Origin of the sequence: Botryobacter ruber, from assembly GCF_003347595.2 — a bacterium.
In the GTDB taxonomy this organism is placed as follows: Bacteria; Bacteroidota; Bacteroidia; order Cytophagales; family Hymenobacteraceae; genus Pontibacter; species Pontibacter ruber_A.
Genome location: NZ_QCZK02000034.1, coordinates 1 through 57,671 on the forward strand (window position 1 = coordinate 1; position 57,671 = coordinate 57,671).

Sequence of the window (57,671 nt, forward strand, 5' to 3'; positions counted from 1 at the left end):
GATATTATCAGAGATATTGTAATTCTTTGCAAAGGAAATCCTAAACTACTCGACCAGCTTATTCTTTCTGGCTAAGGTTTCGGACAACAATGTTTTAAAAACCTGCCGGGTTTAGCTAACCCACCTGCTACAGCTTTCTGCACCAGCCACCACAGTCGCTCCATTCGGAAATCCGCCCGAAAAGCTGTAATTTTGATTCTTGTAGATGTTGAACAAACCCGCTCAAACGTGAAAGTCTGTATTGCAGAGAAACCCAGTGTAGCCCGTGAGATTGCCCAGGTAATTGGCGCCAAAACGAAGAAGGACGGCTACTTCGAAGGCAACGGCTACCAGGTTACCTGGACCTTCGGGCACTTCTGCACCTTGCGCGAACCGGACGATTACAAACCGGAATGGAAGCGCTGGAGCCTCTACGACCTGCCCATGCTGCCCGAAAAATACGGCATCAAGCTCATGAACGAAAGCGGTGTGCAGAAGCAGTTCAAAATTATCGAGCGACTCCTGCAACAGGCCGAGGAAGTGATCAACTGCGGTGATGCCGGCCAGGAAGGGGAAGTAATCCAGCGCTGGGTGCTGACGGAAGCCAAATACCGCCGCCCGTTCAAGCGCCTCTGGATTTCGTCGCTTACCGAAGACGCCATTCGCCAGGGCTTTGCCAACCTCCGCGACGGCTCCGAGTTCGATTCCCTCTACCAGGCCGGGAAAAGCCGCGCCATCGGCGACTGGCTGCTGGGCCTGAACGCGACGCGCCTTTTCACGCTCAAGTATGCGCAGGGGAAGCAGGTGCTTTCCATTGGCCGCGTGCAGACGCCCACGCTGGCCATGATCGTGAACCGCCACCACGAAATACAGAACTTCGTGCCGCAGCCCTACTGGGAGCTCAAAACCATTTACCGCGACACCACCTTCTCAAGCACCAACGGCCGTTTCCAGAAAGAAGAAGAAGCGCTGAAAATACTGGAGGCCATTAAGGGTGCTGAACTCACCATCACAGACGTCGAAATAAAGAAAGGCACCGAAAGCCCACCCAAACTCTTCGACCTGACCTCGCTGCAGATTGAGTGCAACAATAAGCTGGCCATGTCGGCCGACGAGACGCTGAAAACGGTGCAGAGCCTCTACGAGAAAAAGGTAGTTTCCTACCCGCGTGTGGATACGGTGTTTCTGCCTGACGATATTTACCCGAAAATTCCGGGCATCCTGCAGGGCCTCAGCAATTACCAGAACGAGGTAGCGCCGCTGCTGCAAAGTAAAATCCGGAAGTCGAAAAAGATTTTCAACAACAACAAAGTAACCGACCACCACGCCATCATCCCGACCGGCGCCGCTGCAGGCAACCTATACGGGCGCGAAGCGCAGGTATACGATATTATCACCAAACGCTTCATTGCTGCTTTCTACCCCGACTGTATCGTGAGCAACACCACCGTACTGGCAGCCTCAGCAGGCTACATGTTCCGGGTGCGGGGCAAGCAGATCCTGGAGCCGGGCTGGCGCGTGATTTATGGTGCCGAAGACGTAAAAACAGAGCCAACAGGCGGCAAGGAAGGTGAAGGAAAAGACGATGATGTGGCAGCCGGCGTACTGCCTAACTTCGAGCAGGGCGAACACGGTCCGCACGAGCCGCTGCTGGACAAGAAGATGACCAACCCGCCCAAGGAATATACCGAAGCCACGCTGCTGCGTGCCATGGAAACAGCCGGCAGGCAGGTAGAAGACGACGAGCTGAAAGAGGCGTTGAAGGAAAACGGCATTGGTCGCCCTTCCACACGCGCCGCCATTATCGAAACGCTGTTCAAGCGCCAGTACATCCGCAAAGACAAAAAGAAAATCGTGCCCACACAAATGGGCATCGACCTGATTGGCGTTATCCGGAACCCCACGCTCATGTCGGCGGAAATGACGGGGCAGTGGGAACGGAAGCTGCGGCAGATCGAAAGCGGCGCCTTCGCCTCCGATGCTTTTCTGCAGGAGTTGCAGCAGTTCGTGGTAGCGCTGGTGCAGGAAGTAAAATACGACAAAGCCACCGTTTCACTGGAGCCACAGGCCCCGCAGGAACAGGCAAAGTCACAAAAAAAATCTGCTGCTCCTGCCACCACAGCCACTGCTGCTGCTTCAACCGGCACCAACGGCCTTGGCTCCTGCCCTTCCTGCCAGCAAGGCCACATCGTGAAAGGCTCCAAAGCCTACGGCTGTATCCGGTTCAAGGAAGGCTGTCATTTTGTTATACCGTTTGAGCAACACGGCAAACAGCTAACCGACAAGCAGGTGAGTACGCTGCTGAGCAAAGGCAAGACCGGCGTGATAAAAGGTTTCAAAGCTGAAAACGGCGAAGCGTTTGATGCTGTTGTTTCGTTTGATGCGCAAAACCAGCTGCTCTTTACAAAAGCAGAAAAAGAACCCGAAGCCGATCCGTTCGCCCAATGCCCGAGCTGCAGGCAGGGGCGCCTGCTCAAAGGCAAAGCAGCCTATGGGTGCAGCCGCTTCCGGGAAGGCTGCCGCTTTGTGGTGCCTTTCGAGATGGGCGGTAAAAAATTAACCGATAAGCAAATTGCTACTTTGTTACTCAAAGGCAAGACCGGCAAAATAAAAGGATTTACATCGGCCAAAACCGGCAATGCGTTCGATGCGGCGCTGGCCATAAATGAAAACGGGCAGGTGGTGTTCCAGTTTAGCTGATACACAAAAAGACCCGGCAGCCTGTGTTAGCTGCCGGGTCTTTTTGTGTTTAAGAATAGCTTCGATTACTCTTTTACTTTGAAAGTAATCTCTTGTTTTTGTACATTAGAACGCTTGTCTTTTGCAGTAATCGAAAGCTTGTAAGAACCTGGCATAAGCTGGTTCTGTGCAACCAGGGTGTCCAGGATCGCCACATTCTTGTTGAAGTGCTTCGTGAAATCCACAATCGGCGCTTCACCGTTCAAATCACTGATCTGCACAATCAGGTCTTTCACATCATCTTTGTCAACAACTGAAAGACTAACTGCTACACCATTTGCTTTCGTGAAAGAATGATTGGCCGTTGGTGCATTTACTGTTACATAAGGTTTTGAGCCATCTGGTTTCATGCCATCTTCAAAGATATCCTCGCAAGAAGTTAACATCACAACCGCAAGCATTGTGGCTAAGATTGATTTCAATTTCATAAAATTATTTGGCTAAAAGTTGTTTCTGACTAAAAATTAAGTTGTTGATTCAAAAGCTTTAAGTTTTGTTAAACAAACGAATCGCCGGTACAATTTATTTTAAGTAACTGATTTATAATCATATAACTTAAGAAGCGTTTCAGTTTCAGTTTAATAATTATTCCTGATTAACTCCCGGCTATATAATTTCCGGCTTATTTTCTTCAAACGCAGCAGCAAGCTATATAATTCCATTTACAGAAAAAAATTGTAACCTTATTTTATTTGCACTTTTTTGCTCAAACTTTTAATTTAAGACACGCTTGCAAAAATAATAATGCTTACAAAGCTGCCAATCTGCTCAAATTTTAAACATTTTCAAAATATACAAGAAGAACCTAATACATTTTAAAATATTCACTTTCCGGTTTAATAAATTCACATCACATCATAATATTGTTTACAGTTAAATCAATAAAATACAATTATACACCTGTTTTTCCACCTGTTGCAGCCATTTCTGTAGCTAATGCCACATAAATTATTTGAAACGTAATATTTTTCCACACATACTCTTCGCATGAAGCGGGTTGGCTGATTCATTTTTTTCCGGTACAGGATGTAAAAGCTTTCCAGTGAGCAGTATGAGCCCGGAGCAGGTACCCAAGCGCCGCACGCCAGGATAACTTAAGCACTTAGAACCCGTACTTAAAAGGATGAAGATTTAAAGTATCTGCTTAAGTCTTCAGGAATAAAAACAATGTTTCATTAAATATAAGACCTATGAGAAGCTATGAGAATTCGGGTTACAACCCGTACAATGACAATGACAGAACCCAAAGCAAAGGTTCTTCACGAAACTATTATTCTGGCGAATTTGATATAAATAGCAACCGCATTCGCGGGGCGCACGACAGAAACAGATACTCCTCAGGAGAATTTGGAACTGGCCGTGATACTTTTTCTTCTTCCGGTCATGGCAATGCTTCTACCTATGGCCATTCTAATTTAGGTACTTCCAGAGGCACATACGGAACAGGTTCTTCCAACTGGGGAAACACTTCTAACTATGGTAGCAGCGGCTACGGAACAGGCAGCACCTATGGTACTTCAGGTTCCCGCATAAACGACTACAGGTCTACCAACCGCTATGGCAACCGCGACAGTTGGGACAGAACTACCGACAGAATGGAAAACGCCTGGGACCGTGCCGGCGACCGAATGGAGAATGCCTGGGAGCGTACCAAAAATAAAGCTTCCAATGCCTGGGATCGAATGACCGATGACGACGATACCTCCTCCTACAGCCACAGAAGCTCGCTGCCCCGAAACTATAATACCTATGGCTCTTCAGGCAGCTATACTTCCAATGACTACTACAACCGTAACCGGGGCTTCGGCCATGACCGCGATTTCGATCGTGACCGTCATGAGCATGACAGAGGATTCTTTGATCGTGCCGGCGACGAAGTAAAATCCTGGTTCGGTGATGAAGATGCGGAACGCAGAAGAAGAATGGATGAAATGCGCGACCGTCAGGAAGACAGGGATTACAACAATTACAGGCGTACCGGCAGCACAAGCTTCGGCAACACCTACAGTGGCCCTCCCTACTCTTATGGCTCTTCCTCCAGAAGAGACTATGAATGGTAAGTTGCCTTCACTCAGTTTTATGAACCGGTATGCTGTTAAACAGCTTGCCCGGCGCAGAAGCTGACAACGAGTTTAAATAAATAAAAAGTCCCGGTGCTGTAACGCCGGGACTTTTTTTTGCGCCTCTGCAAAGGCTATTTTTTTATGCTGCAGCTGCCACCACAGCCACTGCTGCTCAGGGCCGTAACAGAATGCTGCTGCTAATGCGTTTTTTCAAGCACATTGTAAATGTGCTCATAGCGCTTAAACCCTTCCACATCTACTTTCAGGTCTTTGAGCAAACCTTCTTTGATATCGTAAACCAGGCCATACAACTTTGGCGGATCATCGGAGCGCATGGCATTCTGAATAATAGATGTTTTGGAGAGATTATGTACCTGCTCAATCACATTCAGCTCCACCAGGCGACGCAGGCGCTCCTCTTCATCAAATATGTTGAGCATCTCGCGCTCGTGCAGGCGCATCACATCTTTTATGTTCCGGAGCCAGTTATCGATCAGGCCGTATTGTTTGTTGCTGGCAGCAGCTGCCACTCCCCCACACCCGTAGTGGCCGCAAACAATAATCACCTTTACTTTTAGCACCTCCACGGCATACTGCAGCACCGATAGCAGGTTCATATCCGTATGCACCACCATGTTGGCGATGTTACGATGCACAAACATTTCGCCCGGGCCCGTGCCCGATATTTCGTTTGCCGGCACCCGGCTGTCGGAGCAGCCAATAAACAGGTAGCGGGGCTCCTGCCCTAAGGCCAGTTTGTTAAAATACTCCGGGTCTTCGTTGCGCTTTTGCGTGACCCATTTTTTATTGTTTTCCAGTATTCGCTGCATATTTATTTTCTTCAGATGGCTGCGCTTAGTGCATTTCCATTACCTGCACTTCTTTTACATTACGCACTTCCACGGTAATGTCGCGTTCATGTGCGGTTTTCTTAAACTCCTGTATGGCCTCCAGCACATCGTAGTCGATATACTGCGAATTTTCACCATCAATGATCACGTGGCTGTTTTCCGGTATTTGATCCAGCGTAATAATCACACTGGCTTTGTTCAGAAAAGAAACATGCTCGCTGAGTTTCAGGCGGATAACCTCCTTTTCCTGGTGCTCTTCTTTATGATAGAAGTAAGGCGACTTGTAATTTGCTTTCAGGATAAAGAATATTCCAACAGACAGGCCCACGCAGATACCAATCAGCAGATCGGTGAAAAGGATGGCTACAATTGTTACGATGAACGGAATGAACTGCTCGTACCCCAGTTTCAGCTGCGCCTTGTACAACACAGGCTTGGTCAGTTTGTAACCCACCACCAGCAACACAGCGGCTAAAGCCGATAACGGAATCTGGTTCATGAAACTGGAGAGGAGCAGCACCGACAGCAGCAGGAATATGCCATGCACAAAGCTGGAAACCTTAGTTTCGCCGCCTGCCGCTACGTTAGCCGAGCTCCTTACAATTACCGCCGTCATCGGGATACCGCCAATCATTCCTGCCACCACATTACCGGCACCCTGCGCTAAGAGTTCCCGGTTGGTATGGGTGCGGCGTTTGTGCGGGTCCAGTTTGTCGACCGCTTCCACGCTCAGCAAGGTTTCCAGGCTGGCAATAATGGCAATGGTAAACGCCACCACATACAGCGATGGATTTGTAAACTGGCTGAAATCCGGGTGACGCAACTCGCCACCGAGGTCGCTAAGGCTGTTAAATATGGGAAGGTTTACCAGGTGTCGGCCCGTAATACCCAGTTCCGGCATAGCGCCCAGGAAAAAGGCATTGATGGCTATGGAGGCAAGCACAACAATCAGCGCTCCCGGAACCAGCCTGAAAAATTTAATGCGCTTTAACCTATCGTTGTCCCACAGGATGAGAATGAGCAGCGAGATCACACCAATGATAAGGGCGCCCTGGTTAATGGCAGAAAAAGCATGCGTCAGTTCCGAAAAAGTAGTTCTTCCATCCGGCTGAAAGAAATTCATTTCACCGAAGAAGTCGTCGTCGGCACCGATAAAATGCGGAATCTGCTTCAGGATCAGGATAAGGCCAATAGCAGCCAGCATCCCTTTAATGACAGACGAAGGAAAATACAGCCCGATAACCCCGGCTTTGATAAAGCCAAGCGCCACCTGAATCACACCGGCCAGCACAACCGCCAGCAGGAAAGCCTCGTACGACTGTAGCGTATGTATGCCATTCAACACGATTACGGTAAGCCCGGCAGCAGGACCGCTCACGCTAAGTTGCGAGCCACTCAGCCAGGAAACAACAAGGCCACCTACGATACCGGTAATGATACCGGCAAACAGCGGCGCGCCCGATGCAAGCGAAATACCAAGGCAGAGCGGAAGCGCTACCAGGAACACAACCAGGCCAGCCGGAATGTCTCTTCCGAGGTGAGCCAGGTAATTGGGATGATTTAATCTGTCTTTCATAAAATGTTTTAATAATGTAATAGCTGCGTTTCTTTGGCTTTAAAAGGAGTTGATAACAAAAGAAAAGCTTGTTCCAACATCCAAATATTTTGTAAGGTAGAGCTGCAACATTAAAACTGTATTAAAACGAAATTAAAATGAGATTAAAATCATAACCGGGTAGGAATAAATCCGTAGGCCTGCGGCAGGGCAATGGTCACCTCTGTACCTCTATTTAGCTTAGAATGAAGGTTTATGGTGCCGCGGTGCAGTTTCAGGATGCGTTCTGCGAGCGGCAGGCCAATACCGTGGCCGGTTATGCTGCGCACATTTCCGGCCCTGAAAAAAGGAACGAACACATGTTTTAAATCTTCTTCGGCAATGCCCAGGCCGCTGTCCTGTACCTGCAGCACCACATTACGCTCATCCACGGCTAGCAGCACCGAAACGTGCTGCCCTGCGCTCGAAAACTTGACGGCATTTTCCAGCACGTTTACAATGGCTACAAGTAAAAGCGCCTCGTTTCCTTTCACCACAAGGCGGTCTTCATCATCCGGGAAATTGGCAAAACTGATATCAAAACGGGCTTCGGGCTGGCGTTTCAGTGCCTGGTCTTTGGCCTGCCAGAGCAGTTCATCGAAGCGCAGGTAGGTTTTCTGAATTTTGGAAGGGTCTACACTGGCCTGTGCTATCTGCAGCAGCCCGTTCGAAAGCTCCGTCAGCAGACGCGCCTCTTCCAGGGTTGATTTGAGCACGCGCCTGTATTCCTGCGGCTCCCGGTCTTTCATCAGCGCTACTTCCAGTTCTCCCGTCATGGCGGTTAAAGGCGTGCGCAGCTCATGCGAGGCATTGGATACAAACGTCCGCTGCATTTCGAAGGCGTGCTCCAGGCGGTCGAGCAGCTGGTTAAATGTTTGCGCCAGGAACGACAACTCGTCATTTCCTTCCGCATTGCTCAGGCGTTTGTCCAGGTCTGTGGCATTAATTTTTTGCACTTCGTTCACCACATTGGTAATGGGCCGCAACGCTTCCTTGGCAAAAGCCCAGCCTGCTACTACCACCACCACCATCGATCCCAGGAAACCACCTATCAGGATAAGCCGCAGGTACTGGAGCTTCCGGAGGCTGTAAGCATCCACGGAAGAGGAAAATACCACAAAATCACCTTCGTTATCGGTAAAGGTCATACCCACTACCTGCCGGTCCCCCTGCTCAAAAGCAACTTTTTTGCGCTGTCGCACCTTTTCCAGCAGGTTCTGGCTCACATGCAGGTCGCCATCCCCATCCGCAAAAACCAGTTCCCCGGTAGACCTGTAAACGCGTACCACCTCAAAAGGCAGTGCATGATAGTAACTGATCATGGTCTCATGCGCTTCCTGCTCCCCTATTTCATCATCATCGAGTACATAATGCGAAATAATATGGGCTCTTTTCTCGATCCGTTTAAAAAAGTCATCCTTCCGGTAAAGCGAATTAAAAAAATAGATAACCAGGGAGAACAGGATAAGGATAATGGCAAAAATGACGGCAAACTGCAAGGTCAGCCTGGTCCTGATTTTCATAAGCCGCTACCTTCTTTTAGTACATACCCCATGCCCACCAGCGTATGAATCAGTTTGACAGGATAGCCTTTGTCCACTTTTTTCCGCAGAAAGTTGATGTACACATCAATAATATTGCTTCCAGTATCAAAAGACGTCTCCCACACATTTTCGATAATATCCACGCGCGACACAACCCGGCCTTTGTTGCGGAGCAGGTAATACAACAAGGCAAACTCCCGGGCGGTTAGGGCAACAGGTTTTCCGGACCTTGTTACGGTTTTATCCGCCAGATTCATCTCCAGGTCGGCCAGTACCAGCTTTTCGTTGTTGCTGCTGTCGGTGTGGCGGCGGGTGAGCGCCCGGATGCGGGCCAGCAGTTCTTTAAATTCAAAGGGTTTTGTCAGGTAATCGTCTGCGCCTGCATCCAGCCCGGTAATTTTATCGTCGGTGGTGCCCAGGGCGGTAAGCATCAGGATAGCGACAGCAGGATTATGCTTTCGAATCTGCCTGCATGCGTCCAGCCCGTTCATAGTTGGCAGGATAATGTCCAGTATCACCAGGTCATAGTCGTTCTGCAGGGCAAGCTTCACGCCGAACAGCCCGTCGTAGGCCTGGTCTACGTCATATGCCTGCTCTTCAAGCCCTTTTTTGATAAAGGCCGCTACTTTGGGTTCGTCCTCAACAAGTAAAATTTTCATGATGCGATGGAAATTGCAGAAGCACCGCCAGGAACGTTACCTGTTAGCGCCGTAGCAGTATAAACAAAGGTACGAAGTTGTTTAGAAACGACAGGAAGGAAAATGAAAGAGGCATCAAAGCGGCAACGGGCAGAAGATCAACTACCAGGAACGGCTTTGGGAAATGCAGCAGGCCCGGACTAAAGCTACCAGGATGCCTGTTGAACATGCGCCTGTTCCTGCGGCACCACCAAGCGGGTTAACAAAGACTATCCAGTACCCGCACGCGGGCTCTGAAACAGGATTAGTAAAAAGTAAATCAGATGCTGTAGCTGTCACGGGTGAAGGGTTGCGGTTACCAGGGCAGGCAATATTCTATGCAGCCTTCAGCAACCACAGCATCAGTATAAAAACCCGGAAACTGAAGACACCCGTACTGGGGTGCCGAAAAAGAACAGCACGTGCCGTGTTAATTCTGGTTCAGGGTAACGGCTTCTTTCAGCAGCCTGGCAAAATAGGTTTCATCAATATCATCCAGGCACTTCACTTTAATGTGCGGATACTGCCCGTTTCGGCTTACAAGTCGCTTATGCGGATCGGTTAGTTCTTTCCCCCGGAAAAATCCGAAATGAAGCCCGTTTCGGGAAGAGGCAAAATAGCAGACCGGGCCGTAAAAAAAGTAACAGGGATTGTTCCAGCGGTAGGTTTCTTCCAGGTGTGAGACCGTGCTCTGAATGATGCGCCTGATCTCACGTCCTAACATTTGCTTGTCCACGGTTAACTTGTCAAGGTACTCGTCAACCTGGTTGGTAGTGGCTTTAGCTCTCATGGTTTTGTTGTTCTGTAAACAAAAAATGCTTTACCCCATAAATATATTCATTTACTAATATTTAAACAAAAAGTTTATCCAACCGCTATACACGCAGCCGAAATTGAGCCGAAGCATGCAACTTTTTAGTAACAGTACTGTGGAGGGGGGTAGGACTACAAATAATGAAAGTAAAAATTGAGTCTGTTTATCGCATGGCTGCCTTTTCTGTAAATTAGTACAAAGAGAGGATCAACATTCCCCTCCCTGTTTTACCAGGATTGATGTTTTGAAAAAAGATTTTGCCGCAACGGCGGCTAACTGCCCGAAGAAAACGGCAAGCAGGTGCAGCGGGTGTGGTGGCTGCTGCAGTAAATAGTTTGGAGTGCTTGAAGCAGGAATAACAGGTGGGTACGGCGGTGAACGAAAGCTCCGTCAGCTGTCAGGCTTGTTTAACGCTTTATTAAGCGGTATAATTGTTTACTTCCAGGCGCTGCAGGAGCCGTTCTTCCAGCTCATCAAGGTCACAGTAGCCTTTCGTCAGCAGCTCCGGCCCTTCCGGCCCTTCAAAATAAACACACGGGAAGCTGGTGGCGCCAATCTGCTCTACAAACTGGAACTCCTCTTCGAGCTGCTCCATAATTTCGTCTGCTTCGTAGAGCGTCATGAACAGGTTATCCGAAATACCAAAAAGGCGCGTCACTTTTACCAGGTTCTCCGGTTTGGTAATATCCAGGCCATCGGCGTAAAAAGCAGAGTGCAGGGCACGCAGCACCTCCAGCGACAGCACAGGCCGCAGTAGCCGCATCGCCAGCAAGGCCCGGCAGGCCGGTTCTGTTTTATACACAAACGATTTTTCGAGAAAGAACCTGTAATCGAAGGGCAGGCTGGTGCGCTGCTGCACCCGGTGCCAGCTCACGGCTAGCCGCTCCTTTGTGTCCTGCTGCAACGGCTCGGTAGCATATGCCTGAAAATCCCCCAGCAGCACTCGCACCTGCAGCCTTCCGTGCCAGAGTGCCTTTAACCGGCGCACCACATAGGTAAAGCCATAGCACCACGCACACATCGGATTGGTAACATACAGTAAGGTGGGTGGATGGGGAACATGTGTCATAATGCACGAGTGTTTTTTGCTGTTTATCGCATTTTTTTGGCTACAGGTTGAGTTTTATCAGAAATATCCAAGAAGTTCTTCGCACGCGGCTATCGCCTGTATTGCATGATTCGCTGACGTGGATCAATTACACTTAAAACCACCGGCCCAACCTTTACTGCCCCTGCCACCACAGCCGCTGCACGTTCCGGAATTCTGCTGCTCCTGCCACCACAGCTACTACCGTACTTCAATGGCTGAAAATATGGAAGATGGGAGCAAAAACCTGTAACAGGTTAAATTTCAATAACTTTAATTGTTCAGATGTATTGATCTTTGAAAAACAATATTTTAATAAATTATTATAACTTTTCCTTATATTGCCGGAAAAAAATATCATTAAATGCTTGTCAAACAACTTCCCGCCCACATTGATCTCCAAAAATTCTTTTCTTCGCTATCTGCAATCAAACAACGTTTACGAATGATGAAACAATTATATAGAATTTTTCTACTCTGCTTTATAGGGCAGCTGCTCGGCATCATTTGGGCTTCAGCTCAGAATCCGGAAATTGTTTGGGCAAAACAGGCTGAGGGTATAAGCGAGAACAACCCCGTCACCGGAAGGTCGGTTGCTCATGACGCATCTGGAAACATCTATGCGATCGGCCACTTTACCGGCGTAATCACAATCGGAAACACCAGCAAAACGAGCGACGGTAGCAATGATATTTTCCTCGCCAAATATGACGCATCCGGAAACGTACTGTGGGTGCAGAAAGCCGGGGCAGAAAAAAATGACATGGGAATGGACATTGCAGTGGATAATTCCGGCAATGTTTATATAACAGGTTTTTTTAGTGGAACAGCTACATTCGGCAGTACCACACTTTACAGTAACAATGAAGCCTGTATTTACATAGCAAAATACGATACCGCCGGAAATGTGATATGGGCAAAAAAAGCTTGTGGAACAACAAGTGTCGCAAGCAAAAGTATCGGTGTAGATGGTGCCGGCAACATCTTTGTAACTGGTGAATTTCAGGATACTGTTATTTTCGAAAACACCACACTTACTAGCAACGGTATTGCCGATATTTTTATAGCCCGTTATGATGCTTCCGGAAATATTATCTGGGCACAAAGAGCCGGAGGGGCAGGTTTAGACTTTAGCGATAATATAGCGGTGGATGACTTGGGTAACATTTTTATAACAGGTCGTATCTCAGGAACAGGCACCTTCGGCAACATCACGCTTACCAGCAACGGTGCATCTGACATATTCATAGCTAAATACGACGTAACCGGAAATATACTTTGGGCAAAGAGAGCCGGAGGACAAGGCGGCGACAGAGGTTATGGCATAACCCTTGATGCTTCTGGCAATGTTTACATAACGGGAGAATTTGGCGGGCTTGCAACTTTCGACAATCGTTACCTAATGAGCACTAACAACAGCTATGATGTATTTATAGCCAAATATGATGCCGCCGGAAATATTGCATGGGTACAGCAAGCAGGTGGTTCAGATTTTGAACTAGGTAGAAGTATTGCTGTAGACGGGTCTGGCAATGTCTTTGTAACAGGCCAGTTCCGCGGTACTGCTACCTTCGAAAATACTACACTAACCAGCAGCGGCGATTATGATATTTTTATTGCCAGATACAGCGCCACCGGAATTTTGCAATGGGCTCATCGGGCCGGAGGAACAGGAAGTGATGTAGCTTTTAAAATCATTGTAGATGGAACCGGAGCCCCCTCCATACTTGGTCAGTTTATAGGAATAGCCAATTTTGGTGATATTACGCTAACCGGCAGTAACAACCCTGCTACGTTTATAACAAAATATAATGCCTTCGGAAAAGAGCAGTGGGCGCAGAAATCATCGGGCTACTGGTCGTCTGACTATGGCAAGAGCATTGCCGTTGATAGTGATGGCAACTCCTATATTACAGGCTATTTTTATGGTTCTGCCACCTTTGGCAATACCACGCTTACCAGCCAAGACGGCTACGATATTTTTATTGCCAAATACGATGCTGCCGGAAATGTATTATGGGCACAGCGTGCCGGGGGGTTAGATGTAGACGATGGCTTAAGTATTGCCACAGATAAAGCAGGCAATACTTACATCACGGGACAGTTTCAGGGTACTGCCTCTTTCGGCAGCACTACGCTTACAAGCGACGGTAACACCGATATTTTCATAGCCAAATATGACGCTTCCGGAAATGTAGTTTGGGCAAAGCAAGCAGGAGGAACAGGTTCTGATATAGCCAACAGTATTGCCGTGGACGGTTCAGGTAATACCTATATTACAGGAAGATATTCTGGAACAGCTGTTTTCGGCGGTATCACCCACACCAGCAATGGCAACTACGACATTTTTATTGTAAAATATAATACAGCAGGTGATTTCCAATGGGCACAAAGTGCTGGGGGAACAGGTTTTGAAAATAGTTACGGTGTTGATGTAGATGGTTCCGGGAATGCTTACCTGACAGGTAATTTTACTGGAACAGCTCCTTTTGGCAACACCGTACTCTCCAGCACAAGTGGAGGCACTGATATTTTCATTGCTAAATATGACGCTTCAGGAAATGGAATGTGGGCGCAAAAAGTGGAGGGGTCTCATATTGACCAAGGCTATGACATTAGCGTGGACAATTTGGGCAACTTCTACATCACAGGCTTTTTTAACCAAAGTGTCACCTTCGGTAGTACCTCCCTTACCGGAAATAGCTATAATACATTTTTTATAGCCAAATATGATACAGCCGGAAATGTGCAATGGGCAAAAAAAGCAGAAGGAACAGGATCTTCTATTGGATACGGCATTACAGTGGACGAATCTGGTAACGCCTACGTAACAGGTGAATTCTTTGATACAGCCATTTTTGGTAATATTACCCTTATCAGCGCCGGTAATAGAGATATATTCATAGCCCAATACGATGCAGCCGGATATGTGCTATGGGCACAGAGGATCGGTGGACTTGAACATGAAATTGCAGGTGGAATCGCTGTAGATCGTTATGAGAATGCCTTTTTAACAGGCTCCTTCACTGAAACAGCCGCTTTCGGTAATGTTACCCTAAGTTCTCTCGGCACTGAAGTTTTTGTAATGAAGATATCAAATGCCGGAACTCCCACAAGCATATCAGAAAGTAAATTGGCTACCCCTCTTACCATTTACCCCAACCCGGTCCATGAAAAGCTGCAGTTAAAATTACCCTTAACTGGCAAGACAAACCTGGAACTAAGACTGCTGGACACCAATGGAAGACTGCTGTTAAAACAAAACCACACCGCCGTTTCTGGAGAATTTCACCACACACTGGACCTAAGGGATACACCTCGCGGCATTTACCTGCTCCAGCTCGTTACAAACCAGGAAGTGATCACCAGACGAATCGTAAAAGAATAAACCCCATAAAGCCTGGCACCGTGTCAGGCTTTATCTTTTCATCCTGCTCTGCTAAATTCCTACCCTGCTGCCGAAATCGCTTGAACCACTGGCCCAGCGTTAGCTGCCCCTGCCACCACAGCCGCTGCACGCTCCGGAATTCTGCTGTACCACCCTCCACTCCTTCTGCACCTCCTCCCCCCTATTCCCAGTCTCTTTCTTGCTATTTCTTCAATATGACAGTCAGTTTCAGAAAAAAACGATAACCACTGCGCCATAAAAAAACATTTTAATAAACTAATATTCGTTTTATTAATTACTTTTACCCCGACGTTTGCTATACTTCTTTTAAATTAGCACCCGAACAGCATATTTATTTTCATTTATGATTAAATATTCCGGCCAGACAAGAGTACTTGTTGCCGTAGACTGCATCATATTCGGTTTCGATGGCGAGAACTACAAGCTCCTGCTTATTCAGCGGGGATTTGCGCCTGAGAAGAAAAAGTGGAGCCTGATGGGCGGCTTTATCCAGCCCGATGAAAGCCTGGAGCAGGCTGCCAGCCGTATCCTGTTAGAGCTGACCGGCCTGAAAAATGTATACATGGAGCAGTTGCATACCTTCAGCGACCCCAAACGGGACCCGGTGGAAAGAACTATTGCTGTTACTTATTTTGCCCTGATCGATATTCAGAAGTATGAAAAGCAGCTCAGCAAAGACTACCATGCCGAATGGTTCCTGCTAAAAGAGATGCCCCATCTCATCTTCGACCACGAACAAATGGTGGAAATGGCCCGCAACAGGCTACGCTACAAAGCGGCCATGCACCCGATCCTGTTCGAACTGCTACCCGACCGCTTTACCATTCCGCAGTTACAGGCCCTCTACGAAGGCCTTTATGATACCACGCTTGATAAACGGAACTTTAGCAGAAAACTCCTCTCTACCGGTCTGCTGGTAAAACAGCAGGAAAAAGACAAGGAAAACTCGAAAAAAGGAGCCTTCTATTACAAGCTGGATAAAGAAAAGTACACCGATGATTTCCAGGCGTTCCTCAACTTTATCCCGAAGCCCGACAAATTGCTCTCATAAAAGCCTGAGCATACCGAAGAAAGATAATTTAGCTTTTATGCTATGTATAATTAAAGATAAGTGTTAATTTGACACAAAATTAAAACATCAATTCTGTGCCTGAAGATTTATATGTAATTGGAGTAGACTACGGATCAGATTCTGTTCGCTCCGTTCTTGTTAACGCCCTCAACGGGCAGGAGCTTGCCTCCTCTGTTTATTATTATCCACGCTGGAAAGAAAGCAAATACTGCAATGCCGCAGAGAACCAGTTCCGCCAGCACCCGCTCGACTACATAGAAGGGCTGGAAAAAACGATTAAAGACTGCCTGCAGCAGGCTGGCAGCCAGGTGGCCGCCGCCGTAAAAGGTATTGCCGTAGATACAACAGGTTCTACGCCGGTAGCGGTAGATAAATCCGGTACGCCGCTGGCCCTGCTCCCGGGCTTCGAAGAAAACCCGAACGCCATGTTCGTGCTCTGGAAAGACCACACCGGCGTAAAAGAAGCCGCCGAAATAAACGAACACGCAACCAAATTCGAAACCAATTACCTGCAGTATGTAGGCGGTATCTACTCTTCGGAGTGGTTCTGGGCCAAACTGCTGCATGTGCTCCGCGAAGATGAAAAAGTGCGCAATGCCTGCTACTCCTGGGTGGAGCACTGCGACTGGATTCCGTTCCTGCTCACCGGCGGCAACGATGTGCACGCCATGAAACGCAGCCGCTGCGCTGCAGGACACAAAGCCATCTGGGCAGCCGAATTCGGCGGTCTTCCGCCACAGGAATTCTTTACCTCCCTCGATCCCCTTCTGGATGGCTTCAACGAAAGACTTTTCACCGAAACCTATACTTCCGACGAGCAGGCCGGTACACTCAGCCAGGAATGGGCAGATCGTTTGGGTCTGTCTACCGACGTGGTGGTAGGCGTTGGCGCTTTTGACGCCCACATGGGCGCCGTTGGCGGACAGATTGAGCCTTACTACCTGAGCAAGGTAATGGGAACCTCTACCTGCGACATGCTCATAGCCCCTGAAAAGGAAATGACAGGTAAACTGGTAAAAGGAATCTGCGGACAGGTGCCGGGCTCTATCATACCGGGCATGTCAGGTCTGGAAGCAGGTCAGTCTGCTTTTGGCGATACGTATGCCTGGTTCCAGCGCATCCTGCTCTGGCCGGTACAGCAGCTGCTCTCCCAGTCAGCAGTGGTAGACGCAGAAACTGCCAAAAAGCTTGAAAATGAACTGGCTTCCCGCATCATACCGGAACTAAGCAAACAGGCGGACCAGCTGCCAATAAATGAAGAAAGCGAATATGCCATCGACTGGTTTAACGGCCGCCGCACCCCGGATGCCAACCAGTTGCTGAAAGGCGCCATTGCCGGCCTGGGCTTGGGCAGCGATGCCCCGCGTGTTTTCCGGGCACTGGTAGAAGGCACCTGCTTTGGCGCCAAAAAGATTGTGGACCGCTTTATTGAGCAGGGTGTGCCGGTAAAAGGCTTGATCGGTTTGGGTGGTGTTGCCCGTAAGTCGCCTTTCATCATGCAGATGATGGCCGACGTGATGAACATGCCGATCCGCATTCATAAGTCGGAGCAAACCTGTGCCATTGGTGCTGCCATGTTCGCTGCTACCGCTGCCGGTATTTACAGCAAAGTGGAAGATGCCATGGCTGCCATGGGACCAGGCTTTGATGCCGAATACTTCCCGAACCCGCAGCGCACCGGTTTGTATGCCAGACGTTACCTGCGCTACTCCGCATTGGGCAATGCCATTGAGCACGTATCTGCTCACGCCAAACCCGAGATAGTTTCCGATTTACAAGAACAAGTAGAACGATAAGACAAGAATGAAAAAATTCGCGCACATTCAGGAAGCTGCCTACGAAGCAAACATGCAGCTTCCTAAATTGGGGCTGGTACTCTTTACCTTCGGTAACGTGAGTGCCGCCGACCGTGACATGGGTGTTTTTGCCATCAAACCGAGTGGTGTACCTTACGAAGATCTCTCGCCCAAGAAAATGGTGATCGTCGACTTCGACGGCAACATCGTACAAGGCACCCTCCGCCCTTCCTCCGATACCAAAACCCACGCGGTGCTGTACAAGCACTGGGAGAAAATCGGCGGCATCGTACACACCCACTCAACCTACGCCACCGCCTGGGCACAGGCCCAGCGCGACATTCCGATCTACGGCACTACCCACGCCGACCACAACACAGTAGACATTCCCTGTGCTCCTCCTATGTCAGACGAAATGATACAGGGAGATTACGAGTACCAGACAGGTTTCCAGATCATGAACTACCTGCAGGAAAAAGGCATGAGCTACGAAGAAGTGGAAATGGTACTGGTAGGCAACCACGCTCCCTTTACCTGGGGAAAGACAGCCGAAAAAGCAGTCTACAACAGTGCTGTGGTAGAAGAGATTGCCCGTATGGCTTACCTGACCGAGCAGATACGCCCGTGGACTCCCCGTCTGCAGGACTCCCTCATCCGGAAGCATTACGAACGCAAACATGGAGCTGACGCATATTACGGACAACAATAAAAACTAAATCTATTTGATCACACCTAACCCTTTCTACATCAAATGACTTCTACCTCCGGATTCGCTCCAATAGATTACATCATCTTCATTATCTACGCCTGTGTGATTATCTTCATGGGTCTGTGGGTATCGAGATCTAAAAAAGGAGTTGAAAAAACAGCCCAGGAATACTTCCTGGCCGACAAATCGCTTACCTGGTGGGCCGTTGGCGCCTCCCTTATCGCTGCCAACATCTCAGCAGAACACTTTATCGGAACCTCCGGCTCCGGTTTTGCGATTGGTCTTGCCATTTCTGCCTACGAATGGATGGCCGCACTGGCACTTATCATTGTAGCCAAATACTTCCTGCCGGTGTTCATCGACAAAGGCATTTATACCATGCCGCAGTTCCTGAGCCAGCGCTTTAACAGGGGTGTAAGTACTGCTTTCGCTGTTTTCTGGCTGCTGGTGTACGTGTTCGTAAACCTGACCTCCGTAAGCTACCTGGGAGCGCTTGCCCTGGAGCAGATTATGGGTGTGCCACTGGTGTACGGCATCATCGGCCTGCTGTTGTTCTCTGCGATCTACTCCATCTATGGCGGTCTGGAAGCGGTGGCCTGGACAGACGTTATCCAGGTAGTGTTCATGGTGGGCGGTGGCCTTATCACCACGTTCCTGGCCCTGGACGCTGCCGGTATGGGAGATGGTATTTTTGCCGGTCTGGCCAGTGTCTACGAAAAAGGCCGCGACCACTTCTCCATGATTATCCCGGAAAACTACCTGTTTGTTCCGGATGGTTCCGGCGGTCAGAAAGATGCCTTCATCGACCTACCTGGTATTGCCGTTATTGCCGGTGCCATGTGGGCTACCAACCTGGGTTACTGGGGCTTTAACCAGTACATCATCCAGAAAGGTCTGGCGGCAAAAAGCATTAACGAAGCAAAACGTGGTCTTCTTTTCGCCGGTTACCTGAAGCTTTTGATGCCAATTATCGTGGTTATCCCAGGTATTACGGCTTACGTGCTCCTGAACGCACACACTCCAGAAGAACTCTCTGCTATTCTGGGTAAATCCGTAGCCGACATCGGTACCATCAGCAAGTCTGACCAGGCGTATCCGTGGCTGCTGAAAAACTTTGTACCAACCGGTATCAGAGGGCTTGCTTTTGCGGCACTTGCTGCGGCCATCGTTTCTTCCCTGGCTTCGATGGTAAACAGTACTTCCACCATCTTTACCATGGACATTTACAAGCCGTACTTCAGCCCGAATGCCAGCAACAAAACGCTTGTATTGGTTGGTAGAATTGTGGCCTTGATTGCCCTGGCAATTGCTGCCTTCGTAGCGCCGCAACTCGCTTCGCTTGACCAGGTGTTCCAGTACATCCAGGAGTATACCGGGTACATTTATCCGGGTGTGGTAGTGGTATTCGGTATGGGCCTTTTCTGGAAACAGATCACGCCAAACGCCGCCCTCTGGACTGCTATTGCCACTATTCCTGCCGGTATCATATTCAAGATCATCAGCCCGGACATGCCGTTCCTGCTGCGCATGGGATATGTGTTCATCATCCTCTGCATTATTGCCAGTGTGATTAGCTTCCTCGAGAAAGGCGCCAAAGTGCGTATGCCGCTTCCGGAGCCGGGTCGTCAGCGCCAGCTTACGGGCTACGCTTACCTGTTTTTTGTGCTGGGTGCAGTGGCGCTGGTGGCAACAGTAGTGCTAGCCGGTACCTTCACCACACTGGGCATGGAAGCAGGTTACTTTATGGCCGCTATGCTGGTGATGATCGGCATTATTCTTTATACCAACGCACGCATCGAAATTGCCGATAAAAATGCGATTGTATCAGAACCTACACTCTTTAATACAGGTACACCATTTAATATTGGTGCCATCGGTATTATCGTAATTCTGTTTATGATTTACTATTTCCTGTGGCATTAATAGCCTGAAAAGCGTTGCAGCTGTAACAGGCTGTAACGCTTTTTTTTGTGTTAAATTCAATTACTGTAAAATATACAATTATTACCATGATAGACTTAAAACAATTTGAACTCTGGTTTATAACCGGAAGCCAGGTTTTATATGGCGAAGAAACATTAAGAGAAGTGGCAGATCACTCGCAGGAAATAGCGAATGGCCTGGACCAGTCAAAGCATATCCCGGTACGGGTGGTGTTTAAGCCTGTCGTTAAATCGACAGAGGAAATTTACAGCATTTGCCAGGAGGCCAATGTGGCCGAAAACTGTATCGGTGTCATTACTTGGATGCACACCTTCTCCCCTGCCAAAATGTGGATCCGCGGGCTGAACGTGCTCAAGAAACCATTGCTGCACCTGCACACCCAGTACAACCGCGACATTCCGTGGAGCTCCATCGACATGGACTTCATGAACACAAACCAAAGCGCCCACGGCGACCGTGAATTCGGCTTTATGGTTTCCAGGATGCGCATCAACCGCAAAGTGGTTGTAGGTTACTGGCAGGAAGAAGACGTGCATCAGCAGATTGGCTCCTGGAGCCGCGCCGCCGCCGGCTGGAACGACTGGCAAGGCGCCAAGTTCGTTCGTTTCGGCGATAACATGCGCTTTGTAGCCGTTACAGATGGCGACAAAGTGGAGGCTGAGTTGAAGTTCGGTTTTGCTGTGAACACACACGGCATCGGTGACCTGGTACAGGTGATCAATGAAGTTAGCGAAGAGACTGTAGATGGCCTGCTAGCTGAATACGAGGAGAAATACAACGTAGTGGACACCCTCAAAAAAGGAGGCGAGAAACACCAGTCGCTGCGTGATGCGGCCAGAATAGAAGCCGGTATGCGCAAATTCCTGCAGGATGGTGGCTACAAAGGCTTCTCCGATACCTTCGAAGACCTGCATGGTATGGTGCAGCTGCCAGGCCTGGCGGTACAGCGCCTGATGAACGAAGGCTATGGTTTTGCTGGCGAAGGCGACTGGAAAACAGCAGCCCTGGTACGTGCCATGAAAGTAATGGGCAGCGGCCTGGAAGGTGGCAACGCCTTCATGGAAGATTATACCTACCACTTCGATCCGAACAACGCGCTGGTATTAGGTTCACACATGCTGGAAGTAGACGAGTGTCTTGCTGCTGACAAACCATCCTGCGAAATTCATGCACTGGGCATTGGCGGTAAAGCCGATCCGGTTCGCCTGGTATTCAACTCGAAAGGTGGTCCTGCACTGAATGCCTCTGTGGTAGACATGGGCAACCGTTTCCGTTTGATCGTGAATGAAGTAGAAGCCGTAGAAAAGCAGCAGGACCTGCCAAACCTGCCGGTAGCCCGCGTGCTCTGGAAACCGCTTCCGGACATGAAAACCGGAGCAGCTGCCTGGATATTAGCCGGCGGCGCCCACCACACCTGCTACAGCCAGAACCTTTCGTCAGAACTCCTGCAGGACTTTGCTGAAATGGCCGGCATCGAATGTGTGGTTATCGACAAAGACACGAAACTGTCGCAGCTGAAAAATGAACTGCGCTGGAGCGAAGTTTACTACCAGGTAAACAGCAGACTCTAGTAGTTGTATTTTAAGCCATAAAAAAAAGCGGGTGTAACAACCCGCTTTTTTTTATGGCTTATAGGACCGTTTTTATTTACTGCTCCTGCCACCATAGCCGCTGCTCCTTTGTCTGAACAGGATTAAACAGATGTAAGGATTAACAGGATCTCAATTTAGTCTTGCAGGCATTTGCACATTAAAAATTAGCACATTATAATCTGCTGCTCCTGCCACCATAGCCTCTGCTGCATTATTTACAGCCTGCCTGTTCCGGCCGCCTCTTAGTTATCCCTAGCGGTATGAAAGCAACATTAGGCTTAACGCAGGTTACTTTCTACATTTGTAACTGTAGTCCGTGTAAGACCTAACCTATAAATTAATGGAACAGAAAATATACCAGGTAGATGCTTTTGCAGATGAAGTCTTCTCAGGGAACCCGGCGGCCGTGTGCCCACTTCAGCAGTGGCTGCCCGATAAGACCATGCTTCAAATAGCCAGCGAGAATAACCTGTCGGAAACAGCCTTTTATGTAAAGCAGGGCGACCGGTATGAGCTGCGGTGGTTTACTCCTACTGTGGAAGTAGACTTGTGTGGCCATGCGACCTTAGCCGCTGCTTACGTGCTGTTCAACCACGAAAACCACCCCGGCGACAACATCGAATTTCATTCTCCCAGGAGCGGCAAACTGGTCGTAACACGGCAGGGCGACCTGCTGACGCTGAACTTCCCGACCGATACCATCGAACCGCTGGCACTTTCTGATGACATAAAAACCGGATTTAACCTACAGCCGCTGGCTGCTTTTAAAGGCAAAACGGATATCATGGTAGCGTTTGAAAAGGAAGAGGATATCCGGAATCTGGTACCAAACCTTGGCGCAATAGCCAGACTGCAGGCACGTGGTGTGATAGCTACAGCCAAAGGAGATAATAGCGATTTTGTTTCGAGGTTCTTTGCGCCACAGGTAGGCGTAAACGAAGATCCGGTAACGGGCTCTGCCCATACCACCCTGATCCCATTCTGGGCGGAAAAGCTGGGGAAAAATGATCTGAAAGCAGTTCAGTTGTCAGCGCGCAAAGGGTACCTGCAATGCCGTTATCTTGGAGAGCGGGTGGAAATTGGGGGCTATGGCCGGCTCTATATGCGCGGAGAGATTTTTCTGAGCTAATTACGAGGGGCAGCAAATGAAAAGAGATAGCAGCTGCAATGTTGTGCGCTCTATCTCTTTCCATGATTGCTAAAAATATTCTGCTGCACCAGCCACCACAGCCTCTGCTCCTCCTCTCAGGCTGTCACGCAGGAAAAGCTTATACCTTCACAGCAAATAGCTCCTGCACCTGTGGGTCGGTATAGTCCTTAACGAACATGAGAATGTTGTTGTAGCGCTCAAATTCCTCTTTGTCGTGCATGGTAGTCAGCACCACGCAGGGCATGCCGGCATTTTGTGCTGCCTCTACTCCTTTTGGCGCATCTTCAAACACGATGCATTCTTCCGGCCGCACGCCCAGCAACTCTGCCCCTTTCAGGAATGTTTCCGGATCGGGTTTGCTTGTGTTTACATGGTCGGCGCTTACAATGGCCTTGAAGTAACGCCTGATATCCAGGTTGTCGAGCACAAAGTCCACGTTGAACATGATGGCCGCGGAACCAATGGCCATGTAAATGTTATTCGTTGCGGCTTTTTCCAGAAATTCATCCAGCCCGTCAATCAGTTTCAGGTGCTCGAAATAAGCTTTCTGATAACGCCGCTCCTTCTCTACAGAAAGTTCGTTTGCTTTTTCGTCGGTAAAATATCCTTTACCGAAAACACGCTCCAGGAGCTCTATATTTTTCCCATACATCTGTACCTTCACTTCCTCCCACGAAAGTCCGGCTTGCAGGTCTTCGTTCAGAATCTGGTACCAGGCTTTGGTGTGAAAGTGCATATCATCGATCATGGTTCCGTTTAAGTCAAACAGAAATGCTTTAGGTGATATCGTCATAACGTAATAATTGTGATTAAACTGCAAGCTAAAACAAAAAATCCACCTGTGGTAATAAAACAGACAGCAGAAGCATATGTTGATCGTTTTAATTCCTGCATTTATCCTGTATATTTCCAGCTAAACAGGCCCTTGCCTGTCTCATTTAATTTTTCCGCCTATGCAAATAAGTGCAGAATTAAAGAAAGCCATCAGCAACCTGAGCCACACCGAAAAAGATAAGCTGCTTTTCCGGTTGCTCAAACTGAACCCCGACCTCATCAACCGCCTGCAGTATGAGCTGGTAGAGCAGGGCGAATCGCTGCAGGAACGCCGCGAGGAGGTGGCAAAGCAAATAAAGCAGGTGGCACAGTGGGAACCTTACTCCCCGGGTTACCTGATGATGGACATGCGCTCGCTCAATGCAGAAATTACGCGCCATGTAAAATACACAAAAGACAAAGAGGGCGAAATTCAACTCACGCTGCTGCTGCTTCGTGTTTTCCTGGAGCAACACCTGAAGTTTATAGTTAACAACCTGCACCGAGCCGATACGCTGCAACAGTACCTGGTAAAGCGCATGCAGGTAGTGCTGGAAAAGCTGTCGAAAATGCACGAAGACCTGTACCTGGAATATGAAGCGGATGTAAATTATATTCTGGAAAAACTGCATACAAAAGTAGCTCCCAAACGTGCGGAAAATACTTTGCCAAAGCACTGGCCTGCCTGATAGCGCACTGCAACTTTTTTTACCGGCCCCTGGCAAACCTGTCGCGTGCATTCACCATTTTCTGAAAACTATTCAGACCTGAATCGGTTAATGATATAAATGGGAACGCGGGTATGGATGTGGTGTCTGACACTGCAACATACACCTGTATCTACCTAAGCTACAGTGATTTGACTACATGGCACAACACCAATTCAATCATTATTCGAATAAAAAAACCAGTTGAAAAAACGAGATTTTGATGCCGTCGTTGTCGGTTCAGGACCCAATGGGCTGGCAGCTGCTATTACCATGCAGGAAGCTGGCCTGTCGGTTCTGCTTCTGGAATGTAAGGATACGATTGGGGGAGGTTTACGTTCTGCTGAACTAACCCTGCCTGGATTTGTTCACGATATCTGTTCTGCCATTCATCCGCTGGCTGTTGAATCGCCTTTTTTTAAAACCTTACCCCTGGCCGCGCACGGACTCCGCTTTGTAACTCCAACCGTTGCTGCAGCTCATCCCTTTGATAATGGCACAGCCGCTGTGCTGCAAAAATCAATAGAAAAAACGGCCTGCTCGCTTAACGGCGACAAAAACGCTTACCTCAACCTGATAGCGCCCCTGGTAAACGACTGGCCTGATATTGCGCTCTCAACGCTCGGTCCGCTCCGCCTGCCGAAGCACCCGCTGGCTATGGCCCGGTTTGGTTGGAATGCCTTAACTTCAGCAGAGTTCCTGGCAAGGCTCCGGTTTCAGACAGTTGAGGCACGTGGCCTTTGGGCAGGTATGGCGGCACACGCCATTCAACCCTTATCTAAAATTACGACCTCAGCAATCGGACTGGTACTTATGGCGATGGGACATCTGAATGGGTGGCCTGTTCCAGTTGGAGGTTCCCAGTCGATAGCAACCGCACTGGCAGCCTATTTCACATCCATCGGCGGAAAAATTGAAACGGGTGTTTACGTAAAAAACCTGAAACAGCTGCCTTCTGCTCATGCCGTGCTGCTGGATGTAACGCCAAAGCAGCTGTTGTCTATTGCCGGCCATGAATTTTCGAGCCTGTATAAATGGCAGCTGCAACGGTACCGGTACGGCATGGGAGTGTTTAAAATCGACTGGGCATTAGATGGTCCCGTGCCTTTTAAGGCAGCAGAATGCCGGCAGGCGGGCACCGTTCACCTCGGAAATACACTGGAAGAAATAGCTTCGGCGGAAAAAATAACCTCTGTGGGCATACACCCGGAGCGGCCCTTTGTACTGCTGGCACAGCAAAGCCTCTTCGACACCACGCGGGCACCGGAAGGCAAGCACACAGCCTGGGCCTATTGCCATGTACCTAATGGCTCCGAGACAGACATGACTGCTGCCATCGAAAACCAGGTGGAGCGGTTTGCCCCCGGTTTTAAAGACCTGATCCTGGCCCGGCACACCATGCACACCGCCCAGATGCACGAGTACAATCCGAACTACATCGGCGGCGACATCAATGGCGGCAAACTAAATATCAGGCAGTTATATACCCGCCCGGCCTTGCGGCTCTCGCCCTACAGAACCTCCGCAAAAGGAATCTACATCTGCTCGTCCTCTACCCCGCCCGGTGGCGGCGTGCATGGCATGTGCGGCTACCATGCCGCACGGGTAGCGCTGAAAGATGTGTTTGAGCTGCAGGCAAGGGAGTTGGTGTAAAAGTGGCTGTTGCTGCATTAATTCCCGATTATTTTACAAACAACCTCGGATCAAATTCAAAAGGTTCGGAATTGATAATTGTTATTTGTTGAAAATCTTTGTGACGTGGGTTTAGCAGGTAATTGTAATTGCCTTTTACAGTTGCAGATGGCACTTTTAATACCAGGTACTCCGCTTCATTAACAAAAGCATCTCCCAGCTCCTGGGTAGCATTTGGGTGCGGGAACAGCTTCCAGTCTGGAGGCAGCGAATCAGCTGTAAGTTCCTTTATAGCAATCATATCAGGAATATTGACGCTGATGAGGTAATAATCTTCGGGAATAACACCCAGCGGCGTATGCACCGCAATCTCTACGGTACAAAGGGCAATCGATTCACAGGTATAGAGCATAGCGACGCCCTTGGTGTTCCAGCGGCCTCCCGCCAGTTCTGCTCCTTTACCTGATAAGTCGTTCCTGAATTTGCCTTTGCTCAGGCGATACACGATCATGCCAGCACCCCATGCTCTATACGCGTCAGTTCATCCCTTAACAAGCTGATTCCAAAAGTGCTATCCAACAGCTCTTTTGGCCTTACACCGCCCAAGGCGACATTCTTAGATTCGAGCCAGGTGTTAAACTTGTCAGGATTGCCGAATACCTCAATTCCTTTGTTATAGACCAGCGTAATCTCGATAATCTTTTCGGAATGAATTGGATCGAATGTACGTTCCTCTTTTTTGTAACGCTGAAACGTTCTTTCGGAAAGGTGCAGAAATGCAGACCAATCCTCGGAACTGAAAGGACTTCTATCGGCGATGGATTTGAAAACGGTATATTTTATACCCTCGCGCACAGTTTTTATTAGCGCGAAAACATCTCTGTCGTCGATTAACTTATAACTTAAGCTGCTGTCTATTTTAAGGGCCTTTGCCATACAGAATCAATTATTCTCAAATATAAGATACTTGTCATAAAATTAACGACAGTTGTCATACTATTGTTTACCTACTCCGCCAACTCCTCCACCTGCTGCCTAATCCTGCCAATCCAGTTGTTCCACATGCGCATGGAAAAGAAAGCCTGAATTCCCACAAAACATCCGAAAGCAGCCACCATTAGCCACTTTTTCAGGGTAAGTTCTACAGCTGAGGTGAAGAAAACCAGCAGCGAGAGGGAGAACAGCAGCATGGCCGCCAGCGAAAAGACTTTCATCCGCTTCAGCGCGTTCAGGAGCTGTTGCAGCGAAGTTAATATCTGCTGTTCCCGTACTACCTGCAGCAAGGTGAAATAGCCCAGCAGGTTAGACAGGAAATAAAACAAAGCACCTACGACCAACGCTATACTGGCATACGCAGGCTTTTGGTCCCCATCAAAAATATCGTAAAAAAAGAACAGCAGCAGTACCATAAACACAGCCTCGGTCAGCAGCTTCAACCGTACCTTCCGCACCACGGTCAGGTGTTTCCCGGTTTTGATTATTTGGGTTAATTTATCTGCTGCACCGGCAGCAGCTCCCGCCTTTTGCCAGTTGGTTTTCAGATCGTCCAGTTCCATTTTTTGCTTCTTTAAATTGTTAGCGTTTGCTTTAGTTTTGCCTTGATCCGGTTTAGCCGCACTCCCACGTTGCTCTCGCTGATGCCCAGTACATCAGCGAGAGCGCGGTACGAAAAATCGTCGAGGTACAGGGACACCAGCGCCTTCTCCACATCACTCAGGCCGCTCAAGGCCTGGAACAGCCGTTCCTCCTGCTCCGCTTGCGGGTTTTCTGCTCCTTCGGCCATGTCAGGCAGCGTATCGGTGTAGTTCACGACAGGCCGCTGCTTCCGGAAGGTAGCCAGGGCTGTGTTCAGGGCGATCCGGTACATCCAGGTACTCACGCTGGCGTTTCCTTTGAACTGTGGAAACGCTTTCCAGAGCTGGTACACCACCTCCTGGAACAGGTCTTCCCTGTCTTCGGGTGTATGGCGGTAAAGCCTGCATATTTTGTGGATGATGGCCTGGTGCGGGCCAATCAGCTCCAGAAACTCTTTTTCCATTGTTAACCTGGTCCCCTTTTCATTTGATACTCTATTAGTTGCAGCGGGCGCCGGAAGCTTACAGCAACCGTCAATTATTTTTTCAGTACCGTTCAATTTTTACTGCTGCAGCGGCAATGGTGGCAGGAGCAGAACCACTTTTAAGCCCGCATCCGTACAATAAAGTCTTTCGAAACAAACAGCTTTGGATATGAAATATAACTTATTAGGCGATACCGGCGTGCTGGTATCGGAATTATGTTTTGGCGCCATGACCTTTGGCGGCGGAGGCGGCGGCATCTGGGAAAAAATAGGCAGGCAACAGCAGGAAGAGGTAAACGAGCTGCTGAAAACGGCTGTGGATGCGGGCATTAATTTCCTCGACACCGCCAATGTGTATTCGTACGGGCAGTCGGAGGAGCTGCTGGGGCAGGGACTGAAACAAGCCGGTATTTCGCGGAACAGCCTGTTCATTGCCACAAAAGTGCGTGGCCGTATGGGCGCCGGAATTAACCAGGTGGGTCTCTCCCGCTTTCATGTGTTTCAGTCGGTGGAGGAAAGCCTGCAGCGGCTCCAGGTAGACCACATCGACCTGCTGTATGTACATGGTGTAGATGCAGCCACGCCCGTAGAACAGATTGTGCATACGCTGCACGATGTGGTGCTGACGGGCAAGGTGCGCTATGTGGGTGTTTGTAACTGGCCGGCCTGGATGGTGATGAAAGCCATCGGTATTGCCCGGCAGCAGGGCTGGCATGTGTTCGTGGCCATGCAGTACTTTTACACCGCCGCCAACCGCGATGCCGAACGAGACCTGTTGCCGCTGGCCCAGGACCAGCACCTGGGCTTTATGCCCTGGAGCCCGCTGGCAGGCGGTTTTTTGTCGGGGAAGTTTACGCGCGAGCAAACCCACACCGGCGGCCAGTCGCGTCGCGATAATTTTGATTTTCCCCATATTAACAAAGACAGGGCCTACAACATTATTGATGTCCTGATCCAGATCGGGAAGAATTATGAGGTAACGGCAGCCGAAGTGGCGCTGGCCTGGGTGCGCCAGCAACAAAACGTTACCAGCACCATCATCGGCGCCAAAACACTCGACCAGCTCAAATCCAACATCCACTCCACTACTTTCCGGCTCAACGAGGAAGAACTGGAGCTGCTCGACCAGGTAAGCAAACCCGAGCCCTCCTACCCCAACTGGATGGTGGAGCGGCAGATGGGAGACCGCTATGGCACTAAATAAAAATAAAGAAAAGCACCTGCATAGCATCGGGTTATGCAGGTGCTTTTAGTTTTTGCGGCTAAAAAGCACTTTTTTGCTGCTCCGGGCGTTATAGCACCTGAACAAGCCCGAAAAATATGCTGAAACAAATAGCGGCAGCGTGTATAACAGCAGCGGTTTTAAGCTCCTGCAGCACCTTACAAGCTGTTTCTGATAAAATATTTCCTTCCGATAAAAGTACACTCACCATGGCCGATGTGGTCCCGGTTATGCGACCGGCAACGCCCAGGGTCAGGCAGCAGCAGCAAAAGTTTGTTAAGGAGAACCTGAAGCGCTTCAGTTCCGGTAAGGCTGCCGGCGCACATTATGTTACCGAAGCCAAACGGAATTTCAACGATGAAAAACCCGATTCTGCCGCTTACCTGTTCGGGCGTGCCTGGCTCCTGGACAGCACCAACAACGATATTTTCTGGGGCTATGGCCTGGTGTACGGGCAGCAAAAGCAATTCGATAAATCGCTTTTTATCCTCTACAAAGCACACAAAGCAGACAAGGAAAACCCGCGCCTCCTTACCGATATAGCCACGAGCCACCTGGGCAGGTTTTATGAAGCAAGTTCCCCGGACGACCTCCTGAAAAGCCGGAAACTGCTGGAGGAGGCTATCAAACTGGCACCGGACGAAGAGGATGCTTATTATAAACTGGCCATCAGCTGCTATTACCTCCAGGACTACCCAAAAGCATGGGAATACCTGCACAAGAGCCTGCGCCAGGACAAAGCAATAGCCGATAAGAAGTTTATTTCTGCCCTGCTGGCGAAGCACCGGGATCCCGAGGGAATTTACCATCACCGGAATATACAATAGGCTTGCTTCATAATTACTTTTAATTTACTTTTAGCTTTCGTGCCTGGCACACAAAGCATTAACATCTACCAATCAACCAAATGAAGAATTTATTTTTTACCGTTGCAGTCCTGCTCTTTTCAGCGACACTTTCTTTTGCACAGGAGCAGCCTGTAAGTCCTAATCCGAATGTGCTGCCCATGTTCGGTAATCTGCCCCGAACAGAAGAACAGCAGCTTAAGGATCAGAAATTTTTATCGAACTGCGATGCCAACTTTGCAAACCGCCAGGAAGCAAGCAAGTTTTTCCTGGCCCGTGGCTGGGAATATTTTAATGAAGGCAAAACAGACACTGCCATGTACCGTTTTAACCTGTCCTGGCTCCTGAACCCGGATAACGGCAACACCCTCTGGGCCTTCGGTTTAGTTACCTTCGGGAAAGGGCAATTTGAGGAATCGATAACCTATTACGAAAAAGCACTTGCCGTAGAGCCCAAAAACAGCCTCTTGCTCAGCGACCTGGCCACTTCGTACCTGGCTATTTACAAGCAGGAAGAAAAGCGAGGCAAAAAGAAAAAAGCGCTTAAAAAAGTAGCGGAGTTTACAAACAAAGCCATTGAAGCTGATTCTGCCAATGCCTTTGCCCTCTTCAGCATGTCGCAGGTGAAGTTCTATGAGAAAAAGTACGAAGACGCCTGGAACTACCTCCACCAAAGCCGTGAACTAAACCTGACTACCATTGATTTCACGTACCTGTCAGAGCTGATGGCGCAGATGCCGGATCCGAAAGGCTTGTTCAAAAACAACTGATATTGCTTTAAGGAGCAGGTATTATTAAGAATCTTCATGAGGCTTTTCATGAAGATTGATTTAGAAAAGCGGGTGTCCTTGTAATGGGACACCCGCTTTTTTCTATGCTTCGATTATCGCTGCAGGTTCACTAAAGTTGTAAATGAAGTTTAATCCCAGAATGTATTTACATAGTTCCACAAAACTATTCCTCTCTTTGTCATCCCCTACGGGGATGACAAAGGAATAATATTTATATTATTGCAGGTAAATACTATTTGGTATTACTATCAAACTTTGGTTATTGACCAGGCAATAAAAATAGACCGACTTTACAGCCGGCTATTCATTTGCTCCGTCTCACTTCCGCCAACTTTAGTTTCCGGCACGGTACTGTAAGCCGGAAGCAGGCCGCCTAAATCAATCGTAATGCTGTCGAGAATTACTCCCGGATCAATCATGTAAATTTTAAGCGTATGTTTTCCTTTGCTGAGGGGGTCGAATTTAGCGCTGCGCATGGCACTGTTGCTCAGTACATTTTGCTTCCATTCTTCGCTGCGGCCAACGGTTTTAAAATCAACTACCTGCACCGGCCCCTCATCTACTGAAATGCCATACCGCATGCTGTAGTCACTTGTAACCGGGTGAGTGGGCAAGGTAGAAACACGTACGGTTGGTGTGGCTTCCGAAAGCACATAAAAATCGTATTCCAGCACGGGAGCTGTCTCTTTAAGCTGGGCGGTATTGGTTACAAGCGGTGCGTTTAGCGGCAAGGCCATCAGCGATTTCCCGGTATGGCCCAATCCTTCCTGCAATTCCCAGCCGACAAGCTGCTTATCGTTTTTCCGGGTGAAGTTTTCGGCAAACATCGAAATGTACCCGTTGCTTTCTACAAAGCCCTGGTAATCTGCTAAGGCTGGCTCAGCAGGCGCCTGGGCACGAACGGCCAATTTCATGGTTTTGCCTGCTCCTTTAAAGGCAACGGCTCCATCCAATGCTTTTCCCTTTGGTGCTTTGCTCCAGTCGATGCTGACCCGGATGCGTTGCTGGTTCTGACCCAAAGCGGGTGTAAGTTCACCCCGGGCAGCTGAAAGCTGAATCCATTTATCAGAAGTTTTTGTTTTCCACTTTACCCGCTGCTCTTTTGAAAGGTAAATATCGACAAAGTATTCCTGGCTTCCCCAGGGAGTAAACGTTGGCAGCGCCAGCCCTTTGGCATCCTTTTTAAACAACACGGAATCTTGGGTGACATAGCCCTCCGGTGCAACATGCCAGGCATCAGCGGCGGACAGTTCGATGTTTGGCAGCTTAGGCTCCAGGTACACCGGCAGGTTGCGCGGCTTCATCGACATCATGCCTTTCCATTTGCCACCTGAAAGCTGGTTGTTGTAGTAATCTGTTTCGTTCACGATTTCGTCGTAGGCCTGCTTCGCGAGCGCTGCATAGTCTTGGGCGCTCAGTCTGTTTTGGCGGGCATAGTAGTGGGCTTTGTCCAGGTACAAGAACTTTTTGTTTATGTTCGAGGCGCCGACTACCGGGTAGTACACCAGCTGGTAAAAAGCAGCGGCATCTTCGGGTTTTACCTGGTGCCTGAGCGCTTTTACCTGCTGCTCCAGGGCCTCGTACCGGTCCAGCCGTTGCTGGGCTTCGTCGCCGTAGTAGAAGTGGTTGTAGGTAGTTCGCCTGGTCTGTGTCGTGGGCTCGGTCTGGCTCCAGCCCATGAATTCCGGACGGCGCTCGAATGCCAGGTTGTAGTACTCCCACAAAATGTTTCCTATTTTTTCAGCCTTGTCAGGACCGAAAATTTCCGAAGCCCAGTTTTGTAGGTGCGTTTTCACAGAACCGCTGTTCCGGAATGTTTCCGGGCGGTAGGCCATGTCCATAAACAGCGAGATGTTGTGCTCCAGCGGCTTGATGTCGCCTACGTTCAGCACCCACATTTCCTGCGCTTTCATGTCGTAGGCCTTCAGCATTTCTTCCCGGATCAGGGACGGATGGGTGGAGCTGAGCCAGAGGTAGTCGTGGGGGCGGCCCCAGTAGGAGGCGTGGTAGTACACCCCCGACCCGCCTGACCGCTGCTGCTCTGCGGGATTGCTCAGGCGGTGGATGTAGCCATAGTTGTCGTCGGGCCATACGATGGTGATATCCTCGGGCAGCTTCAGGCCTTTGTCGTAGATGTCCAGCACTTCTTTATAGGCCGTAAAAGCCTGCGGAACGGCTGCCACCTCTTTGTTGACATACTTTTTCAGAAGCGCACGCTGGTCGGCAATTATTTTTTCGAGCATAGCAGCCGCCTCGGTTGCATTTTTTGCCCCTTTCATGCCGCTGTCGTGCACGCCGCGCATGCCCACGGTATAGATGGCATCCAGCCCTTTGCTCTGCCTGGTCCGCTCCTCCCAATAGTCGTGCACGCGCTTGCGGTTGCTGAAGTAATCGAAAGAGCCCATGGTTTTCTCGTGCCACTCGTCCACGTTGTTGCGCAGCATGGGTTCGGCATGCGACGTACCTACAAAAATAGCATAATCGTCTGCGACTTTGGGGTTTCCGGGGTAATGGAAGAAGGCTTTGGTGCTCGGGTGCATGGCCGGCCAGATCAGGTTGGCTTTCAGGCGCAGCAGCAGCTCAAAAATGCGGGCATAGGTGTTCGGGCCAATATCCTTTATGTCGGTATCCATGTTCTGCGCTGCCCAGGGCTGCAGTCCCCAGTCTTCGTCGTTCAGGAAAATGCCGCGGTATTTGACAGCCGGAGGCCCCTGCACAACCAGTCCGTTTTTATAATACAGGTTTTCCTGCTTCGCCGGCGTTACATCGGCCCACCAGTTCCAGGGCGATACCCCCAGCAGGCGCGAAACCTCGAAGATACCAAAAGCGGTGCCCCTGCTGTCGCTCCCGGCAATGACAAGCGCTTTGGAGAGCCCCGGCAGCGGATTGTCTACAACCGAAATACGAAAAGCTTCCCACTGCCCTTTGATGCTGCTGATGCCGGTATTTTCATTTTCCGCCAGCTTGTCGATGAGCTTTGACTGCCCGATGGTACCGGCTATCACGGCGACACCTTTACCCGCATCACCCGCTACTCTTACTTCCGGGGCCAGCCCGGTAATACTCCGGATGTCGTTGCTGAAGGCTTTCGCTGCTATGCGTACGACTTCGGCATCGGCGGCATCCACCAGCACCGGTGTTGCTTTACCAGCCGCTACCAGCGGAAAAGCTTCGGGAGCAGTGGCTGTGGTGACTGCAGCAGTAATCTTTTTTTCCTGCGCCCACAGGTTTTGCCCCAGGAGCAACAGGACGAAGAGGAAGAAACAGGTGCGGGTATAATGCATACTTGTTTTCATTATGTTAAATTATCTTCTGAAGCAGAACCAGTCGGTGTTTTTAGGCTTTTATCAACTTGAAAAGCTTTGCTGCAGCTGCCACCATAGCCTCACCTGCTGCTTTTGGCGGGCTTTTCGAGGTTCATGACCACTGGTTTGTCGCGGTCGCAGGTGAGTTGGCCGTTTTCGAAGAAAAGCTCGGTAACCTGGATCACGCTTCGTTTGGCGGCCACGCTGTTGGCAGGTGCCGGGTTTGCTTTGGCTCTGCCGGGATGGGTGAAGTAGAAAAGATACGCCCTGTCGTTGCTGATCACCACATCCGGGTGACCGCCAATGGCCTGGTCGTCGGTGCCGGTGCCGGGTAGTTCCACCAGCCGCTCGTCCTGCGCCGTCCAGTTCAGCAGGTCGTCGGAATAAAACACGCCAAGTCCTTTCCACATATCAATGATCATCCAGTAACGGTCTTTCCAGCGGAAAACTTTTGGTCCCTCTCCCCTGGCGGCCAGTGCTTTTCCTTTGTCTTCCCAGTTATACAGGTCTTTACTGTCGGCGTAGTAAATGGATTTGCCGTCGCGCTCGTTGTTGTACCAGAGGCGCCAGGTACCGTCGGGCAGCTGAAACACACAGGCATCTATTACCTTGTCGTTCACCAGCTTCAGGGTAGACTGGTAATTCCAGTTAAAAAGGTCGGTGCTGGTGAGGTGGATGATGTTGCGGGGGTGGTTCCAGTCGGTAAATACGCCGGGCACATAAGTCAGGTACATGTGGTATAGCCCGTTATGCTCGATCACCTCCGGCGCCCAGTGCGTGTACTCCGAAATAGGCCGATAGTTGATGTTGGCTGTGTCGCGGTAGGTCCAGGTAGCGCCGCCATCCGTGGATTCGGCGATGCCGATGCGGGTGCCGTGCACCCAGGTTACGCCTTTGGCTGACTCGTCGGTTGCTCGCCGGTTGGTGTAGAACATAAACCACTTCTTTTCCTGCTTGTTCCAGATAAGCACCGGGTCGGCGGCGCCATCAAACACCGGGTCGCTGAAGAGCGGTTTTGGAGCCACTTTACCGGCCGTGGTGCTCCTGTTGGCTGCACAACTCCACAGGAGTGGCAACATCAGCACCAGTAGCAACAGATTATGAAAAGAGAAAATGCTCGTTTTGAGATTAGCGGGTCCGGCTAAGCTATTGTTTTTCATGCAGGTATGATGTTAAGGAATCACAAAGGAAACACACAGGCAACTTCAGAAGATTAAGTTGTGCGCTGCTTCAAACTGCTAACTTACTGTTGAAGCAAAGTTTTTTTATCCTGCGCTGTCCTGTTTCGTCTCCTGAAAAAAAGAAGTTTTTGACTTCTATACTTCCCTCAAAAATAAAACAGCCTCACAAGAGCAACTTTCTTGTGAGGCTGTTTTATTTAACATAACAAACAAACTACTCCTTCAACTCCAGCACCACAACGGATGCCGGTGGCAGCTTCACATTCAGACTGTTGCCGCCTTTCAGTTTTGCGTCCTTAAAATTGGCGGGTTTAATTAAATCGGGCTTGGCAAAGGTGTTGTGGTCGTTGATGTTTTTAGAAGCCAGTATACGCCCGGTTACACCTTTGTATTTCGCGCCGTTGATGTTGATGGAAACTTCCTGGTCTTTTTTAGAGTCGATGTTTACAAGCGAGATGTGCGTTACACCCTGCTTATCTTTAGAAGCTGAAGCTGAAACAGCAGGCAGGCTTTCGTTGCCCACGGTATAGTTGTTCGACTTGATTTCCAGGGGCAGCAGGAACGCGTCCTGGTGCACGTTGTACATCTCCATTACGTGGTAGGTTGGCGTCAGGAGCATCTTCTCCCCTTCTGTCAGGATGACGGCCTGCAGCACGTTAATGGTCTGCGCCAGGTTCGCCATCTTCACACGGTCGGAGTGCTTATGGAAAATATTGAGCGTAGCGCCCGCTATCATGGCATCGCGCATCGTGTTCTGCTGGTACAGGAAACCAGGATTGGTGCCCGGCTCCACTTCGTACCACCCACCCCACTCGTCCACAACCAGGGCTACGCGCTTGTTTTTGTCGTACTTGTCCATGATGGCAGAATGCTTGGTGATGAGTTCGTCCATGAACAGGGCTCTTTTCATGGTGGTAAAATACTGCTGCTCGTCGAATCCGGTAGCGGGGCCTTTTTTGGCCCAGTCGATAACGGAATAATGGTGCAGCGCCACACCTTCAATCAGGTTCTTGGGGATATTTTTCATCAGCACCTCCGTCCAATTGTAATCGGCGGAGTTGGCGCCGGAAGCAATCCGGAAAAGTTTGGAAGAGTTGTCCCAGTCGGTCACGAAAGTAGCGTATTTGCGGTACTCGTTCGCATAGTACTCGGGCGTCATGTTGCCGCCGCAGCCCCAGGCTTCGTTGCCAATCCCCCAGTACTTCACGTTCCAGGGCTTTTCGCGGCCGTTTGCCTTACGCAGTTTCGACATCGGGCTCTCGCCGGCAAAATTTACGTACTGCACCCAGTCCGACAGTTCCTGCACCAAACCTGTTGCCATGTTGCCGGCCAGGTAAGGCTCCGTGCCCAGCAGTTCGCACATGTTCAGGAAATCGTGGGTGCCAAAGCTGTTGTTCTCCGTTACGCCACCCCACCAGGTATTTACAATCGTAGGACGCTGTGCTTTTGGCCCGATGCCGTCTTTCCAGTGGTAGGTATCGGCAAAGCAGCCGCCCGGCCAGCGCAGGTTCGGAATCTTCAGTTTTTTAAGCGCATCCACCACGTCGTTCCGTACGCCGGCCGTGTTTGGAATTTTCGTGTTATCCTCACCTACATAAAAGCCATCGTAAATACTACGGCCCAGGTGCTCGGCAAAATGACCGTAGATGTGGCGGCTGATAACGCGGTTGGGGTCAGTTTTTGCCGTCAGTTCGCCGGTGTTCTGGCTAAAAGCGGCAAATGAACCCAACAGAAAAAGGAACGTCAGTAATTTTTGTTTCATCATTTTATTTAAGGTAAATAGGAAGTTGTGGTTATGACAAAGAAAATACAATACATACATCAAATCCTGCCCGTAGCTGCAAAAAAGCTGGCCGATAACAGCTGTCTATTTAGCTTTGCTCAAAATTAGGTGTATTATTAACAATTAAAAAACCTAACGAACATTTATTTTCTGGTATCAAAAAAAATGCGCCAATAAAATCAATGAACAGCTGTTTCAGATTTTAGCATTAAACCAGTATCTTGCGAGACAGTTAATAAGTGTAAGTTACACATTACATAACCTCCAGCCTCCCCGGCTTACTTTCAAACCAGAGTTAAATTAATCAATTTTAAACACACCCGCATGCTCGAATTTTCCAGTAGAAAAAACATCAGTTTATGGGCCACCACCTGCCTGCTTTCAGGATTGGCACTTACTAACTGTGCTCCCAAAGCAGGCACAGTCGCTACACCGGATGCAACGGCAGCCACCACCGGGCAGGTCATAGACCCTACCAAACGACCGGGCAACCCCATTATCTGGGATAAATATACCGCAGACCCGGCAGCACTGGTACATAACGGCACCGTGTACCTTTATGCCGGCCACGACCAGGCGCCGCCCCGCCGCGAAAGCTATATCATGAACGAATGGCTGGTATATTCTTCTACTGATATGGTGAACTGGAAAGAGCACCCGGTGCCCCTGGCGCCAACGGACTTTGCCTGGGCCAAAGGCGACGCCTGGGCTTCGCAGGTAATTGAACGGGATGGAAAGTTCTACTGGTATGCCACCGTCACCCATAAAGATATACATGGGAAAGCCATTGGCGTAGCCGTTTCAGATAGCCCAACCGGCCCTTTTAAAGACGCTATCGGCGCTGCGCTCATTACCAACGACATGACGAAGGATACCCAAATCAGCTGGGACGATATCGACCCTTCCGTTTTTATAGACGATGACGGGCAGGCGTACCTCTTCTGGGGAAATACGGTCCCTTACTATGTCAAGCTGAAGAAGAACATGATTGAGATGGACGGGCCATTTCAGAAGATAGAGGGTCTGCCGAATTATACGGAGGCGCCCTGGGTGCACAAGCGCAATGGCTGGTACTACCTGTCGTATGCCTACCAGTTCCCCGAAAAAACAGCCTATGCCATGAGTCGCAGCATCCATGGGCCGTGGCAGTTCAAAGGCATCCTGAACGAGATTGCAGGCAACTCCAACACCAACCACCAGGCCATTATCGACTACAAAGGGAAATCTTATTTCATCTATCACAACGGCGGCATTCCCACCGACGGCGGCAGTTTCAGGCGTTCCGTCTGCATCGATTACCTCTACTACAACCCCGATGGCACCATGAAGCGGGTCATCATGACAACGGAGGGTGTACAACCGGCTACTGATGCGGGCAAAAAATAGGCCGGTGCCCGTACTAAGCCCAGCAAGCCAAAGCTGGGCCTAGTACGGGCGCCACGGCAGCAACACTTAACAGCCTGACTATAAAGATGCATTCTAGTTTACAAGCAGGCTTTTATTTTATATTTTTTACCACGGCATAGTAAATGCTCAACCTGTTTAACAACTGTAAAACAGACAGCCACACAATAATTTCTACCACACCAGCCGGTTTTAAATGGGCTAATACCGTTTCAATGATGGCCTCATTTATTTGTGCAGGACTATGGGCTGCCGCCACAGTTAGAAGCAGTGCAGCAGCCTCCATTTCCGTAAATGGAAATTGTTGCTGAAGTGAAGTCATCACCTCCTTACACGCCGTATGATCGGCAGGTATTGCCATCTGTGAAAATTCAGCGAGCCTGTTAAACATGACGTCTTGTAATTCCGGCGTTATATGCGCAATCATACTTTTTACTTCGGCTGTAAGCGTATCATTCCACAGGAGGGTGCTAAGAATATAAGCGGCAAGCATTTTAGTTTTTAATCCGACGAGGGTGTGCGCTATATTTAAATTATCACGAAGAGACGTAGTTAACGCGCGTATGACACGGCCTTGGGTTATTGGTTTAAGAATAGGAAAAGAATAGCCGGTGTGCAGGTTCAAGAATTCTGCTGCCTGCTTGTAATTAGCCGGAACACCTTTTGTCCACTTTTTTTCCAGAAGCACTGCTCCCGGAGCCTGTCGGATTACCCGCAGAAAAGTAAATAGATTATCCTTTGGGGCCTTAGCGGCTTTGGTAACCAGGTAACCGCTGCCGGCATGTATTCCGGGTGCCCACCCGGTCTGTGCGAGCAATTCTGCAGTATCATTAATGGCTTCCTGTTCGAGTTCCACCCCCATCCCATTCATGAACTTATTCAGGAACCCCATCATGCTGATAGAAAATACCAGCCATTCTGTTTCTGACGGGGAGAAATGCTGCTTTACAGCCTCAACATCGGCAAGGGTTAACCGAGCAGGGATACCAGCCAATCCTTCAGCCAGGGTTACAACAGCTTGTTCCTTTGGGGTACGTGAGCCGGTGATGGCACCTGTACTTGCGCCCCGGCGCAAAGCAAACGAACAGGCATGAGCAGTGCAGTAAGCACATGCTGCTTTACTGGAGGCATACATGGCGAGCCCCATAGATGCTTTAAAAGACTTACTGCCAAAAAGTGTGTTGGGTAAATTAAACATATTTGGCACCAGCAGATTATAGGTCCTGAAACCAGGAGGCCATATTTCCAACACCGGATCGCAGTTCGGAATAATGCCTATCAGTTCTCTGACCAGAACCAGCAAAGGATTGTATTGCTTGTGTAAAGTTTCCCAATCTACCGCTACCGGTTTTAATGCTTCAGCCAGTGTTTTTGCCATGATCTGTTAATTATTTTTCACTCCTGCTTTATGCTTACTACCAATGTACTGGGCTATGGAGTAGCGTAGCTGCTCCATAAGTTGTCACATGTAATCATTAGCACGGGAACCAGTCATCGATTCTAATTAACTTCCCATCCTGGAACATCAGTAGCCAATGACCATCCGAAAGGGCTTTAGAAGGTGGCAGTGTAATCGCTTCTACTTCGCCTATTTCATAGACATTCATCTTGTAAATATTCTTGGCTGCATTTGGGAAGCTTTTTTTTATTTCTTCCAATGTAGTTGTAGCATTTAACTTCAGGCTTTTGCTCTGCAAAAACACACTTTTATTTTTACGAAAGTCTATACTTTGAAAATCTAAGGAGTCACCGAACTGCTCAAAATGGTAACCACCGTAATAGGCAAGCTTAGAATCCTGGCTTTTAAAATCAGATGGGCAGGTGTCGTCCCAATCGATAGTGGTGACACTATCTGGCTTACCCAAAAGACTATTGATGTTATCAATAGTTGTCGCTAAAGGAAATTTCCCGTTTATTCGGATACTTTGCCAGTCTAAAAACTCAGTATTTTCTCTCGCAGCATCAGCCTGAACTACTGGCTTGGCAGGTTCTATCGGCAATGAATAAGCTTGCTGTTCTGCTTCAGCGCCCTGTGTCTGGCAGCCTATAACTGAAGCCTGTAAAATGATTAGTAAAAGTTTGTTCTTCATGTATTTCTATTTTTGCCAAAGGACCGGGCTATAAACTGCCAAAGGCTGATGTTTTGGGTTTATTAGGAGTGGTTTTTCTTTTTTGCCATGGAGAGAGACTGATATATTAAAAGCAATAGCCTATAGAAGCCCCAAACTGCACATCTGGGTGGTCTTTTGAATATGTATTAGGGTCGGACAAGTCAAGATTTAAATATCTGCCATATCCTAAACTAATTTGTCCATCAAAGTTAATTTGGCTTTTAGTAAAATAAGTAAGTCCAAATGACCCGCCACCTCGGATAGAATGGCCTTGAAATTTTCTGGCACGCCAGCCAATTACGCTAACTGGACCACCCCACACTTCACCTGCTGTTTCAATAGTTCGATGCAAACTACCTGCATAAATACCACTGTATGGAATTAAAATTCCATAATCCAATTCCATATGATACTTCTTCGCTTTTAATAAGTATCCATTGTATTCATAATAACCAACAAAAGGGATGTAATTAAAATGTCCATGGACAAAAGAGCCTTCTAAACTAAATGACTTTGTAAAATTTTTTTCAATGGAGATCGTTGGTCTCTTTGCCACTAAATTTAAGACATTCGTTTTTACAATCCATTTACTTCCAAATGGTTCCGAAATTTCCTGCCCGTATAAAAAAAATGGCATAAGGCAGAAAAAGGAAATCACTAATGCTTTCATCAGGGTTTAAGTGCTTGTTTAATCATGCCTAACCATCAGAAATACATAATACCACCCATACCTCCGCCTATCAGACCTAGATGCAGATTCCTTACTGCGCCTCATATAGCTTTTTTTGCACCGGAACTGCGGAATTCTGCTTGCTTACCGACATGTAATAATTACAACAATATAAGCAAATAATTCAAAAACAAAAGCTCCATCCAACATTATATTTTTACCCACAGCGCATTTCAACAGAAGTTCCTTCAAAACTTTAATCTCTTCCTTGAAATAAATGGTACAGCGCCTGCCACCATAGTAGCAGTCGGTAACGCAACGGCAGAAAGGCTGGCACAGACGAGAGGCAAAGAAGCAGCGGCTTTTCGCTTGTCCGAAACTTAAAAGTTGCGGCGCAAAAAAAGCTTGGTCTCAAAACCGGGCTTTTGCAATTGTCACGATGGCTTTAGCACTGGCGGCTGTGACAGATGCAGGTGTAGCAGCTTCTCCAGATCAACCGGATCAGGGTACCACCTCCCGGTCTTCTGCCAGGCCAAAGTTTATTGGCGGAGTGTTGATGGGGAATGCCAGCAAAGGCAGATCCAGTTCGTGCAGCAACCGGCTTGTGACACTGCTTTTAAACAGATCCTGCCAGAACGTATGATGCGACACCGTAAAGGCAACCAGGTCAGCATTGAAACTCTGCACATAGTCTTCAATGCCCTTGGCAACATCTTTACTTTTTACCTGCGAAAATATCAGCTGCTGTTGCGAAAACTCTTTCAGCAGGCTTTTTTTTCTGCCATCAACATCAATGGCTTCCTGCAGCCCCGTGTTTTCGACATAAAGCACTGCTATGGTAGAATTATACTGATTTTTTGCCTGAACAAGTATCCTGAGCGCATTCTCTTCGTAGGGTTCCAGGGCAGTCGCATAAACTACTCTGCCAAACGGGTTGGATTGCGCACTTTCGGGAACTGCCAGCACAGGACAGGTTGCTTCCTTCAGCAACTTTTCGGTGGTTGTGCCAAATACTTTATTTAGGATGGAGGTTTGTTTCCTGCTGCCCAGTACCACCATTGTCACGGCTTTGTCTTTTATCAGTTTCTGCAACTCCTCCACTACGTTTCCTGCCTGTACCGTAAACCCAACCGGCACCTGCTCCGGGCTGTTAGCCTTCACCAACTGTGCAAAGTCCCTGAGTTTTACCAGGGCCTCCTGCTTTGTACCTGCTTCTTCCATCGCCAGAGCTTCCGGGTCGTCTTCAATATCTTCTTCTGCTTCCACAAACACAGGCGGATGGTAGATATGGCACAGCAGTACCTGCCCGTTGAGGCGGGAGGCCAGGTTTAACGCTACTTCCAGGGCCTTCAGGCAGGCGTTGGAGTAATCTACAGGAACGAGTATGGTGTTCATCTTTTGTTCTTTCGGCGGTTATCTAAAAAGTATCGGTTTTCTTTGACTTTGCCTGTGCTGGTCTGGCGCCAGGAGCAGAAAAGGATGCAGCGGGTAAAGCCATAATCGGCACAAAAATCTTTGCCATCAGGCGCTGGGTTAAACTTTGATTTAACAGCTTTTCAATAAAAGTGTGCCTGTTCGGGCTCAGGATGAGCAGGTCTGCTTTTTGCTCATACACATACTCCAGCACATCTGCATCCAGGTCTTCTTTTTGCTGAAAAATTACATGAAAGCTCACATCATACAATTCGCGGTCGAGCATATCCAGTCCATTTTGCGCCAGCGCATATTCTGCCTTAAGATCTTTGTTCTGATGAAGATGCAGCACATGCAGCCTGCACCGGAATGCATTTACAAAATCCCGAAGCTTCTGTAGCAGTACGGGTTCCGGCACATTTAATAAATCTGAGGCGTACACCACCGATTTCAGACCGTTAAACTTTCTTCCTTTTGGAACACCTATTACGGGTACCCGGCTATGGCGCATCACCGAGAGGGTAGTGCTCCTGATAACCGGCTCACCAGCCACTCCTGTTTCCAGCATGCCCATTACGATAAGATCGGCATCGTAGGCAGCAGTAGCACACATAATCTGCTCATAGGGTGCGCCGCTTTTGCAGACACAGGTAATGTTTACAGCCTTTTGGGGTAATACGTCTTTATGTTCCAAAAGTGTATGAAACCCGCTTCTGGTAACCGGGTGCTGCAACAGTTTATCGTTTTCCATGCCCACCGTACTATTGAATTTAAGTACAATATCCGAAGAGCAGTAGTTTTTCATTTTATGGATACGTTCTTCCAGTTCCCGGGCTTTTTCCTTCTCCAGTTCGTGCATCCGTTTTGGATCTTCATACAATACTGTTGATTCCAGATCGATGGAAAAAGCATTGAAAACCACTACCTGTAAATCTGCAAGGCGGGCAAGGTGCAGGGCGTACAGCAAGGTAGTACTACAGTCCTGCGGAGAATCTAATTTAAGAGGGACCAGTATAGTTTTCATAGCTGCTGGTTTTAGGAGGAGCAAATACAAACGAGGGTCGCTTTAACTGGCTGACCTACAGTAAAAATTTACGTATTCTACAGAAAAAAATATACTGCTATTCCGCAGCTTAATGGCTTTGTTTGTTTCTGTTTACCAGGAACAGCGCGAAAACAGGTGTAACCACGTTTAAAATTCCGAAAAATGGCTTCCTGGTATTCAAAGGAGGGCTCTTCTTACCCCTTAGGTGTATCGTTTATACCTGAAGAGGATGCCTATAATTTTGCTTTGTATTCCAAAAATGCCACGCAGGTTACGTTGCTGCTTTACCGGGAAGGAGACTATGTAAACCCCGTCGCTTCCTTTGATTTTGATCCCTTGCGGCACAAGTCGCAGCGCACCTGGCATTACCGGGTTAAACGATCCGAAATGGGCGGAGCTCGCTTTTATGCCTACCGGGTAAACGGCACATCCGGCTCCTGCACCCCCGCCTTCCGGTTCGACCCCGACAAAATTCTGCTGGACCCCTACGCGCGAGAGGTTTTCTTTCCGCCTGCTTTTAGCCGTACTGCTGCCGGCAGGCCCGGCTCCAACGCTGGCAAAGCGCCTTTAGGTTACCTGTATACCAATGGCGGGTTGTTCGATTGGGAAGGCGATAAGCCGGTGCACCATGAGCATGACCTGATCATTTACGAAACCCATGTCCGGGGCTTTACCCGGAACCCGAACGCAGGTGTAGCTGCCGAAAAACGAGGTACTTATGCCGGCCTCCTCGAAAAAATACCCTACCTGAAAGAACTGGGTATCACGGCTGTGGAACTTATGCCGGTGCAGCAGTTCGACCCACAGGAAAACAACTACTGGGGTTACCAGCCGCTCAGTTTTTTTGCGCCGCATAAAGGCTATGCCGCCAACCAGCAGCCTTCCGGCGATATCCTTGAATTTAAAACGATGGTCCGGGAACTGCACAAAGCCGGGATAGAAGTGATTCTCGACGTCGTTTACAACCACACTACCGAAGAAGGCAGCGCCGGCCCCACCTATCATTTGAAAGGCATCGACAGCACGACTTACTACTTACTGGACGATACGAAACAAAACAGCTTTGTCGACCTTAGCGGCACCGGCAACACCCTGCGTACCGACCACCCGGCTGTGCAGCACATGATCATGGACAGCCTCCGGTTCTGGGTGAAAGAAATGCACGTGGATGGGTTCCGGTTTGACCTGGCATCCATTTTTACCAGGCGATCGGATGGCACAGTGGGAGAAGCGCCAATTTTTTCAGACATTGCCACAGAGCCTGATTTTGCACAGGTACGACTGATTGCCGAGCCTTGGGATGCAGCAGGACTATACCAACTGGGGCGCAGTTTTCCGGGCATCAACTGGTTCCAGTGGAACGGCGGTTTCCGCGACGACCTGCGCCGTTTTGTAAAAGGCGACGAGGGCATGACCGGTGCGCTGGTGCAGCGCCTTTACGGCAGCGACAATTTTTTCCCGGACGATGTTTTGCATGCCTACCACCCCTACCAGAGCATCAACTACATAACCTCGCACGACGGTTTCATGCTTTACGACCTGGTTAGCTACAACGAAAAGCGTAACTTGTCCAACGGACACCACAACGCGGACGGCGAAAAAAACAACCTGAGCTGGAACTGCGGCTGGGAAGGCGATGCCAACGTGCCGGAGGAAGTGGTAAGGCTACGGAAGCAACAAGCCAGAAACTTTTTCACGCTGCTGCTGCTGGCAAACGGCACGCCCATGTTTGTAGCCGGCGACGAGTTCCTGCAAACGCAGCATGGCAACAACAACCCCTACAACCAGGACAACGATAAAACCTGGCTCGACTGGAACCGCCTCGTACAGATGCGCGACCACTTTGAGTTTGTTAAAAAACTGATCGCCTTCCGGAAGCGGCACCCCACTCTGGGCCGGAGCAGGTTCTGGCGCGAAGAAGTTACCTGGTTTGGCGCCAACGGCCTACCCGACTTCAGTGCTGCCAGCCACAGCATCGCGTATTTTCTCTCCGGGAAATCTCAAAACGATACCGACCTGTACGTGATGATAAATGCCCACTGGGAGAGCAAAGAATTTTCCTTCCTGGCACCCGGTCCCTGGTTCCTGGTCATCAACACGCAGGCCGCGTTTCCGGACGATTTCCTGGAGGAAGACCAGGTACCTGTACAGCAGCCAGTATATGAAGTAGGACCCCGCGCAGTTGCGGTGTTTGTGAAGCAGAAGGAAGATCAAAAGTAGAACTTGCAGGTTATCAGCAGGAGCTGTGGCAGCCCACGCATCAGTCTTTGATTAAGGTATGAAACCGGATATGTTTGGCAGAATCTTTACGTGTGATCAGCATCGGGATGGCAACACCACCGGCCAGGCACATCAGGATAAAAAGAACCTTCAAGCCGTTGTTAACCGTTTCGGACAGAACCTGGGTATAGGTATCCGGCTGAACCGTACCGGCTAGTTTTATCACGCCCAGCATCATGCGGTAAGCCAGAATACCAGGTACCATAGGTATAACAGCCGGAATGGCAAAAACCGGTGGCGGCGCATGCCGTTTATGCGCCGCCGGAATGCTCAGTAACCCGATAACAGCAGCCCCGGCCAGCGTACCCATCACAATGCCCAGGCCCAGGTGCATCGAAACCACTTTTGTTAACCCGCCGGCAGCGCCCATCAGGTAAATGGCTGCCATGGTGCGGGTGGGCACGCTAAACAATACCCCGAACCCCAGTGCAGCCAACCCGAACCAGATGCTTTTTTCCAAAAGTAAAATCCACTCCATCATCGCTTAGAACTGATATATTACAGTTGAGGTTAACAAGCCCAGGGCAATGCAAAATGAAATGATCAGCCCGCTCAGCCCGCGAATCAGTGCATTCTGCAGGTTACCCTCTATCAGGTCGGAGAAGGAATTGATCAGCGGCACCCCTGGTATGAGAAACAGCACGCACGTAACAAAAGCAGGTTCATGGGTGTTGCCAAACCCGAATTTCACGAAAAGTCCTGCAATTAGCGAAGCCGTTAACGAGGCAAAATATACACACAGGTACGGGTTAAACTGCAGCTTGTGCGACTCCTGCCGCACAAACAAACCTACGGAGGTTGCAGCAAAAACAATCAGCATGTCCTGCAGCGTGCCGCCCGCCAACCGGCAGAAGGAAGCCCCGGCAAGCCCCACCAGCGTCAGGATCACCCACCTCGGGTAGTGCGGCAGCGAAAGCAGGCGGTCCAGTTCTTTTTTAATCTGGGCTACGCTCAGTTTTTCGTCTACTACCCGCCAGCTCAGGCGGCTGATGCCGGTCACGACTTTAAAATTAACGCCATGCGGCGGCGTCCGTTTCAGGCTGTTGAAATGGTAACAGTTCCGTTCGTCGCTTATTGTAAGCATCAGCGACCGGTGCGAAATCAGCAGTTCGGTTTTATAACCATAGGCATCCGAAATCCGGTTCAGGTTGTTGCGGATGCGCCCTGTATTGGCTCCTGAACTCATCAGGATAGTACCTATCTCCAGCAGAACTTTCCCCAGGTCTTTGATAAGATGTTGATCTGTAGCATTCGCAAATTGTTCCGCATCGTCGACGACCACAATTTGTCCATCGTAGTATTGCACTGCGCTTTCTTTATTTTCCACCTGATGCTTTTGATTTTTTTAACGGTAAATTCCGATGCCCTCAACAGAATTTCGCCGATCTAACTATTTAGAATTAGAAGTTAAGGCAAAGCGGCTTACCGCCTCCGGAGGAAACCAAATTAATAAAATTTGAGGGCAGACACATCATTAGTTTTACATTCAGGCTGCATACACTTTATTCTGCGGGGTTTCTTTCCCGGCCTTAAGCGAAAATCTTAATTCGAGGTACAGCCTTTTTGCTTTCACGTGCAGCACGAAGCTGTCGAACGTGTTCCTGAAATGCTGCAATCCCGCTCCTTCGAGTATCCCCAGTTCCGCTGTGTTCCGCAATTCTTCCGACAGCACCTCGTCTTTTACCACAACAACCTCGTGCACAATTCCCACTTTTACAAATGAGCATTCCAGGGCATTGTTTACCTCTCTCAACAGCATCACGTTGCTGTTTGTTAATCCTTCGTAAAGTTTTCCTAACTCTCTCATAGTATATCAGGTTTTTCAGGTTTCGGAATGCAGCGGAGAGCAGGCGTTTGCAAAACACGAAGGCTTCACAAATAAAAGGAAAGGATTACCGGCCAATCCATTTCAGTTCATCGGTTAAATGAATTTTTTAGAAATTTTTCTCACCTCCTGCTCAAAACAAAGTTGCTGAAAACAGATGAGTAAAAATATGACATTTGTCAACTTTTTTAGTTTTTTTTGAATTAACAAATTATTAAATAATGAGTTAGAAAACTGACAAGGAACATATCATTGGAATATTACAACTTACCAGTCCCGTCTTCGCCCGTTGGCAACCAGGTTTTTAATGACTGCCTCAAACTATCGCTTGTTAGTGTGTTATCAGCTTTCCGAAGCTTTCCGGCAGGAAAAAGCAGGCAGGCTACGGCCGGTGATAATGATCATACAGGCGCATGACACAGGTCATCTGAAAAGGACAGGTAAAAAGCTAGTTTTACATTCATAAAACACGAACCATTTACTTCTCCTGCTATGGAAACCATACTATGCCCTGCTGATTTCTCGCTGTGCTCCCAGAATGCGGTTAAATACGCACATGAACTGGCGCAGCTCATGCGGGCGCGCCTGCTGCTTTTCCATTGGGAGCCCGCCACCGCTAAACCGGTTGCTGTTTTGAGCAACGGCCAGGAGTACGCCGACCAGCTGCACGATGCCCCTGACCAGCCACACCAGCTGGAAGCCCTGGCCTTAAAGCTAAAAAATGATTACCCGGAAAGCACTGTGCCGGTAGAAGTTATTCCGCCTGGCGGACCGGGAGGAGATACCTTAACAGAACTGTTCCGGCAGGAAAAGATTGACCTGGTAATTGTCGGGTACGACATGCAGGAGGAGTTCCAGCAGACATTTACAGCTACAGACCTGGCCGTTACGATTGAAAAAGCTTCCTGCCCTGTGCTCATCATACCACAGCAGGCTACGTTTAAGCCGATCTGGAAAATTGTGTATGCCACCGACCTGAAAAGCGAACCGGCCGCCGACTGTGCTTTTCTCCTCCGGCTGGCGCACCTGTTCAATGCTGAAATTATGCTGTTGCATGTGCTGGCACAGGATGGTGCGGGTGCCCGGGAACTTGCCATCGAAGCGCTGCAGAAGGTGTACAGCAAGCTGCCGTACCGCAATGTTTCGTTTTACATAGAGGCCAGCGAGGTGGTGGAAGCCGGCATCAGTGAGTTCATCAGTAAAAACAATGCCGATATGCTGGTGGTAAGCAACCACCCCAGGAAAAAATGCCAGCACCTGCTGGCAGGAAAATTTCCTCATAACACAGCCTATCATATGCAGCTGCCGCTTCTTATCAGGCAGACATCGGCACAATAAAAAGTCAAGCTTCCGTTTTTCAGCCTTTTCCGGTTTCCAGAATTCTGCTGCAGCAGCCACCACAGCCACTGCTCCTTCCCTGCACCGCATTCCGGGAGCAGCACCTAAAATTCAGCCCGGGTATACCAGCATCAGGTGCTGGAAAAGCAGCCCAGTAACTTTCCGCCGGCGGCTAAACCTCTGCCTTTGTTCTGCAGTATCACATAATAAATTGTCCGGTGCCTGGCATTGGGCTGGCTAACCCTAAACTGCTAAAACGATGAAAGACTTTATCATTCCCTTCAAAGAAATTACCATGGACCATGTTCCGGTTGTAGGTGGAAAAAATGCATCACTCGGAGAAATGTTTCGGGAATTGTCGGCCAGCAACATCAGGATTCCGGATGGTTTTGCCACCACGGCTACAGCCTACCAGGAGTTTATACAAAGCAACCAGCTGTACGATAAAATTGAAAAGTTACTGGAAGCACTGGATACGAAGGAATTCACCAACCTGAACGAGACAGGTGAAAAAATACGCCAGCTAATCCTCAATGCCCGTTTCCCGGATAACATCGCCAACGCCATCAAACAAGCCTACCAGGACCTGGCCAGCCAGTACGAAGGGCCGATCCAGGTGGCAGTCAGGAGCAGCGCTACCGCCGAAGACCTCCCCAATGCAAGTTTCGCGGGCCAGCACGAGTCCTACCTCAATATTTCCGGCGAAGAGCAGGTGCTGCACGCCTGCCTCCGCTGCTATGCCTCGCTATTTACCAACCGCGCCATTAAGTACCGGCACGACCACGGCTTCAACCACATGAAAGTTTACCTCTCGGTGGGGGTGCAGAAAATGGTACGGGCAGATGTAGGAAGCGCCGGTGTCTGTTTTACCCTCGATCCGGAATCGGGCTTCGACCAGGTGGTTTTTATTACCGGCAGCTGGGGGCTGGGCGAAAATGTGGTGCAGGGTACAGTGAACCCGGATGAGTTTTACGTGTTCAAGCCAACGCTCCGCCAGGGCAGGAAAGCCATCATCGGCAAGAAAATGGGTACGAAGGAAAAAACGATGGTCTATGCCGAAGACAACCCGGATCAGCCTGTCCGAAACACCGATACTCCCGCCGAAAAACGCAACCTGTATGTTTTAAAAGACACCGAGGTAAGCCTGCTGGCCGAGTGGGCCGTGAAAATTGAAGAGCACTACGGTCGCCCCATGGACATAGAATGGGCAAAAGACGGCGAAACAGATAAAATTTTTATCGTACAGGCGCGTCCCGAAACCGTGCATAGCCAGAAGCAGAAACAGCTGAAGTACAAAACCTACGCCCTGAAAGAAGAAGGTAAAAAACTTACCAGCGGCAAAGGCATCGGGCAGCGCATCATCAGCGGAACAGCCCGTATTCTCAACTCCCCGCAGGAGTCGGACCAGTTGCAGCCGGGCGAAATCCTGGTCACCGACATCACCAACCCCGACTGGGACCCGATCCTGAAAAAGGTGTCGGCTATTGTGACGAACAAAGGCGGGCGCACCAGCCATGCCGCTATCGTGGCCCGGGAGTTGGGCGCGCTGGCCGTGGTAGGCACCGGTAATGCCACCCAGGTAATAGAGGATGGCCAGACGCTTACCATCTCCTGTGCCGACGGCCAGAACGGGCTGGTGTATGCAGGCAAACTGGAGTGGGAAGAAAAAGAGCTCGACTTTGAGCACCTCGGGAAGCCGCAAACGCAGGTGATGCTGATTATCGGCGACCCCGACAACGCCTTCGAGCTGGCCTCCTTCCCAACCGACGGCGTTGGCCTGATGCGGCTGGAGTTCATCATCAACAACAGCATCCGGATTCATCCGATGGCCCTCATCAACTACAACGATCTGAAAGACCAGGAAGCCAAAGCCTCCATAGATGAACTGACCCATCACCACGAAAACAAGGAAGATTATTTTGTCGAGAAACTGGCACAGTCTGTTGCTACCATTGCTGCTGCCTTTTATCCCAAAGATGTGATAGTGCGCATGAGCGACTTTAAAACGAACGAGTACGCCAACCTGATCGGGGGCAAGGAATTTGAACCAAAAGAAGAAAACCCCATGCTGGGTTTCAGGGGCGCCTCCCGCTATTACAACCCCCGCTACCGCCAGGGTTTCGGCCTTGAATGTAAAGCCATGAAAACCGTGCGCGACGAGATGGGCCTGACCAACGTAAAGCTCATGATCCCGTTTTGCAGGACTGTGGAAGAAGGCCGGAAAGTGCTGCAAATAATGGAAGAAAACGGGCTGAAAAGAGGCGAAAACGGGCTGGAAGTGTACGTAATGGCCGAAATTCCGAGCAATGTGCTCTTAGCCAAAGAGTTTGCCGAAATCTTTGACGGCTTCTCGATCGGCTCCAACGACCTGACACAACTTACCCTGGGCATCGACCGCGACTCCTCCATCATCAGCGAGCTTTTCGACGAGAACAGCAATGCCGCCAGAACCATGATTTCCATGGTGATAAAAGCCGCCCGTGAAACCAACACAAAAATTGGACTTTGCGGGCAAGCTCCGAGCGACTTCCCGCAGTTCGCGAAATTCCTGGTGGAGCAGGGCATCGACAGCATCTCCTTCAATCCGGATGCTTTGCTGCAGGGAATCAAAAACATACTGGCGGCCGAACAGGAATCGGCAAAAACCAAAACCGCTTCTGCAAGTTAATTTTAATTTTAACCCCAAGTAAGCAAAACGATGCAAAGCTGAACTTTATTTTAAATAACTCGTAATAAAATATAAAAATTACAAGTACCGAATTCTTTTGCCGAGGTATTCAGTGGCACGACTGCTGACATATCGTTCTTCACCCGCCACTACACCACACGCAATCGTACAGATAAACTGATTGCACTTACCACTACGTCTGATTTCCCGGAGCTGACTGCCTCCTCCGGATATCATCAGGCGTTTATCACAGATCCTGCAATTGTCTCGACGCGCCAACCAACAAGAAAAATAGAAACTATGTCAACATATATACAAGAAATAAGACAGGCTCTAGCGGTAACTGTTACAGACGAGGACATAAAAGCCCTGGTAGATACTACACGCAAAAAAGCCTTACACAACGCTTCCATAGCAGCAGAATTAAAAACACTTCCCGAAAACAACGGCAAAGCTTTGTTAAGCATTAAACATTGTTACAGTCTGTACCAGCTCTGGCGGATTATCCTGCTGGGGAGCAGCAGCAACGAAAAAGAGGCAACGCACGTGCTGCCCTTCATTTCGCTGAATAATTCCATTCACTGGCTGCGTATTATTTTTAATACCCTGGACAACCACTTCAGCGGCGAAATAGCCGAGGTGGGAAAAATAAATGCCCTGCACTATTTTAACCTGTTTATCAATGATGGAGCAGAAGAGCAAGCACCCACGGACAACAGCCACAACAACAGCAGTTATACCATTACCTGCGCTGCACAAATGTTACTTTGCAGCTCATTAGCCCTGAACTGGATAAACAGCACACCTTTTTTCTTAACCTGATCGCTGGCTGCTAAAACGAAGAGAAGTGTAAAACGTATCGGTAAAAAAGGTAGTGATGGCTTTAACAGCCGGCATCTAAGACCAGCTACCTGAGCAACAAAACGCTAAACTTATGAAAAAGATCCTCGCCCCCATCGACTTCTCCGACTGTGCAGCCAATGCCATGCATTACGCGGCAGCGTTAGCAAACCAGACCAGAAGCACGCTGGTTTTAGTGCATATCATTCCAACGCAGGTGGTGGCGCCAACCATGGTACCGGTTGTACTTACGGAACCCAATTCCGAAACAAAAGCCCATTATACCGGCATGCTCGATGATATGGCACAGCACATCCTGTCGGTAAACGAGTTCCGGTTTAAAGTAGACACCATTTGCCTGGACGGGGTTTTCCTGGACAAAATGCTGAAGCTGATCCGGACAGAGCAGCCCGACCTGGTGGTGATGGGAACCAGGGGCGCCAACTCCGCACTCGATAACCTGATCGGCACCAACACATCTTCGCTCATCATGGAGTCAACATGCCCGGTGCTGGCGGTACCTGAAAAGGCCCATTTTCATAATGTTTACAAAATTGCGTTCGCCTCAAACCTGAAAGATAACGAAGATACTTTCCTGCGACAGCTGTTCCAGTTTGCACAACCCTTAAATTCCGAAGTCAGCATTATCAACGTGAAAACGGAAAAACATCCGAGGTCTGATTCTGATGACAAGGTGATTGAATACATTACCGGTCATTTCCCTGCAAACAAATACTCCATTGCCCAGATAAAAGGAGAAGATGTGATAGATGGCATCAACACTTTCCTGCAGGAAAACAAGATCGACATCCTGGCGATAGCCATGCATGAGCATGGTTTCTTTGAGGGGCTTTTCCACGAAAGCGTTTCCCGTGAACTGATCCTGCACTCCTCCGTACCGCTGCTGGCCCTGCACGAGCGGGATGACAGGCGCTCCAATTCCAGAGAAATGGAGATGGGGGCAAAAGCTACGTAAGCCTGCTGCCTGTTACCCGAAACCTGGCGCTCACCTTCTTCCTCATCTCATGAAAAGGCTCATACCTGTGGTGGTTTCGTTTTGCATGCTGTTCGCTACTGCGGCAACGAGCACGGGCACAGGTCTGGAATCCGGATCAGAAAAAATAATCAACACGCCGGTAAAAGAAGACCTGTATGTGAGCGGTGGCACCATTGTGGTAAATGCCAGCATTCAAGGCGATTTTGTGGCTGCCGGAGGCACGATAGCCGTGCATGATACGGTTGTGGGCGATGTGCTGGTGGCAGGTGGAAACCTGGCTTTAAACGGCTTTACCGGGGACGACATCCGTGCAGCCGGCGGTACCATTAAAATTACAAACGACGTAGCCGGTGATGTGGTAGTGGCAGGCGGAAAAGTAGAGATCGGTCCGCATGCCCGGATCTTTGGCAACCTGATACTGCTGAGCGGAGAGGCGCTGGTGAACGGTACCGTTAAAGGTAACATGAAAGCTACTGGCGGAGAGATCTTCCTGAACGGCACTGTAGAGAAAGAGCTGCAGGCCAAAGGCGGGAAGTTGTACCTGAATGGTACCGTGCGGGGCAAGGCAACGCTGGCTGCAACGGAAATTATCCTGCAGGACAACGCGCAGTTTCACCAGGAGGTAGCTTACTGGCAAAAGGACGGGCCGCAAAATTTCGACAAAGCACTGGTGGGAGCTACTGCCCGTTTCAGACCCGACTTGCAGGTGGGAGATTCCGGTTCCAGGTGGTACTTTCTTGGCTTCGGTTCATTCCTTGTTCTGTTACTTTACCTTGCCTCCGCTTTGTTGCTACTGTTTGTGCTGCAATACGTTTTTGCGCCGGTTTTCAGGGAGGCTGGCGCAACCCTCGAAAAGCAAATCCCCCGGAAAATCGGGTATGGTCTTCTTTACCTGTTCGGCTTACCCCTGCTGGCCGTACTGCTCCTGATTACCGTTATCGGAATTCCCATTGGTTTGTTCGCGCTGTTTTTTTACGCTTTTACGGTGGCGGTGGCGCATGTCATTACCTCCCTGGTGGTGGCAGGCTGGTATAACAGCAACTACCAGAAAGGCTGGAGCAGTAAAACCTTGACAGGTGCGGCCTTTGTGATCTTTGTCCTCATCAAACTGCTGACCATCATTCCTTTTGCCGGATGGCTTTTATCTGTCCTGCTGATAAGTATAGCCTTTGGCGCAATCATCAACTACCTCCGGCATAAACCGGCTCCCCTGTTGGCATCACAATCTTCAATATAAAACCAAAACGCAAAACCCATGGAAACAACTAACACAAAAAACCTGCTCCAATCGCTTATCGAATCGTTTGCCCAGAACGCTGCCATTAAAAAAGTTTACGGAGAGCCCATCGATACACAGGGCAAAACCATAATTACAGTTGCCAAAGTATCCCAGGGATTTGGCGGCGGCTACGGCGGGAAAAATGATGACGCCCCAAGTGCACCGGCAGGAAATGCACCAACCGGAAACAAACCAGGAAAAGCAGGAGAAGGCGCCGGGATGGGCGGCGGCATGTCCATTACCCCGATTGGGATTTTAGAAATAACCGCTGACGAAACAAAGTTCATCCGTTTCGACACAACCCGTTACATTGCCCTTGGCGCTGCCTTAGGAATTGCAATCAGCACCTGGTGGTACCGCAGCAGAAACAGGAGGTTGCTTTCAAAAAAAGAGAAGAAGCAGAAAAAGAGTTGAAACTGTGGTAGCTGCTACAGTAACCTAAACAGGCACGGAAAACTCCCGGAAAACTGCTCATCCCGGCTAAAAAGTTCTGCTGCAGCTGCCACCACAGCCTCTGCTGCGCCATTTTGCTGGCCGTTGAAGGAAATTACGCTTACCACCTGTCAACCATCAGGGCTCCGCCTCCTTCAGCGGCAGCAAGGCTTTTCTTTGCGCCAGCTCCGTCAGTACGGTCTGCAGGACTTCATCTGATTTTTTTTCCGCATCTGCTCTCAGCAACCGATGTGCAGGAATTTCATCCGGTTCCTGGTACGACAGGCGCAGGTGGTCAAAATCCTCCAGGCGCGCATCCGACACTTCCTCCGCACAATGTTCCCGCTGCGCCAGTCGCTTCCGCAGCACATCATCGGGAGCCTGCATTTCCAGGAAATAATACATAAGATGCTGCTGCTCCAGTGCCTCTGCAAAGGCAGCCCGGCGGTTCCTGCTTCCAAAAGTAGCATCTACCACCATGTAGTGCCCGTTGCTGACGGTAGCAAGTGCTTCCTGCAGCAGGCGCTGGTAAACGGCATCGCTTGCCTCATTTGAATACAAACTCTCCCTAATCGCGGAGCTGGGGCGCTGGTACAAGGGCAAACCTGCTGTTTCTTTCCGGATCACGTCGCTGTTCAGATGCCGGCAGTCCAGCAGCTGCGCTATGTTTCTGGCCACTGTCGTTTTTCCGCTTCCGGTTTTTCCCATCACCAGGAGTACCGCAGGCTTCGAGCCAAAAAGCGCATACCGCAGCGCCAGGCTGATGTATTTGCCGGCCCGTTCGCGGCTCAACTGGCGTTCTGCTGCAGGCACCTCTTCCTCTTCTGCCCTGAAACACTCGACTTTGGCACGCACACAGGCCCGGGCACATTTGTAAAAGTCCATGAGCAGCTGCATGTCCGGGTCCTGCAGCAGTTCCGCCATACGGCCCGATACGTAAGTTGCCAGCTCGGGCCTGCCATGAAAATCCAGGTCCATGGCCAGGAAGGCAATGTCGGAGGCCACATCCGTATACCGGAACCGGTCGTTGAACTCGATGCAGTCGAAGATGCTGATTTTATCCTGCCAGATGTGGATGTGGTCCAGGTGCAGATCGCCGTGGCAGTCCTGTATCCGGAGTTCCTGCACCCGCTTCCGGAACAGGGCTTCGTGCCGCTCCATAAATGTGCGCAGGTAAAAGCTGATGGTGCTAAAAGACACCGGGTGCACCAGCTCCCCTACCCGCTGCCCGATCATGGTCAGGTTGTCCTCTACAATTTTACGGATAGCCGGAAGTTCGCCATAGGCAGAGACAGAGGCATCGGAGCGATAGGTTTCGTAAAAAGCCTTCAGCACGGCCAGCACCGCCTCCAGCATTTCTGCTGTAAGCTGGTTGGCCTGCAGTAACTGGTCTGCAAAATAACCGTCGGGCAACAGGTTCATCTGCAGGGCATACTCTACAATCTCGCCATCCGTTCCGAAACGTAACTGCCCCTCCTGCTGCGCTATCGGGAGTACCGCCACATACAAATCCGGGCAGAAACGGCTGTTGAGCTGGCGTTCCCGTTCGCAGTTCGTTTTCCGCTCCTGCAACGTCGTAAACTTCATAAAGCCCAGGTCTACGTGCTTTTTTACTTTGTACACAAAAGGTGGCGCAAGGGCCAGCACCGAGGCATGTGTCTGCACGAGCGTTACTGCTGCGGGGTGATGCGGGTAGGACGTAGGCTGCTGCAGGAAAGAAATAATCTGTAGGGATGATTGTTCGGCTTCGGACATAGACAGGTTAACTGGGTTTGCTTACGGATTGTTTTGCTGGAGCAGCGCGATTACCTCCTCATCGCTCACCTGCGGAAAATCTTCGTAAAACTGGCCGACCGCCTCGAACCACTCGGGCGCATACAGGCACACAAGTTCATCCACATCCGCCGACAGGCGCGCCACGGTTTCAGGAGGAGCTACAGGCACAGCCACCACCAGTTTCTGCGGCTTGCTTTCTTTTATCAGTTCAATGGTAGCTTTCATGGTGTTACCG

The 57,671-nt window shown here is 49.5% G+C and carries 47 protein-coding genes (1 of these 47 running past the window's edge); 22 read left to right on the top strand and 25 right to left on the bottom strand.

Going from position 1 to position 57,671, the window contains the following annotated elements; all coding sequences use genetic code 11:
* Nucleotides 1–228 precede the first annotated feature (228 nt).
* Nucleotides 229–2,679, top strand: coding sequence for a type IA DNA topoisomerase (locus DCW36_RS09600; protein WP_114783176.1), 2,451 nt, complete (start codon nucleotides 229–231; stop codon nucleotides 2,677–2,679).
* Nucleotides 2,680–2,744: 65 nt separating this feature from the next.
* On the opposite strand, the gene DCW36_RS09605 is transcribed toward DCW36_RS09600, so the two are convergent.
* Entirely contained in the window at nucleotides 2,745–3,146 is a 402-nt protein-coding gene (locus tag DCW36_RS09605) for a hypothetical protein (protein ID WP_125185457.1), read from the bottom strand.
* 762 nt (nucleotides 3,147–3,908) lie between these two features.
* Between DCW36_RS09605 and DCW36_RS09610 the strand changes: the two genes are divergently transcribed.
* Nucleotides 3,909–4,778, top strand: coding sequence for an SWFGD domain-containing protein (locus DCW36_RS09610; RefSeq protein ID WP_114783178.1), 870 nt, complete (start codon nucleotides 3,909–3,911; stop codon nucleotides 4,776–4,778).
* A 200-nt stretch (nucleotides 4,779–4,978) separates the two neighbouring features.
* On the opposite strand, the gene DCW36_RS09615 is transcribed toward DCW36_RS09610, so the two are convergent.
* The 6 genes from DCW36_RS09615 to DCW36_RS09640 form a co-directional block, all read right to left on the bottom strand.
* Nucleotides 4,979–5,611 (bottom strand): carbonic anhydrase, encoded by a 633-nt coding sequence (locus DCW36_RS09615; RefSeq protein ID WP_114783179.1) that lies wholly within the window; start codon nucleotides 5,609–5,611, stop codon nucleotides 4,979–4,981.
* A gap of 25 nt (nucleotides 5,612–5,636) precedes the next feature.
* Entirely contained in the window at nucleotides 5,637–7,208 is a 1,572-nt protein-coding gene (locus tag DCW36_RS09620) for a SulP family inorganic anion transporter (protein ID WP_114783180.1), read from the bottom strand.
* Between the two features lie 149 nt (nucleotides 7,209–7,357).
* The gene (locus DCW36_RS09625; protein ID WP_114783181.1) at nucleotides 7,358–8,749 is read right to left on the bottom strand and encodes a HAMP domain-containing sensor histidine kinase; all 1,392 of its coding nucleotides are present in this window, start codon (nucleotides 8,747–8,749) and stop codon (nucleotides 7,358–7,360) included.
* Complete coding sequence (locus tag DCW36_RS09630; RefSeq protein WP_114783182.1) at nucleotides 8,746–9,429, bottom strand: response regulator transcription factor; 684 nt, start codon at nucleotides 9,427–9,429, stop codon at nucleotides 8,746–8,748. The genes DCW36_RS09625 and DCW36_RS09630 overlap by 4 nt, the downstream gene beginning before the upstream one ends.
* Nucleotides 9,430–9,877: 448 nt before the next feature.
* Nucleotides 9,878–10,237: a DUF1801 domain-containing protein gene (locus DCW36_RS09635; RefSeq protein ID WP_114783183.1), complete on the bottom strand. Its 360-nt coding sequence runs from the start codon at nucleotides 10,235–10,237 to the stop codon at nucleotides 9,878–9,880.
* Nucleotides 10,238–10,679: 442 nt separating this feature from the next.
* Nucleotides 10,680–11,330, bottom strand: a complete 651-nt coding sequence (locus DCW36_RS09640) for a DsbA family protein (RefSeq protein ID WP_114783184.1) — start codon at nucleotides 11,328–11,330, stop codon at nucleotides 10,680–10,682.
* A gap of 382 nt (nucleotides 11,331–11,712) precedes the next feature.
* Between DCW36_RS09640 and DCW36_RS09645 the strand changes: the two genes are divergently transcribed.
* From DCW36_RS09645 to DCW36_RS09675, 7 genes are all read left to right on the top strand, one after another.
* Nucleotides 11,713–14,736, top strand: coding sequence for an SBBP repeat-containing protein (locus DCW36_RS09645; protein ID WP_114783185.1), 3,024 nt, complete (start codon nucleotides 11,713–11,715; stop codon nucleotides 14,734–14,736).
* A gap of 364 nt (nucleotides 14,737–15,100) precedes the next feature.
* Nucleotides 15,101–15,808: an NUDIX hydrolase gene (locus tag DCW36_RS09650; RefSeq protein ID WP_114783186.1), complete on the top strand. Its 708-nt coding sequence runs from the start codon at nucleotides 15,101–15,103 to the stop codon at nucleotides 15,806–15,808.
* A 95-nt stretch (nucleotides 15,809–15,903) separates the two neighbouring features.
* Nucleotides 15,904–17,625, top strand: a complete 1,722-nt coding sequence (locus tag DCW36_RS09655) for a ribulokinase (RefSeq protein ID WP_114783187.1) — start codon at nucleotides 15,904–15,906, stop codon at nucleotides 17,623–17,625.
* 7 nt (nucleotides 17,626–17,632) lie between these two features.
* A complete protein-coding gene (locus DCW36_RS09660; RefSeq protein ID WP_114783188.1) occupies nucleotides 17,633–18,334 on the top strand; it encodes an L-ribulose-5-phosphate 4-epimerase in 702 nt (233 codons plus the stop codon).
* A 42-nt stretch (nucleotides 18,335–18,376) separates the two neighbouring features.
* Nucleotides 18,377–20,257 (top strand): sodium:solute symporter family transporter, encoded by a 1,881-nt coding sequence (locus tag DCW36_RS09665; protein ID WP_114783189.1) that lies wholly within the window; start codon nucleotides 18,377–18,379, stop codon nucleotides 20,255–20,257.
* Between the two features lie 86 nt (nucleotides 20,258–20,343).
* A complete protein-coding gene (gene araA, locus DCW36_RS09670) occupies nucleotides 20,344–21,849 on the top strand; it encodes an L-arabinose isomerase (RefSeq protein ID WP_114783190.1) in 1,506 nt (501 codons plus the stop codon).
* Nucleotides 21,850–22,210: 361 nt separating this feature from the next.
* A complete protein-coding gene (locus DCW36_RS09675) occupies nucleotides 22,211–22,999 on the top strand; it encodes a PhzF family phenazine biosynthesis protein (protein WP_114783191.1) in 789 nt (262 codons plus the stop codon).
* A 139-nt stretch (nucleotides 23,000–23,138) separates the two neighbouring features.
* Here the strand turns inward: DCW36_RS09675 and DCW36_RS09680 are convergent, their stop codons facing one another.
* Nucleotides 23,139–23,813, bottom strand: a complete 675-nt coding sequence (locus tag DCW36_RS09680; RefSeq protein WP_114783192.1) for an HAD family hydrolase — start codon at nucleotides 23,811–23,813, stop codon at nucleotides 23,139–23,141.
* A 160-nt stretch (nucleotides 23,814–23,973) separates the two neighbouring features.
* Here DCW36_RS09680 and DCW36_RS09685 point away from each other — a divergent pair, with 160 nt between their 5' ends.
* A complete protein-coding gene (locus DCW36_RS09685; protein ID WP_114783193.1) occupies nucleotides 23,974–24,522 on the top strand; it encodes a hypothetical protein in 549 nt (182 codons plus the stop codon).
* Nucleotides 24,523–24,744: 222 nt separating this feature from the next.
* Nucleotides 24,745–26,193 (top strand): phytoene desaturase family protein, encoded by a 1,449-nt coding sequence (locus DCW36_RS09690; RefSeq protein ID WP_114783194.1) that lies wholly within the window; start codon nucleotides 24,745–24,747, stop codon nucleotides 26,191–26,193.
* A gap of 28 nt (nucleotides 26,194–26,221) precedes the next feature.
* On the opposite strand, the gene DCW36_RS09695 is transcribed toward DCW36_RS09690, so the two are convergent.
* The 4 genes from DCW36_RS09695 to DCW36_RS09710 all read right to left on the bottom strand — a co-directional run bounded on the left by DCW36_RS09695 (nucleotide 26,222) and on the right by DCW36_RS09710 (nucleotide 28,210).
* The gene (locus DCW36_RS09695; RefSeq protein WP_114783195.1) at nucleotides 26,222–26,683 is read right to left on the bottom strand and encodes an RES family NAD+ phosphorylase; all 462 of its coding nucleotides are present in this window, start codon (nucleotides 26,681–26,683) and stop codon (nucleotides 26,222–26,224) included.
* Nucleotides 26,680–27,108: a type II RES/Xre toxin-antitoxin system antitoxin gene (gene parS / locus DCW36_RS09700; protein WP_114783196.1), complete on the bottom strand. Its 429-nt coding sequence runs from the start codon at nucleotides 27,106–27,108 to the stop codon at nucleotides 26,680–26,682. Before parS ends, DCW36_RS09695 begins: the two co-directional genes overlap by 4 nt.
* A gap of 71 nt (nucleotides 27,109–27,179) precedes the next feature.
* Complete coding sequence (locus DCW36_RS09705) at nucleotides 27,180–27,728, bottom strand: hypothetical protein (protein WP_114783197.1); 549 nt, start codon at nucleotides 27,726–27,728, stop codon at nucleotides 27,180–27,182.
* Nucleotides 27,729–27,739: 11 nt separating this feature from the next.
* The gene (locus tag DCW36_RS09710) at nucleotides 27,740–28,210 is read right to left on the bottom strand and encodes an RNA polymerase sigma factor (RefSeq protein ID WP_114783198.1); all 471 of its coding nucleotides are present in this window, start codon (nucleotides 28,208–28,210) and stop codon (nucleotides 27,740–27,742) included.
* A 190-nt stretch (nucleotides 28,211–28,400) separates the two neighbouring features.
* Here DCW36_RS09710 and DCW36_RS09715 point away from each other — a divergent pair, with 190 nt between their 5' ends.
* The 3 genes from DCW36_RS09715 (at nucleotide 28,401) to DCW36_RS09725 (ending at nucleotide 31,068) form a co-directional block, all read left to right on the top strand.
* Nucleotides 28,401–29,435, top strand: coding sequence for an aldo/keto reductase (locus DCW36_RS09715; protein ID WP_114783199.1), 1,035 nt, complete (start codon nucleotides 28,401–28,403; stop codon nucleotides 29,433–29,435).
* A gap of 116 nt (nucleotides 29,436–29,551) precedes the next feature.
* Nucleotides 29,552–30,280 carry a tetratricopeptide repeat protein gene (locus tag DCW36_RS09720; RefSeq protein ID WP_114783200.1) on the top strand — a complete coding sequence of 243 codons (729 nt, stop codon included), beginning with the start codon at nucleotides 29,552–29,554 and terminating at the stop codon, nucleotides 30,278–30,280.
* Between the two features lie 80 nt (nucleotides 30,281–30,360).
* A complete protein-coding gene (locus DCW36_RS09725) occupies nucleotides 30,361–31,068 on the top strand; it encodes a tetratricopeptide repeat protein (protein ID WP_114783201.1) in 708 nt (235 codons plus the stop codon).
* Between the two features lie 311 nt (nucleotides 31,069–31,379).
* Here DCW36_RS09725 and DCW36_RS09730 read toward each other — a convergent pair whose 3' ends face one another.
* From DCW36_RS09730 to DCW36_RS09740, 3 genes are all read right to left on the bottom strand, one after another.
* The gene (locus DCW36_RS09730) at nucleotides 31,380–34,385 is read right to left on the bottom strand and encodes a glycosyl hydrolase 115 family protein (protein ID WP_240676114.1); all 3,006 of its coding nucleotides are present in this window, start codon (nucleotides 34,383–34,385) and stop codon (nucleotides 31,380–31,382) included.
* 89 nt (nucleotides 34,386–34,474) lie between these two features.
* Complete coding sequence (locus DCW36_RS09735) at nucleotides 34,475–35,554, bottom strand: family 43 glycosylhydrolase (protein ID WP_205702905.1); 1,080 nt, start codon at nucleotides 35,552–35,554, stop codon at nucleotides 34,475–34,477.
* Between the two features lie 235 nt (nucleotides 35,555–35,789).
* The gene (locus DCW36_RS09740; RefSeq protein ID WP_114783226.1) at nucleotides 35,790–37,337 is read right to left on the bottom strand and encodes an alpha-N-arabinofuranosidase; all 1,548 of its coding nucleotides are present in this window, start codon (nucleotides 37,335–37,337) and stop codon (nucleotides 35,790–35,792) included.
* Between the two features lie 345 nt (nucleotides 37,338–37,682).
* On the opposite strand from DCW36_RS09740, the gene DCW36_RS09745 reads away from it, so the two are divergent.
* Nucleotides 37,683–38,744, top strand: coding sequence for a glycoside hydrolase family 43 protein (locus DCW36_RS09745; protein ID WP_114783203.1), 1,062 nt, complete (start codon nucleotides 37,683–37,685; stop codon nucleotides 38,742–38,744).
* Between the two features lie 112 nt (nucleotides 38,745–38,856).
* Here DCW36_RS09745 and DCW36_RS09750 read toward each other — a convergent pair whose 3' ends face one another.
* From DCW36_RS09750 to DCW36_RS09770, 5 genes are all read right to left on the bottom strand, one after another.
* Entirely contained in the window at nucleotides 38,857–40,140 is a 1,284-nt protein-coding gene (locus DCW36_RS09750) for a carboxymuconolactone decarboxylase family protein (protein ID WP_114783204.1), read from the bottom strand.
* A 97-nt stretch (nucleotides 40,141–40,237) separates the two neighbouring features.
* Nucleotides 40,238–40,852, bottom strand: a complete 615-nt coding sequence (locus DCW36_RS09755) for a hypothetical protein (RefSeq protein WP_114783205.1) — start codon at nucleotides 40,850–40,852, stop codon at nucleotides 40,238–40,240.
* A gap of 106 nt (nucleotides 40,853–40,958) precedes the next feature.
* Nucleotides 40,959–41,543 (bottom strand): DUF3575 domain-containing protein, encoded by a 585-nt coding sequence (locus DCW36_RS09760; protein WP_114783206.1) that lies wholly within the window; start codon nucleotides 41,541–41,543, stop codon nucleotides 40,959–40,961.
* Between the two features lie 501 nt (nucleotides 41,544–42,044).
* Nucleotides 42,045–42,938, bottom strand: a complete 894-nt coding sequence (locus DCW36_RS09765) for a universal stress protein (protein ID WP_114783207.1) — start codon at nucleotides 42,936–42,938, stop codon at nucleotides 42,045–42,047.
* Between the two features lie 22 nt (nucleotides 42,939–42,960).
* Nucleotides 42,961–43,980, bottom strand: coding sequence for a universal stress protein (locus tag DCW36_RS09770; protein WP_114783208.1), 1,020 nt, complete (start codon nucleotides 43,978–43,980; stop codon nucleotides 42,961–42,963).
* 183 nt (nucleotides 43,981–44,163) lie between these two features.
* On the opposite strand from DCW36_RS09770, the gene DCW36_RS09775 reads away from it, so the two are divergent.
* Nucleotides 44,164–46,221 carry a glycogen debranching protein gene (locus DCW36_RS09775; RefSeq protein WP_114783209.1) on the top strand — a complete coding sequence of 686 codons (2,058 nt, stop codon included), beginning with the start codon at nucleotides 44,164–44,166 and terminating at the stop codon, nucleotides 46,219–46,221.
* Between the two features lie 40 nt (nucleotides 46,222–46,261).
* Here the strand turns inward: DCW36_RS09775 and DCW36_RS09780 are convergent, their stop codons facing one another.
* The 3 genes from DCW36_RS09780 to DCW36_RS09790 form a co-directional block, all read right to left on the bottom strand.
* Nucleotides 46,262–46,762, bottom strand: a complete 501-nt coding sequence (locus DCW36_RS09780) for a threonine/serine exporter family protein (protein ID WP_205702906.1) — start codon at nucleotides 46,760–46,762, stop codon at nucleotides 46,262–46,264.
* A gap of 3 nt (nucleotides 46,763–46,765) precedes the next feature.
* A complete protein-coding gene (locus tag DCW36_RS09785; protein ID WP_205702907.1) occupies nucleotides 46,766–47,608 on the bottom strand; it encodes a threonine/serine exporter family protein in 843 nt (280 codons plus the stop codon).
* 159 nt (nucleotides 47,609–47,767) lie between these two features.
* On the bottom strand, nucleotides 47,768–48,088 hold the full coding sequence (locus DCW36_RS09790) for a hypothetical protein (RefSeq protein WP_114783211.1): 321 nt from the start codon (nucleotides 48,086–48,088) through the stop codon (nucleotides 47,768–47,770).
* 510 nt (nucleotides 48,089–48,598) lie between these two features.
* On the opposite strand from DCW36_RS09790, the gene DCW36_RS09795 reads away from it, so the two are divergent.
* The 6 genes from DCW36_RS09795 to DCW36_RS09820 all read left to right on the top strand — a co-directional run bounded on the left by DCW36_RS09795 (nucleotide 48,599) and on the right by DCW36_RS09820 (nucleotide 55,642).
* Entirely contained in the window at nucleotides 48,599–49,444 is an 846-nt protein-coding gene (locus DCW36_RS09795; protein ID WP_114783212.1) for a universal stress protein, read from the top strand.
* A gap of 259 nt (nucleotides 49,445–49,703) precedes the next feature.
* Complete coding sequence (gene ppsA, locus DCW36_RS09800; RefSeq protein ID WP_114783213.1) at nucleotides 49,704–52,112, top strand: phosphoenolpyruvate synthase; 2,409 nt, start codon at nucleotides 49,704–49,706, stop codon at nucleotides 52,110–52,112.
* Between the two features lie 300 nt (nucleotides 52,113–52,412).
* Nucleotides 52,413–52,934 carry a hypothetical protein gene (locus DCW36_RS09805; RefSeq protein ID WP_125185459.1) on the top strand — a complete coding sequence of 174 codons (522 nt, stop codon included), beginning with the start codon at nucleotides 52,413–52,415 and terminating at the stop codon, nucleotides 52,932–52,934.
* Nucleotides 52,935–53,046: 112 nt separating this feature from the next.
* Nucleotides 53,047–53,928, top strand: a complete 882-nt coding sequence (locus DCW36_RS09810; RefSeq protein WP_114783215.1) for a universal stress protein — start codon at nucleotides 53,047–53,049, stop codon at nucleotides 53,926–53,928.
* Nucleotides 53,929–53,977: 49 nt separating this feature from the next.
* Complete coding sequence (locus DCW36_RS09815; protein WP_114783216.1) at nucleotides 53,978–55,186, top strand: polymer-forming cytoskeletal protein; 1,209 nt, start codon at nucleotides 53,978–53,980, stop codon at nucleotides 55,184–55,186.
* Nucleotides 55,187–55,204: 18 nt separating this feature from the next.
* Nucleotides 55,205–55,642 carry a spore germination protein GerW family protein gene (locus tag DCW36_RS09820; RefSeq protein ID WP_114783217.1) on the top strand — a complete coding sequence of 146 codons (438 nt, stop codon included), beginning with the start codon at nucleotides 55,205–55,207 and terminating at the stop codon, nucleotides 55,640–55,642.
* A 156-nt stretch (nucleotides 55,643–55,798) separates the two neighbouring features.
* On the opposite strand, the gene DCW36_RS09825 is transcribed toward DCW36_RS09820, so the two are convergent.
* Together DCW36_RS09825 and DCW36_RS09830 are read right to left on the bottom strand one after the other, a co-directional pair.
* On the bottom strand, nucleotides 55,799–57,415 hold the full coding sequence (locus tag DCW36_RS09825) for a bifunctional aminoglycoside phosphotransferase/ATP-binding protein (RefSeq protein WP_114783218.1): 1,617 nt from the start codon (nucleotides 57,413–57,415) through the stop codon (nucleotides 55,799–55,801).
* A 21-nt stretch (nucleotides 57,416–57,436) separates the two neighbouring features.
* Nucleotides 57,437–57,671, bottom strand: partial view of a phosphoribosyltransferase gene (locus tag DCW36_RS09830; protein ID WP_114783228.1) — the 3' end only. It continues 386 nt past the right edge of the window; 235 of the gene's 621 nt are visible here — the last part of the coding sequence; the start codon falls outside the window, past its right edge — the gene reads right to left on this strand; it ends in the stop codon at nucleotides 57,437–57,439.

Coding starts and splice junctions, on each gene's coding strand:
- DCW36_RS09605 (WP_125185457.1), bottom strand. CDS start 3,146: ATGAAATTGAAATCAATCTTAGCCACAATGCTTGCGGTTGTGATGTTA.
- DCW36_RS09610 (WP_114783178.1), top strand. CDS start 3,909: ATGAGAAGCTATGAGAATTCGGGTTACAACCCGTACAATGACAATGAC.
- DCW36_RS09615 (WP_114783179.1), bottom strand. CDS start 5,611: ATGCAGCGAATACTGGAAAACAATAAAAAATGGGTCACGCAAAAGCGC.
- DCW36_RS09620 (WP_114783180.1), bottom strand. CDS start 7,208: ATGAAAGACAGATTAAATCATCCCAATTACCTGGCTCACCTCGGAAGA.
- DCW36_RS09625 (WP_114783181.1), bottom strand. CDS start 8,749: ATGAAAATCAGGACCAGGCTGACCTTGCAGTTTGCCGTCATTTTTGCC.
- DCW36_RS09630 (WP_114783182.1), bottom strand. CDS start 9,429: ATGAAAATTTTACTTGTTGAGGACGAACCCAAAGTAGCGGCCTTTATC.
- DCW36_RS09635 (WP_114783183.1), bottom strand. CDS start 10,237: ATGAGAGCTAAAGCCACTACCAACCAGGTTGACGAGTACCTTGACAAG.
- DCW36_RS09640 (WP_114783184.1), bottom strand. CDS start 11,330: ATGACACATGTTCCCCATCCACCCACCTTACTGTATGTTACCAATCCG.
- DCW36_RS09645 (WP_114783185.1), top strand. CDS start 11,713: ATGCTTGTCAAACAACTTCCCGCCCACATTGATCTCCAAAAATTCTTT.
- DCW36_RS09650 (WP_114783186.1), top strand. CDS start 15,101: ATGATTAAATATTCCGGCCAGACAAGAGTACTTGTTGCCGTAGACTGC.
- DCW36_RS09660 (WP_114783188.1), top strand. CDS start 17,633: ATGAAAAAATTCGCGCACATTCAGGAAGCTGCCTACGAAGCAAACATG.
- DCW36_RS09665 (WP_114783189.1), top strand. CDS start 18,377: ATGACTTCTACCTCCGGATTCGCTCCAATAGATTACATCATCTTCATT.
- araA (WP_114783190.1), top strand. CDS start 20,344: ATGATAGACTTAAAACAATTTGAACTCTGGTTTATAACCGGAAGCCAG.
- DCW36_RS09675 (WP_114783191.1), top strand. CDS start 22,211: ATGGAACAGAAAATATACCAGGTAGATGCTTTTGCAGATGAAGTCTTC.
- DCW36_RS09680 (WP_114783192.1), bottom strand. CDS start 23,813: ATGACGATATCACCTAAAGCATTTCTGTTTGACTTAAACGGAACCATG.
- DCW36_RS09685 (WP_114783193.1), top strand. CDS start 23,974: ATGCAAATAAGTGCAGAATTAAAGAAAGCCATCAGCAACCTGAGCCAC.
- DCW36_RS09695 (WP_114783195.1), bottom strand. CDS start 26,683: ATGATCGTGTATCGCCTGAGCAAAGGCAAATTCAGGAACGACTTATCA.
- parS (WP_114783196.1), bottom strand. CDS start 27,108: ATGGCAAAGGCCCTTAAAATAGACAGCAGCTTAAGTTATAAGTTAATC.
- DCW36_RS09705 (WP_114783197.1), bottom strand. CDS start 27,728: ATGGAACTGGACGATCTGAAAACCAACTGGCAAAAGGCGGGAGCTGCT.
- DCW36_RS09710 (WP_114783198.1), bottom strand. CDS start 28,210: ATGGAAAAAGAGTTTCTGGAGCTGATTGGCCCGCACCAGGCCATCATC.
- DCW36_RS09715 (WP_114783199.1), top strand. CDS start 28,401: ATGAAATATAACTTATTAGGCGATACCGGCGTGCTGGTATCGGAATTA.
- DCW36_RS09720 (WP_114783200.1), top strand. CDS start 29,552: ATGCTGAAACAAATAGCGGCAGCGTGTATAACAGCAGCGGTTTTAAGC.
- DCW36_RS09725 (WP_114783201.1), top strand. CDS start 30,361: ATGAAGAATTTATTTTTTACCGTTGCAGTCCTGCTCTTTTCAGCGACA.
- DCW36_RS09730 (WP_240676114.1), bottom strand. CDS start 34,385: ATGAAAACAAGTATGCATTATACCCGCACCTGTTTCTTCCTCTTCGTC.
- DCW36_RS09735 (WP_205702905.1), bottom strand. CDS start 35,554: ATGAAAAACAATAGCTTAGCCGGACCCGCTAATCTCAAAACGAGCATT.
- DCW36_RS09740 (WP_114783226.1), bottom strand. CDS start 37,337: ATGAAACAAAAATTACTGACGTTCCTTTTTCTGTTGGGTTCATTTGCC.
- DCW36_RS09745 (WP_114783203.1), top strand. CDS start 37,683: ATGCTCGAATTTTCCAGTAGAAAAAACATCAGTTTATGGGCCACCACC.
- DCW36_RS09750 (WP_114783204.1), bottom strand. CDS start 40,140: ATGGCAAAAACACTGGCTGAAGCATTAAAACCGGTAGCGGTAGATTGG.
- DCW36_RS09755 (WP_114783205.1), bottom strand. CDS start 40,852: ATGAAGAACAAACTTTTACTAATCATTTTACAGGCTTCAGTTATAGGC.
- DCW36_RS09760 (WP_114783206.1), bottom strand. CDS start 41,543: ATGAAAGCATTAGTGATTTCCTTTTTCTGCCTTATGCCATTTTTTTTA.
- DCW36_RS09765 (WP_114783207.1), bottom strand. CDS start 42,938: ATGAACACCATACTCGTTCCTGTAGATTACTCCAACGCCTGCCTGAAG.
- DCW36_RS09770 (WP_114783208.1), bottom strand. CDS start 43,980: ATGAAAACTATACTGGTCCCTCTTAAATTAGATTCTCCGCAGGACTGT.
- DCW36_RS09775 (WP_114783209.1), top strand. CDS start 44,164: ATGGCTTCCTGGTATTCAAAGGAGGGCTCTTCTTACCCCTTAGGTGTA.
- DCW36_RS09780 (WP_205702906.1), bottom strand. CDS start 46,762: ATGATGGAGTGGATTTTACTTTTGGAAAAAAGCATCTGGTTCGGGTTG.
- DCW36_RS09790 (WP_114783211.1), bottom strand. CDS start 48,088: ATGAGAGAGTTAGGAAAACTTTACGAAGGATTAACAAACAGCAACGTG.
- DCW36_RS09795 (WP_114783212.1), top strand. CDS start 48,599: ATGGAAACCATACTATGCCCTGCTGATTTCTCGCTGTGCTCCCAGAAT.
- ppsA (WP_114783213.1), top strand. CDS start 49,704: ATGAAAGACTTTATCATTCCCTTCAAAGAAATTACCATGGACCATGTT.
- DCW36_RS09805 (WP_125185459.1), top strand. CDS start 52,413: ATGTCAACATATATACAAGAAATAAGACAGGCTCTAGCGGTAACTGTT.
- DCW36_RS09810 (WP_114783215.1), top strand. CDS start 53,047: ATGAAAAAGATCCTCGCCCCCATCGACTTCTCCGACTGTGCAGCCAAT.
- DCW36_RS09815 (WP_114783216.1), top strand. CDS start 53,978: ATGAAAAGGCTCATACCTGTGGTGGTTTCGTTTTGCATGCTGTTCGCT.
- DCW36_RS09820 (WP_114783217.1), top strand. CDS start 55,205: ATGGAAACAACTAACACAAAAAACCTGCTCCAATCGCTTATCGAATCG.
- DCW36_RS09825 (WP_114783218.1), bottom strand. CDS start 57,415: ATGTCCGAAGCCGAACAATCATCCCTACAGATTATTTCTTTCCTGCAG.